This is a genomic window from Pseudomonas alkylphenolica, assembly GCF_016009175.1.
In the GTDB taxonomy this organism is placed as follows: domain Bacteria; phylum Pseudomonadota; class Gammaproteobacteria; order Pseudomonadales; family Pseudomonadaceae; genus Aquipseudomonas; species Aquipseudomonas alkylphenolica_B.
This window is the reverse complement of the sequence record NZ_JADUCM010000013.1, coordinates 54910-112580: the sequence shown is the minus strand read 5'-3', so window position 1 is coordinate 112580 and position 57671 is coordinate 54910. Positions and strand designations below refer to the sequence as shown.

Genomic DNA, 57671 nt, shown 5'->3' with positions numbered 1-57671 from the left:
GGGCCGGGCAGGGCAGCAGGGCGGGCGAACCAGGGCGCGACGGCGGGCGGCGCTTCAGGGGTTTCGGGGACGCCACGAAAGACCCCGCGCAACACCTCCCACTTCTTGCCGATTCCGGGAATGCGCTTCATCTCGAAGCCCACCGCGATCAGCCCGCGACGCACCCAGCCGGTGCTGGTGAATGTACCCAGGGTGGCAGTGGCGGACGAAAGGCGGCCGATCTGGGTGAACAGCTCAGGGGTCCACATCTGCGGGTTTTTTGCCGGGGCAAAACCGTCGAGGAACCAGGCATCGACTTCGGCATCCAGTTGCGGCAGCTGCTCCAGGGCATCACCGATCATCAGGGTCAGCCGTACCCGGCCCTGGTCGAAGACAAAGTTCTGAAAGCCTTCGTGTACGGCGACGTACTGTTCCAGCAGTGGCGCACTGAAGGGCGCCAGCTCCGGCCAAAGGGCCAGGGCGCGAGTCAGGTCGGCGTGGCTGAGCGGGTACTTTTCAACGCTGACGAAATGCAGGCGGGCATCAGGGGGGGCGCATTCGCTGAATAACTGCCAGGCGCAAAAGAAATTCAACCCGGTACCGAAACCGGTTTCACCGATCACCAGGCACTGGTCGGGTACCATCGCGCTGAAACGCTGGCGCAAGTCGTTCTGGTCGATGAACACATGACGGGTCTCTTCCAGGCTCTGGTCCTTGGAAAAGTAGATGTCATCGAACTGGCGTGAGTGGGGGCGGCCCTGGTCGTCCCAGTCGATCTGGGCGTAGTGGGTAACGTCGGTCATGGTCGGCTCAGGCATGTCTAGAGCGGCATTTTAGCTTACCCGGACAAAGACTACCCGGATCCGCTAGTCTTGCTTATCCATGTAGGGAGCCTGGTATGTTCGAATCCGCTGAAATTGGTCACGCCATCGACAAAGAAACCTACGACGCCGAAGTACCGGCGTTGCGCGAGGCCTTGCTCGAGGCGCAGTTCGAGCTCAAGCAACAGGCGCGCTTTCCGGTGATCGTGCTGATCAACGGCATTGAAGGCGCCGGCAAGGGCGAGACGGTCAAGCTGCTTAACGAGTGGATGGACCCGCGCCTGATCGAAGTGCGTACTTTCGATCAGCAGACTGACGAAGAACTGGCCCGGCCACCGGCCTGGCGTTACTGGCGTGCGCTGCCGGCGAAAGGGCGGATCGGCGTGTTTTTCGGCAACTGGTACAGCCAGATGCTGCAGGGGCGGGTGCATGGCCAGTTCAAGGACGCCGTGCTCGACCAGGCCATTCGCGGTGCCGAGCGCCTCGAAGAAATGCTCTGCGATGAAGGCGCGCTGATCATCAAGTTCTGGTTCCATCTGTCGAAAAAACAGATGAAGGCCCGACTCAAGGCGCTCAAGGACGACCCGTTGCACAGCTGGCGGATCAGCCCGCTGGACTGGCAGCAGTCGGAAACCTATGACCGCTTTGTGCGCTTCGGCGAGCGGGTACTGCGCCAGACCAGCCGTGACTATGCGCCCTGGCATGTGATCGAAGGGGTTGATCCGCATTACCGCAGCCTGGCGGTCGGGCGTATTTTGCTTGAGGGCCTGCAGGCCGCGCTCAAGGCCCAGCATGGGCCGGTGCACCAGGCCAACATCGCCCCACTGGGCCGGGCCATCGATCAGCGCAGCTTGCTCGACAGTCTGGACATGAGCCTGCGCCTGGACAAAAACGACTACCAGGAACAGCTGATCACCGAGCAGGCACGCCTGGCCGGATTGCTGCGTGACAAACGCATGCGCCGCCACGCACTTGTTGCCGTGTTCGAAGGCAACGACGCTGCCGGCAAGGGTGGCGCCATCCGCCGCGTGGCGGCAGCACTGGACCCGCGCCAGTACCGCATCGTGCCGATTGCCGCACCCACCGAAGAAGAGCGTGCACAACCGTATCTGTGGCGGTTTTGGCGGCATGTGCCGGCGCGCGGCAAGTTCACCGTGTTCGACCGCTCGTGGTACGGGCGGGTGCTGGTCGAGCGCGTGGAAGGTTTCTGCACGCAGGCCGACTGGATGCGCGCCTATGGCGAGATCAACGATTTCGAAGAGCAGTTGACCAGTGCCGGCGTGGTGCTGGTGAAGTTCTGGTTGTCGATCGATCAGCAGACCCAGCTGGAACGTTTTCAGGAGCGTGAGCAGATCCCGTTCAAGCGCTTCAAAATCACTGAGGAAGACTGGCGCAATCGCGAAAAATGGGGCGATTACGCGCAAGCGGTGGGCGACATGGTCGACCGCACCAGCACCGAGATTGCACCCTGGACCCTGGTGGAAGCCAACGACAAGCGCTGGGCCCGGGTCAAGGTGCTGCGCACCATCAACGATGCCCTGGAAGCGGCGTTCAAGAAAGACAAAAAGTAGTGCTTCGCCTGTAGGAGCGAGGCTTGCCCGCGAAGAACGTCTGTTTCGCCGGCAAGCCTGGCTCCTACAGGCGCTGTGTTAACACGCTGAGATAGGAATTCAGGGAATGAACTACTGAAATCTTTTCCTCAATTGTATCTGTCGGCCCGCCACGCCCACCCCGTAGAATCCAGTCTCCCCCCACCATAGGGCTATCGAGGCTGGTATGCATATTTCTTCCGGACGCTGGGTCTATGGCCTTTGTCTTTCGCTATTGACCGCGCTGCTCTGGGGCATCCTGCCGATCAAGCTGAAACAGGTGCTGCAGGTGATGGACCCGATCACTGTGACCTGGTTTCGCCTGATGGTCTCCGGTGGCTTGCTGTTCGCCTGGCTGGCCGCGAGCAGGCGCCTGCCGTCGTTCGCCCGGCTCGGGCGCAAGGGCCTGGCACTTGTGGCATTGGCCACCGGCGGCCTGGTCGGCAACTACGTGCTGTACCTGATGGGCCTGAACCTGCTCAGCCCCGGCACGGCGCAACTGGTCGTGCAACTGGGGCCGGTGTTGTTGCTGGTCGCCAGCGTGTTCCTGTTCAAGGAGCGCTTCAGCCTTGGGCAAGGGATGGGTCTGCTGATCCTGCTGATGGGCTTCGGGCTGTTTTTCAACCAGCGCCTGGAAGAACTGCTGACCTCCTTGAGCGTTTACACCACCGGTGTGCTGACCATCATTCTGGCTACCACCATCTGGGTGTTCTACGCCCTGAGCCAGAAGCAGTTGCTGACGGTGTGGAATTCGATGCAGGTGATGATGGTGATCTACCTGTGCTGCGCGGTACTGCTCACGCCCTGGGTGCACCCGCTGGAAGCGCTGCAGTTGAGTCCGCTGCAAGGCTGGCTGTTGCTCGCCTGCTGCCTCAACACCCTGGTGGCCTACGGTGCGTTTGCCGAGGCGCTGGCGCACTGGGAAGCATCCAAGGTCAGTGCGACCCTGGCGGTCACCCCGTTGATTACTTTTGTTGCGGTCGCCCTGGCCGCCTGGTTCTGGCCTGACTATGTGCACGCCGAGCAGATCAACACGCTGGGCTATATCGGCGCGCTGGTGGTGGTGCTGGGTTCGGCGCTGACCGCACTGGGCCCTTCGATCATGGCCGGCTGGCGGGCCAGGCGCGTACGCCTGGCCCGGTGAACTCAACCCTTTTTGCCAGGTTCGAGCATGTCTTGCGGGCGTACCCACTGGTCGAACTGCTCGTTGGTCAGGTAGCCCAGGGTCAAGGCCGCCTCACGTAGCGTGCGGCCTTCGCTGTAGGCCTTCTTGGCGATTTCTGCCGCCTTGTCGTAGCCGATGTGCGGGTTGAGCGCGGTCACCAGCATCAGCCCACGCTCCAGGTGCGCGGCCATCTGTTCGGCATCCGGTTCGATACCGGCCACGCAGTGTTGCTGAAAGTTGCGACAGCCGTCGGCGAGCAGTTCGATGGACTGCAGCAGGTTGTGGATGATCACCGGCTTGAACACGTTCAACTGCAGGTGCCCCTGGCTTGCGGCAAAGCCGATGGCGGTGTCGTTGCCCAGCACCTGGCAGGCCAGCATCGACAAGGCCTCGCACTGCGTCGGGTTGACTTTGCCGGGCATGATCGAACTGCCCGGCTCGTTGGCCGGCAGGCGCACTTCGGCAAGGCCGGCACGCGGCCCGGAACCGAGCAGGCGCAGGTCGTTGGCGAGTTTCATCAGCGCCACCGCCAGGGTCTTGAGGCCGCCGGCGAGGGTGGTCAGCGGCTCGTGCCCGGCAAGCGCGGCGAACTTGTTCGGTGCGGTGACGAAAGGCAACCCGGAGAGGGCCGCAAGCTCCGCTGCAATAGCTTCGGCAAAGCCGTGTGGGGCGTTCAGCCCGGTGCCTACGGCAGTACCGCCCTGCGCCAGTTCGCATACTGCCGGCAGTGCGGAACGAATGGCCCGCTGGGCGTAATCAAGCTGGGCCACATACGCCGAGACCTCCTGGCCGAAGGTGATCGGCGTGGCGTCCATCATATGCGTGCGGCCGGTCTTGACCAGGTGCTGGTGGCGCGCCGACAGCTCTGCCAACCCGGCCGACAGCTCGGCAATCGCTGGCAGCAGGTGATGCTGGACGGCCTGTGCAGCGGCGATATGCATGGCAGTGGGAAAACAGTCATTGGAGCTTTGCGAGCGGTTGACGTGATCGTTGGGGTGTACCGGAAGCTTGCCACCACGGCCTTTGCCGGCCAGTTCGTTGGCGCGCCCGGCGATCACTTCATTGACGTTCATGTTGCTCTGGGTGCCGCTGCCGGTCTGCCAGACGACGAGTGGAAACTGGTCGTCGAGCTGACCATCGAGTACTTCATCGGCGGCTTGCTCGATCAGCCGGGCGATGTCGGCCGAGAGGTCTCCGTTGCGGCTATTGACCCGTGCAGCGGCCTTCTTGATCAGCGCCAGGGCATGCAGGACCGCCAGCGGCATACGTTCCTTGCCTATGGCGAAATTGATCAGCGAGCGTTGTGTCTGCGCGCCCCAGTAGGCCAGCTCAGGAACTTCGACCGGCCCGAGGCTGTCAGTTTCGATACGGCTCATGCTGCACTCACTCCCTTGTGGTCTGAATTCGCAGTTTAGGTCCCTTTTTGTCGCGGCGGTTCCATCGCTCGTCGACCCACTTGAGTGCTGTGCCCGAGTCGGCGCAGAATGCTCGACTCCGGGGTACTACCTCCTCTGTCTAATGAAGGATTTCCGATGACCCGTCTTCGCGCCCTTTGCACCGCTGTTGCGCTGGTCTGCGCCAGCGGCCAGGTGCTTGCCGATACCGCCAGCCACAACGCCAGTGCCGAAAAATTCCTCATGATGGCGCACGCTGACAAGCTTGGCACCCCGGTCTACATGCAGGTGCAGCAGATGTTTGCCCAGCGTTTTGAACAGACCAAGGCACCTGCTTCGAAAAAATCCGTGCTCGACAGCTACCAGGCCAAGGCCAACGCCGCCCTGGACCAGGCCATTGGCTGGAACAAGCTGAAGCCGGACATGGTCAAGCTGTACACCAGCACCTTCACCGAAAGCGAGCTCAAGGACCTGGTTGCCTTCTACCAGTCGCCACTGGGCAAGAAAGTCCTGGAAAAAATGCCTCAGGTTACCCAGCAGTCGGCTCAGCTGACCCAGCAGAAGCTGGAAAGCGCGGTGCCTGTGGTCAACAAACTGCTGGCCGACATGACCAAGGAACTTGATCCGAACGCTGGCAAGGCCGCCGCCCCAGCGAAGAAGTAAACGCGGAGCTTTCCATGTCGATGCAGCAAAAGATTGAACAAAGCCTGGCCGCGCTGGCGCCGCAGCACCTGTCGGTGCTCGACGAAAGCCACATGCACAGCCGTGGGCAAGAAACCCATTACAAGGCGGTGCTGGTCAGCGAGCAGTTTGCAGGCCTGAACATGGTCAAGCGCCACCAGAAGGTCTACGCCACCCTGGGTGAGCTGATGGGGCAGTTCCATGCTCTGGCCCTGCACACCTACACCCCCGAAGAGTGGCAGAAGGTCGGTGCAGCGCCGGCTTCACCCACCTGCGCAGGTGGCAGCAAACACTGATTTCATCGTCAGGTTTTTGCTAGAATGTGCAACGCGCCGCTCGTCGGCGCGTTTTTTTTGCCATCCGGTCCGCCCTTTGCGAGGGTGACCACCTGGAGATTTATCGCATGACCCAAGCTATCGTCGTGGCGGCGCTGTACAAATTCGTCACCCTGAAAGATTACGTCGAGCTGCGCGAGCCGCTGCTCGACAGCATGACGGCCAATGGCATCAAGGGCACCCTGTTGCTGGCCGAGGAAGGTATCAACGGCACCGTTTCCGGTACCCGTGAAGGGATCGACGGCCTGTTGGCCTGGCTGCGCAGCGATGCGCGCCTGGTCGATATCGACCACAAGGAATCCTACTGCGACGAGCAGCCGTTCTATCGCACCAAGGTCAAGCTCAAGAAAGAGATCGTCACGCTCGGTGTGCCGGGCGTCGACCCGAACCACACCGTCGGCACCTACGTCGAGCCGCAGGACTGGAACGCGCTGATCAGCGACCCGGAAGTGCTGCTGATCGACACCCGCAACGACTACGAAGTGGCGATTGGTACTTTCGAAGGTGCAATCGACCCGAAAACCACCACGTTCCGTGAGTTTCCCGAGTACATCAAGGCCAACTTCGACCCGTCGAAGCACAAAAAGGTGGCGATGTTCTGCACCGGCGGCATCCGCTGCGAGAAAGCCTCCAGCTACATGCTCGGTGAAGGTTTCGAAGAGGTCTATCATCTTAAGGGCGGGATCCTGAAATACCTCGAAGAGGTGCCTCAGGAGGAAAGCCGCTGGCAGGGTGACTGCTTCGTGTTCGACAACCGGGTCACCGTGCGTCACGACCTGACCGAAGGCGATTACGACCAGTGCCATGCCTGCCGTACCCCGATCAGCGTGGAAGACCGTGCGTCCGAGCACTATTCGCCAGGCATCAGCTGCCCGCATTGCTGGGACAGCCTGAGCGAAAAGACCCGACGCAGCGCTGTCGACCGGCAGAAGCAGATCGAGCTGGCCAAGGCCCGCAACATGCCGCACCCGATCGGCCACAATTATCGTAAAGCTGCCGAGGCCTGATAGATGTCCGCACGCCTGCTCTATGTGATGGACCCGATGTGCTCATGGTGTTGGGGGTTTGCCCCGGTGGCGCAGGCCCTGATCGCCCAGGCGCACGCCGCCGGGATCGAGACCCACCTGGTGCCAGGTGGCTTGCGCAGCGGCAGCACGCCGCTGGATGCCTCGACCCGGCGCTACATCCTTGAGCATTGGCAGGCGGTCAACGAAACCACGGGCCAGCCCTTCACCCTTGAAGGTGCCATGCCAGAAGGTTTCGTCTACGACACCGAGCCGGCCTGCCGGGCGCTGGTAACGGCGCGGGGCCTGGACCCGACGCGTACCTGGGCCTTGCTGGCGGCAATCCAGCAGGCGTTTTATCAGGGCAGTGTCGACGTTACCCTGGCACCGGCGCTGGTTGATCTGGCCGAGCAGGTCGGTTTTGACCGCGCAGCCTTTGCCGAGCGTTTCACCAGCACTGACGTGCGCGCTGCCACCGCTGCCGACTTCACCTGGGTGCAAGACCTGGGCATTGCCGGCTTCCCGACCTTGCTGGCCGAACGCAATGGCCAGCTGGCTTTGCTGACCAACGGCTATCAGTCGCTCGATGCCTTGAGCCCGTTGCTCGGCCGCTGGCTGCAGCAGGCTGCCTGTGCTTGACGTGCCTGGGTCACCCGACCCTGTGCCGGGGCCTGCCCCGGTTGTTGCCGATCGCCTGAGCTGGGCGGAAATCCGCCGCCTGGCCCTGCATCACAAGAAAGCCCTGTGGATCGCCAACGGTGTGGCCGTGTTGGCGGCGCTGTGCAGCGTGCCGATTCCGTTGCTGCTGCCATTGCTGGTCGATGAAGTGCTGCTTGGCCACGGTGATGCCGCGCTCAAGTGGATGAACCAGCTGTTGCCTGGCGCCTGGCAGGTGGCGGCCGGCTACATCGGCCTGATGCTGGTCGTGACCCTGTGCCTGCGCTGTGCTGCACTGGCCTTCAACGTGATGCAGGCCAAATTGTTCGCCGGCCTGGCCAAAGACATTGTCTACCGCTTGCGCATCCGCCTGATCGAACGCCTCAAGCGCATCTCCCTCAAGGAGTATGAAAGCCTGGGCAGCGGCACGGTGACCACCCACCTGGTGACCGACCTGGACACCCTGGACAAGTTTGTCGGCGAAACCCTGAGCCGCTTTCTGGTGGCGATGCTGACGCTGACCGGCACCGCCGCGATCCTGATGTGGATGCACTGGAAGCTGGCACTGTTGATCCTGTTGTTCAACCCGTTGGTGATTTTCGCCACGGTGCAGTTGGGCAAGCGGGTCAAACACCTGAAGAAGCTCGAGAACGACAGCACCTCGCGTTTTACCCAGGCGCTGACCGAAACCCTCGACGCGATCCAGGAGATCCGCGCCAGCAACCGCCAGGGGTATTTCCTCGGGCGTTTGGGCGTGCGTGCGCAAGAGGTGCGTAACTATGCCGTCGCTTCGCAGTGGAAAAGCGATGCCAGCGGTCGGGCCAGTGGCCTGCTGTTTCAGTTCGGCATCGATATTTTCCGCGCTGCGGCGATGCTCACCGTGCTGTTTTCCGACCTGTCGATCGGGCAGATGCTGGCGGTGTTCAGCTACCTGTGGTTCATGATCGGCCCGGTCGAGCAGCTGCTCAACCTGCAGTACGCCTACTATGCCGCAGGGGGTGCGCTGAGCCGGCTCAACGAGCTGCTCGCGCGTGCCGACGAACCGCAATACCCCGGTGGTGTCGATCCGTTCAAGGGTCGTGACACGGTCGGGCTCGAAGTGCAGGGATTGCGCTTTGCCTATGCCGACGAACCGGTGCTCGACCACCTCAACCTGTCCATTGCCCCCGGGGAAAAGGTGGCCATTGTCGGTGCCAGTGGTGGCGGCAAAAGCACCCTGGTGCAGTTGTTGCTCGGGCTCTACAGCGCTCAGGCCGGCACCATCCGCTTTGGTGGTTCAACCTTGCAGGACATTGGCCTGGAGACCCTGCGTGAACACGTGGCAGTGGTGCTGCAGCACCCGTCGCTGTTCAACGACACGGTGCGCGCCAACCTGACCATGGGCCGCGACTGCAGTGACGAGGCCTGTTGGCAGGCCCTGGGTATCGCGCAACTCGACACCACCATTGCGGCATTGCCGCTGGGGCTCGATACCGTGGTCGGGCGCTCGGGTGTGCGCCTGTCTGGTGGTCAGCGCCAGCGCCTGGCGATTGCGCGCATGGTCCTCGCCGAACCCAAGGTGGTGATTCTCGACGAAGCCACCTCGGCGCTGGACGCCGCCACCGAATACAACCTGCATCAGGCCCTGGCGCGCTTCCTCAGTGCGCGTACCACCTTGATCATCGCCCACCGGCTGTCCGCCGTGAAGCAGGCTGACCGGGTGCTGGTGTTTGATGGCGGGCATGTCGCCGAGGACGGTGATCATCAGCAACTGATTGCAGAGGGCGGCCTGTACGCCAAGCTGTACGGCCATTTGCAGCAGAGCTGATTGCAAAGTGCTGAGTAATTGAGAAAAGCGCTCCAGTATTGAGGGCAAATAGCCTAGGCTGTGCATCTATAAGATCAAGAGATTCATCCGGCTCTGTGTGCAAGGGACCTCATGAAGCGAAAACGGACTCTCGAAGCCCCGAATTTGTTGGGCATCATCTGGCCTTTTGTAGCCGTGGTGTTGTTTCAGGCATTGCTCGGGAGCATCAGCTTGTACGCCTTGTCGGCGGTGCGTGGATATGTGGCGGGGGAGAGTCTCTGGTCCAAGGGCCAGAAAGACGCGATCTATTACCTCAACCTGTATGCCGATAGCCGCGACGAAGCGACATTTCAGCGCTATCGCCAGGCGATTGCCGTGCCGCTGGGCGGGCATGACCTGCGTGTCGCCCTGGATTTGCCCACGCCGGACCTGGAGGCTGCACGACGCGGCTTGATCCAGGGCGGAAACCACCCTGACGACGTCTCCAGCATCATCTGGTTGTACCTCAATTTTCGCCAGGTCAGTTACCTGGAGCGGGCCATCGAGCGCTGGGCCGTGGGTGACGGCTTTCTCAGCCAGCTGGACGAAGTCGCCCGGCAGATGCACGAAGACTTTCGCCTGGGCAAGGCCGATGCCACTGCTGTCGCGAACTGGAAATCGCGCATCGCCGCCATCAACGAAGGCGTGACGCCCGCCGCACGCGCCTTCAGCGACGCCTTGGGTGAAGGCTCGCGCAGGTTGTTGCAATTGTTGCTGGTGACCAACCTGGCAACGGCGCTGTTTCTGATCGGGCTGGCCTGGATGCGCTCAAGCAAGTTGCTGACCCAGCGTCAGGCCTTTGCCAGTGCCTTGCAGGTCGAGAAGGAGCGGGCACAGATCACCCTCGAATCGATTGGCGACGGGGTCATCACCACTGACGTTGACGGCTGCATCGCCTACATGAACCCGGCCGCCGAGCAATTGACCCACTGGCACGCCAGCCAGGCCCACGGGCTGCCATTGGCGGCGCTGTTCAGCCTGCTCGATGAGAATGCCGAGAAAGACAACCTGACCCTGATCGAGCACATCCTTGGCGGCGGTCTCAAGGGCGGTAGCGAGCACACCAAGCTGATCCAGCGCCTGGACGGCAGCACGGTATCGGTGACCCTGGTGGGCGCGCCGATCATGGCAGACGGGCAGGTGAGCGGCGTTGTGCTGGTACTGCACGACATGACCCAGGAACGGCAGTACATCGCCAACCTGTCGTGGCAGGCAACCCACGATGCGCTGACCGGGCTGGCCAACCGCCGCGAGTTTGAATACCGCCTGGAGCAGGCGATCAACACCCTGGCGCGCAAACCGGCCCGGCATACGCTGATGTTCCTTGACCTGGACCAGTTCAAACTGGTCAACGATACCTGCGGGCATGCTGCCGGCGATGAGTTGCTGCGGCACATTTGTGCGGTGTTGCAGGCGGGCTTACGTGAGGGCGACACCCTGGCCCGGTTGGGCGGCGACGAATTCGGCATCCTGCTGGAAAACTGCCCGCAGGATCAGGCCGAACGCATTGCCGAAGGGCTGCGTCAGGCGGTGCAGAGCCTGCACTTTGTCTGGAAAGCGCGGCCGTTCATGACCACGGTGAGCATTGGCCTGGTACATGTCGCGCACTTGCCCACCACACTGGAAGCCTCGTTGCGTGCAGCCGACATGGCCTGCTACATGGCCAAGGAAAAGGGCCGCAACCGGGTTCAGGTCTACCATGCCGATGACAGCGAACTGTCCATGCGCTTTGGCGAAATGGCCTGGATCCAGCGTCTGCATGTGGCCCTGGAGGAAAACCGCTTTTGCCTGTATGCCCAGGAGATCGCCGCCCTCGGGCCTGATGACGGGCCGGGTCATATCGAAATACTTCTGCGCCTGCATGATGAAAACGGCCGGATCATTTTGCCCGACAGCTTCATTCCTGCCGCCGAGCGCTACGGTTTGATGACCGCACTCGACCGTTGGGTAGTGCGCAGCGTGTTCATGGTCATTCGCCAGGGGCTGGACGAGCGCCGTGATGGTCCTTTGGCCATGTGCGCGATCAACCTGTCCGGCAGCAGCATTGGCGATGACAAATTCCTCGACTACCTGAAGCGGCTGTTCGGTGAGTTCGCCATTCCGCCGCAGATGATTTGCTTCGAGATCACCGAAACCAGCGCCATTGCCAACCTGGGCAGCGCCATTCGCTTTATCAACGAACTCAAGGCGCTGGGCTGCCGGTTCTCGCTGGATGATTTCTGCGCCGGGATGTCGTCATTTGCCTATTTGAAGCATTTGCCTGTAGATTTCCTGAAAATCGACGGAAGTTTTGTCAAAGACATGCTTGATGACCCGGTCAACCGGGCTATGGTTGAAGTCATCAATCACATCGGTCACGTCATGGGCAAACGCACCATTGCCGAATTTGTCGAGACGCCGTTGATCGAGCAGGCCCTGCAGGAGATCGGCGTCGATTACGCCCAGGGGTACCTGATCGAGCGGCCGCAGGTATTCACCTGCGACAGCCTTCATCGCCAACGGATTGCCGCAAGGCCCCTGCTGTTCAAGGCGCCAGGGACCTTTCGCTGACGATCCAACGATAATCACAAGGAACAAGGAGCTGACAGTGATTGACGCGTTCGTCCGTACCGGTCCATTGATGGACCCCACCAGTTACCCGCTCTGGGCCCAGCAGTTGATCAAGGACTGCCATGAGAGCAAGCGCCGGGTCGTCGAACACGAACTTTACCAGCGCATGCGCGATGGCCGGCTCAGTGGTCGGACCATGCGCCAGTACCTGATTGGCGGCTGGCCGGTGGTCGAACAGTTCTCCCTGTACATGGCCAAGAACCTGACCAAGACCCGTTACGCACGCCATCCTGGGGAAGACATGGCGCGCCGCTGGTTGATGCGCAACATTCGTGTCGAGCTCAATCATGCCGATTACTGGCTGAACTGGAGCCTGGCCCATGGCGTGAGCCTTGAAGACCTGCAAAACCAGGACGTGCCGACCGAGCTCAATGCCCTGAGCGACTGGTGCTGGCATGCCTGCGCGGCCGACTCGCTGGTGGTTGCCATTGCCGCCACCAACTATGCCATCGAAGGTGCCACCGGTGAGTGGTCGGCGGTGGTGTGCTCGACGGGGGCCTACGCTCAGGGCTTCCCGGAAGAAGGGCGCAAGCGCGCGATGAAGTGGCTGAAGATGCACGCCCAGTACGACGATGCGCACCCGTGGGAGGCGCTGGAAATCGTCTGCACACTGGCCGGCAACAACCCGCCCCAGGCGCTGCAGGCGCAGTTGCGCCGGGCGATCTGCAAGAGCTATGACTACATGTACCTGTTCCTTGAGCGCTGCATGCAGCAGGAACAGCGCCAGCCCGCCCGTGTCCAGGCGGAACTGGTCGAGGGCTGAGCCTTACTGGGCGTTGAACGCCTGGCCGTTGACGCCGGTGCTGTCCGGGCCCATCAGGTAGAGATAGACCGGCATGATCTGCTCGGGCAGCGGATTGTTCTCCGGGTTCTCGCCCGGATACGCCTGGGCGCGCATGCTGGTGCGGGTTGCGCCCGGGTTGACGCTGTTGGCACGCACCGGCGCCACGCCTTCCAGTTCGTCGGCCAGGGTCTGCATCAGGCCCTCGGTGGCGAATTTCGATACTCCATAAGCACCCCAGTAGGCCCGGCCTTTGCGCCCGACGCTGCTGGAGGTGAAGATCACCGACGCATCTTCTGACAGCTTGAGCAGCGGCAGCAGGGTGCTGGTAAGCATGAACATGGCATTGACGTTGATCTGCATGACACGCATGAAGTTGTCGCCAGACAACTGCTCAAGCGGTGTGCGCGGGCCAATGATCGAGGCGTTGTGCAGCAGGCCGTCGATGTGGCCGAACTCGGTTTCAATCATGGCGGCGAGTTCGTCGTACTGGTGGGGCAGGGCCGTTTCCAGGTTGAACGGAATGACCGCAGGTTTTGGATGGCCGGCGGCTTCGATTTCGTCATAGACCTGGGTCAGGTTGCCTTCGGTCTTGCCCAGCAGCAGTACGGTAGCGCCATGGGCGGCGTAGGCCTTGGCGGCTGCAGCGCCGATGCCGCGACCGGCGCCGGTGACCAGGATGGTCCGGCCTTTGAGCAGGTCAGGGCGGGCGGAGTAATCAAACATGAGGTTGCCTCGTGATAGGGGGCGGGCAACGTCGGCGCCTGCGGTCTGCAGGTGCCGGCATTGCAGGCGAAGCAAGGCAGCGCCTTGCCAGCTAAGGGGTCAGCAGCCGCAAAGCGCGCTATCAAGCACTTTGCGCAGTTCCAGCGGATGGTCGACGACTACATCCGCACCCCAGTTGTTGGGGTTGTCACTTGGATGAATATAGCCATAACGCACGGCAGCGGTACGGGTACCGGCATCGCGGCCCGACTCGATGTCGCGCAGGTCGTCGCCGACGAACAGGACGCTGGCCGGGTCCAGGTTCAGGGTCTTGCAGGCGAGGATCAGCGGCTCGGGGTCCGGCTTGCTGTTCTTCACGTGATCCGGGCAGATCAGCAGGGCGGAGCGCTCGGCCAGGCCCAGTTGCTGCATGATCGGCTCGGCGAAGCGCACCGGCTTGTTGGTGACCACGCCCCACAGCAGGTTGGCTTTCTCGATGTCGGCCAGCAGTTCGGCCATGCCGTCGTAGAGTTTGCTGTGCACCGCGCAGCCTTGCTGGTAGCGCTCGAGGAATTCCAGGCGCAGGGCTTCGAACTCCGGTGCTTCGGGGTCAAGGTCGAAGGTCACCGCGACCATGGCCTTGGCACCGCCGGAAACCACGTCGCGGATGCGCTGGTCATCGATGGCGGGCAGGCCGCGCTCGGCCAGCATCGCCTGGCAGATGGCGATGAAATCCGGCGCCGTGTCGAGCAGGGTGCCGTCCATGTCGAAAAGTACTGCTCTCAGGCGCATGTTCATTCCTCGCGCAGGGTCTGGATCATGTAGTTGACGTCGACGTCGCTGGCCAGCTTGTAGTGCTTGGTCAGCGGGTTGTAGGTCAGGCCGATGATGTCCTTGACGGTCAGGCCGGCCTCGCGGCTCCAGGCGCCCAGTTCGGACGGGCGGATGAACTTCTTGAAGTCATGGGTGCCGCGTGGCAGCAGCTTCATGATGTATTCAGCGCCGATGATCGCGAACAGGTAAGCCTTCGGGTTGCGGTTGATGGTCGAGAAGAACACCTGACCGCCAGGCTTGACCATGCGGAAGCAGGCGCGGATCACCGAGGAAGGGTCCGGCACGTGCTCGAGCATCTCAAGGCAGGTGACCACGTCGAACTGCTCGGGCATTTCTTCGGCCAGAGCTTCGGCGGTGATCTGCCGGTACTCGACCTGAACACCCGATTCAAGCTGGTGCAACTGGGCGACGGCCAGGGGCGCTTCGCCCATGTCGATACCGGTCACGGTGGCACCGCGCAGGGCCATGGCTTCGCTGAGGATGCCGCCGCCGCAACCGACGTCGAGAACCTTCTTGCCCGCCAGCTTGACCCGCTCGTCGATCCAGTTGACCCGCAGCGGGTTGATGTCGTGCAAGGGCTTGAACTCGCTTTCGCGGTCCCACCAGCGATGGGCCAGGGCCTCGAACTTGGCGATTTCGGCGTGGTCGACGTTGCTCATGGATCGGTCCTCTGAAACTTTGATTAAAGGTGTCACAGGGTGGCAGTGATGGCTGCCCCCCGGTTATTCGGTGCGCTCACCGATGCGCTGGCCCCAGGCACTGGCGGCGGCATGAAGGGCCTGCTCGTCCATGCGTGTGAGGCGGCGCTCGTCGAGCAGTTGCTTGCCAGCGACCCAGACATGCTTCACGCAGTCACGACTGCTGGTGTAGATCACTTGCGAAACCGGTTCGTAGATCGGTTGCTGGGCCAGGCCGCTGAGGTCGAAGGCGACCAGGTCTGCAGCCTTTCCCACTTCCAGCGAGCCGGTCACCGCGTCCAGGCCCAGCGCCCGGGCGCCATTCAAGGTGGCCATGCGCAGGGCCCGGTGGGCGTCCAGCGCGGCTGCCGAGCCGGCTACGGCCTTGGCCAGCAAAGCTGCGGTACGGGTCTCGCCGAGTACGTCGAGGTCATTGTTGCTGGCAGCACCATCGGTGCCCACGGCGACATTGACGCCGGCCTGCCACAGGCGTTCCACCGGGCAGAAACCGCTGGCCAGCTTGAGGTTGGACTCCGGACAGTGCACTACACTGGTGTTGCTTTCTACCAGCAGGGCCAGGTCTTCGTCGCTGATCTGGGTCATGTGCACCGCCTGCAGGCGCGGGCCGAGCAGGCCAAGGCGCGCCAGTCGGGCCAGCGGACGCTCGCCGCGGGTCGCCAGGGATTGCTCGACCTCGTAGGCGGTTTCGTGAATGTGCATGTGGATCGGTGCGTCGAGTTCTTCGGCGACCACCCGGATCTTTTCCAGGTTGTCGTCACTCACCGTATACGGCGCATGCGGGCCCAGGGCCACGGTGATACGCGAGTGGTGGCGCAGGTCGCCGAACAGCTCGATGCCCAGGTGCAGTGCCTCTTCGGTGCTGCGCGCACCCGGGACCGGGAAGTCCAGCAGGGGCACGGCGATTTGTGCGCGAATACCGCTGTTGTGCACGCGTTCGCTGGCGATCCTGGGGTAGAAATACATGTCCGAGAAACAGGTGACGCCGCCCTTGATCTGTTCGGCAATGGCCAGGTCGGTGCCGTCGCGCACGAAGGCTTCGTCCACCCAGCGGCCTTCGGCCGGCCAGATGTGCTCTTCAAGCCAGGTCATCAACGGCAGGTCGTCGGCCAGGCCGCGGAACAGGGTCATGGCGGCGTGGCCGTGGGCGTTGATCAGCCCCGGAGTGAGCAGGCAGCCAGGCAATTCGCGGGTTTCGCTGGCGACATAGCGCTGCGCCTCGGCCCGCGGCCCGATGAACACGATCTGGCCGTCGCGAATGCCCACGCCATGATCCTTCAATACCACCCCGGCAGGTTCGACAGGCACCAGCCAGCCAGGCAGGAGCAGCAAGTCGAGCGGCGTAGCGGGTTTGGGCATGGCGGGATTTTCCTCGGGCACGGGGGTGTGGCACTGCGGCTGAGGGCGAAGTATACCCGAGCGTCCGCGGCTGGGGCTCGCTATAATCGTACGCTTTTGGTGTCTGAACGACGGGGTGAGGCATGCGCGATCGACTACTGGCCGCAGAGAAGGTGAATGCCATCGATTGGCGTGATGGCGTCCTGCACCTGCTTGACCAGCGCGCTCTGCCATTCGAGGAGACCTGGCTGGCCTATGCCGACGCCGACGCAGTGGCCGAGGCGATTCGCTTGATGGTGGTGCGTGGCGCGCCGGCCATTGGTATCAGCGCCGCTTATGGCCTGGCCATGGCCGTGCGCCAGCGCCTGGCGCAAGGCGATGATTGGGAGATGGCGCTGGAGGAGGATTTTGACGTCCTGTTCAACTCGCGGCCTACCGGCGCTAACCTGTTCTGGGCGCTCAACCGTATGCGTGAGCGCCTGTTGCGGGTCAAAGAGGGCGACGACGTGGCAGCCATCATGGAGGCCGAGGCCATCGCCATCCATGACAGCGACCGCGAGGCTAACCTGACCATGGCCCAGTTGGGCGCCGAACTGATTCGCAAGCATCAGGGCAACGAGCAGGCCCTGTTGACCCATTGCAATGCCGGTGCCTTGGCCACTGGTGGCTTCGGTACCGCCTTGGGTGTGATTCGCGCGGCCTACCTGGAAGGTATGGTCGAGCGCGTATATGCCGATGAAACCCGTCCCTGGCTGCAAGGTTCGCGCCTGACCGCCTGGGAGCTGACGGAAGACGGTATCCCGGTGACCGTCAATGCCGACTCAGCGGCCGCCCACCTGATGAAGACCAAAGGCATCACCTGGGTGGTGGTCGGTGCTGACCGCATTGCCGCCAATGGCGATGTGGCCAACAAGATCGGTACCTACCAGTTGGCGGTCAACGCCATGCATCACGGGGTGCGCTTCATGGTAGTGGCGTCCAGTTCGAGTATCGACATGAACCTGGAGAGCGGTGAGGACATCCTGCTGGAAGAGCGCAGCGCCAGCGAGTTGCTGGCAGTCGGTGGGGTGCCGGTCGCGGCGGATGTCGAGGCCGTAAACCCGGTTTTTGACGTGACCCCGGCCGACCTGATCGATGTGATCGTGACCGAGAAGGGTATTGTCGAGCGTCCGGACACGGTAAAGATGGCGCAACTGATGTGTCGCAAGCGATTGCACTGACAGGTTTTTGCCTGATTGCGCCCTGATGAGGCGGCTAGCGGGCGTTACTGACGAGCAGTAGGGTAGTAGTGCCGCAGGCTACTCCCACCGTCTGGGCGATTGTGGTAACATCCGACGGTTTCCAAGGCAGGCCTGCGGGGCTGTCTTTACTGCGCAGATCCATGGCTTAACTCGTTGATTTGTCGTAAGTCGCTGCAAGGAGTCACTTTGCAGCGGCGAGCTTCGTTCGTCCCATATGGATGTGACGAGGTTTCACCAGAAAAAGGAATCAGGCTTCTCATGGGCGAACTGGCCAAAGAAATCCTCCCGGTCAATATCGAAGACGAACTGAGACAGTCCTACCTCGACTACGCGATGAGCGTCATTGTCGGGCGTGCACTGCCCGATGCGCGTGATGGCTTGAAGCCCGTGCATCGCCGCGTTCTGTATGCGATGAGCGAACTGGGTAACGACTGGAACAAACCGTACAAGAAATCCGCCCGTGTGGTCGGTGACGTGATCGGTAAGTACCACCCGCACGGTGATACCGCGGTGTACGACACCATCGTCCGTATGGCTCAGCCGTTCTCGCTGCGCTACCTGCTGGTCGACGGTCAGGGCAACTTCGGTTCGGTCGACGGCGACAACGCTGCGGCCATGCGATACACCGAAGTGCGCATGACCAAGCTGGCCCATGAGCTGCTGGCCGACCTGCACAAGGAAACCGTCGACTGGGTGCCCAACTACGACGGCACCGAGCAGATCCCGGCGGTCATGCCGACCAAGATCCCCAACCTGCTGGTCAACGGTTCCAGCGGTATTGCCGTGGGCATGGCCACCAACATTCCGCCGCACAACCTCGGTGAAGTCATCGACGGTTGCCTGGCACTGATCGACAACGCCGACATCACCATTGATGAACTCATGCAGTTCATCCCGGGCCCCGACTTCCCTACAGCTGCCATCATCAACGGCCGCCAGGGCATCATCGAGGCCTACCGTACCGGCCGTGGCCGCATCTATATGCGTGCCCGTTCCACTGTCGAAGACATCGACAAGGTCGGTGGCCGCCAGCAGATCGTGGTTACCGAACTGCCTTACCAGCTGAACAAGGCGCGCCTGATCGAGAAGATCGCCGAGCTGGTCAAAGAGAAAAAGCTCGAAGGTATTACCGAGCTGCGCGACGAGTCCGACAAGGACGGTATGCGTATCGTCATCGAGCTGCGCCGTGGCGAGGTTCCGGAGGTCATCCTCAACAACCTCTACGCCCAGACCCAGCTGCAAGCGGTATTCGGTATCAACATCGTCGCCCTGATCGACGGCCGCCCGCGTGTCCTGAACCTCAAGGACCTGCTCGAGGCATTCGTTCGTCACCGCCGCGAAGTGGTTACCCGCCGTACCGTGTTCGAACTGCGCAAGGCGCGCGAGCGTGGTCACATCCTTGAAGGCCAGGCCGTTGCCCTGTCCAACATCGATCCGGTCATTGCCCTGATCAAGGCCTCGCCGACACCGTCGGAAGCCAAGGAAGCGCTGATCAGCACACCGTGGGAATCCAGTGCCGTGCAGGTCATGGTCGAGCGCGCCGGTGCCGACTCCTGCCGTCCGGAAAACCTCGACGAGCAGTACGGCCTGCGTGATGGCAAGTACTTCCTCTCGCCGGAACAGGCCCAGGCCATTCTGGACTTGCGCCTGCACCGCCTGACCGGCCTTGAGCACGAGAAGCTGCTGGCCGAGTACCAGGAGATCCTCAACCAGATCGGCGAGCTGATCCGCATCCTCAACAGCGCCGAGCGCCTGATGGAAGTGATCCGCGAAGAGCTGGAGCTGATCCGCGCCGAATACGGCGATGTGCGCCGCACCGAAATTCTCGATGCGCGCCTGGACCTGACCCTGGGTGACATGATTCCGGAAGAAGACCGGGTTGTGACCATTTCCCATGGCGGCTACGCCAAGACCCAGCCGCTGGCGGCCTACCAGGCCCAGCGTCGTGGCGGTAAAGGCAAGTCGGCTACAGGCGTCAAGGACGAGGACTACATTTCGCACTTGCTGGTCGCCAACAGCCACACCACCCTGTTGCTGTTCTCCAGCAAGGGCAAGGTGTACTGGTTGAAAACCTACGAAATTCCGGAAGCCTCCCGTGCTGCGCGCGGTCGACCGCTGGTCAACCTGCTGCCGCTGGACGAAGGCGAGTACATTTCGACCATGTTGCCGGTCGAGGAATACACCGAGGGTCACTTCATCTTCATGGCCACCGCCAACGGTACCGTGAAGAAGACCCCGCTGGAATCCTTCAGCCGTCAGCGCAGCGTCGGCCTGATCGCGCTGGAGCTGGACGAAGGCGACGTGCTGATTTCCGCGGCCATCACCGATGGCGAGCGTGAGGTCATGCTGTTCTCCGACGCCGGCAAGGTTACCCGCTTCAAGGAATCCGACGTACGTGCCATGGGCCGTACCGCCCGCGGTGTGCGCGGCATGCGCCTGGCCGAAGGGCAGAAGCTGATCTCGATGATCATTCCGGAAGAGGGCAGCCAGATTCTGACCGCTTCCGAGCGTGGTTACGGCAAGCGTACCGAAATCGGCGAGTTCCCCGAGTACAAGCGTGGCGGTCAGGGCGTTATCGCCATGGTCAGCAACGAGCGTAACGGTCGCCTGGTCGGTGCGGTACAGGTGCAGGACGGTGAGGAAATCATGCTGATTTCCGACCAGGGCACCCTGGTGCGTACCCGTGTCGGTGAAGTCTCCAGTCTGGGCCGTAATACCCAGGGTGTGACCTTGATCAAGCTGGCCAGCGACGAAACCCTGGTGGGCCTGGAGCGTGTCCAGGAGCCTTCTGAAGAGGAAGGTGACGAAGACTACGATGCCGATGCCGAAGCCGAAGCCGGTGAAGCGGGCGAAGCGCCAGAAGCGCAGGCTGCTGGCGACGAAGAGGCGCCTCAGGAATAAGTAACGCAGTAACGTAACCCTGGTGGGGTGGCCGTAGCGGTGTCATTTTTCACACCGCACGGCCTGCTCCACGGACATCAAGAGCAGAGCGAGAGTGGATGTGAGCAAACGAGCCTTTAACTTCTGCGCAGGCCCTGCTGCGCTTCCTGACGCTGTCCTGCAGCGCGCCCAGGCCGAAATGCTGGACTGGAATGGCAAGGGCTTGTCCGTGATGGAGATGAGTCACCGTAGCGACGACTACGTGGCCATCGCCGAAAAGGCCGAGCAGGATCTGCGCGACCTGTTGTCCGTTCCCGCCAATTACAAAGTGCTCTTCCTGCAGGGCGGCGCGAGCCAGCAGTTCGCCGAGATCCCGCTGAACCTGCTGCCTGAAAGCGGCACCGCCGACTATATCGAAACCGGTATCTGGTCGAAAAAAGCCATTGAAGAAGCCCGTCGTTTCGGCAACATCAATGTCGCTGCCAGTGCCAAACCCTACGACTACCTGAACATCCCTGGCCAGAATGAGTGGAACCTGACCAAGGGTGCCGCTTACGTGCATTACGCCTCGAACGAGACCATCGGTGGCCTGCAGTTCGACTGGGTGCCGCAAACCGGTGATGCGCCGCTGGTGGTCGACATGTCGTCGGACATTCTGTCGCGTCCGGTCGATGTCGCCGACTTCGGCATGATCTACGCCGGCGCCCAGAAAAACATCGGTCCAAGCGGCCTGGTGGTAGTGATCGTGCGTGAAGACCTGATCGGTCGCGCCCGTAGCAGCTGCCCGACCATGCTTGACTACAAGGTCGCTGCCGACAACGGTTCGATGTACAACACCCCGGCTACCTACTCCTGGTACCTCTCCGGGCTGGTCTTCGAGTGGCTCAAGGAACAGGGCGGTGTCGCGGCCATGGAGCAGCGCAACCGTGCCAAGAAAGACCGCCTGTACGGTTTCATCGACAGCAGCGACTTCTACAGCAACCCGATCAGCGTCAACGCGCGTTCGTGGATGAACGTACCGTTCCGCCTGGCGGACGAGCGCCTCGACAAGGCCTTCCTGGCCGGTGCCGACGCCCGTGGCCTGCTCAACCTCAAGGGGCACCGTTCGGTCGGCGGCATGCGCGCGTCGATCTACAACGCCCTGGGTCTGGAAGCTGTGGATGCGCTGGTTACCTACATGGCCGAATTCGAGAAGGAGCACGGCTGATGTCGGAGCAGGAACTCAAGGCGCTGCGGGTGCGCATTGACAGTCTCGATGAGAAGATTCTCGAGCTGATCAGTGACCGTGCCCGCTGTGCGCAGGAAGTGGCGCGGGTCAAGATGGCGGCATTGCCTGCCGGTGAAGAGCCGATCTTCTACCGCCCGGAGCGCGAAGCTCAGGTGCTCAAGCGCGTGATGCAGCGCAACCAGGGGCCGTTGGGCAACGAAGAAATGGCCCGCCTGTTCCGTGAAATCATGTCCTCGTGCCTGGCCCTTGAGCAGCCGCTCAAGGTCGCCTACCTGGGGCCTGAGGGTACGTTCACCCAGGCGGCGGCGATGAAGCACTTCGGTCATGCGGTGATCAGCAAGCCGATGGCGGCCATCGACGAAGTGTTCCGCGAAGTGGCGGCTGGCGCCGTCAATTTTGGCGTGGTGCCGGTCGAGAACTCCACCGAGGGTGCGGTCAACCACACCCTGGACAGCTTTCTTGAGCACGACATGGTTATCTGTGGCGAAGTCGAGCTGCGTATTCACCACCATTTGCTGGTGGGTGAAAACACCAAGACCGACAGCATCAGCCGCATCTACTCCCACGCCCAGTCCCTGGCCCAGTGCCGCAAGTGGCTGGACGCCCACTACCCGAACGTCGAGCGTGTCGCTGTCTCCAGCAACGCCGAGGCGGCCAAGCGGGTCAAGGGTGAGTGGAACTCGGCTGCCATCGCCGGCGACATGGCGGCTGGCCTCTATGGTCTGACCCGTCTTGCCGAGAAAATCGAAGACCGTCCGGACAACTCCACGCGCTTTTTGATGATCGGTAATCAGGAAGTGCCGCCGACCGGCGACGACAAGACCTCGATCATCGTCTCGATGAGTAACAAGCCGGGTGCCTTGCACGAGTTGCTGGTGCCGTTCCACGAAAACGGCATCGACCTGACGCGCATTGAAACGCGCCCGTCGCGCAGCGGCAAATGGACCTACGTATTCTTCATCGATTTCATCGGTCACCACCGTGATCCGCTGATCAAGGCCGTGCTGGAGAAAATCAGCCAGGAAGCCGTGGCCCTCAAGGTGCTGGGTTCCTACCCCAAAGCGGTGCTTTGAGGTGATGAGTGGCATGCATGCAGATTTGAATAGGGTCCTGCCCCGTGGTTGAAGTCGTGGTAAGCAAGGTCGAACCGATTATCGGTCGTCTGGTAGTGGTCGGGCTGGGGCTGATTGGCGGATCGTTCGCCAAGGGGCTTCGGGAAAGTGGCCTGTGCCGCGAAGTGGTCGGCGTCGATCTTGACCCTCAATCGCGCAAGCTGGCGGTAGAGCTTGGGGTTGTCGACCGCTGTGAAGACGACCTCGCTACTGCCTGTGTCGGTGCCGATGTCATTCAGCTGGCCGTACCGATCCTGGCGATGGAAAAGCTCCTGGCCCGCCTGGCGCAGCTCGATCTTGGGGCGGCGGTGCTGACCGACGTTGGCAGTGCCAAGGGCAATGTCGTGCGTGCCGCGCGCGAGGCCTTCGCCGAGCAGTTGCCGTACTTCGTGCCCGGGCACCCGATTGCCGGCTCCGAGCAGAGCGGGGTAGAGGCGTCCAACGCGGCGCTATTCCGGCGCCACAAGGTCATCCTGACGCCGCTGGCTGAAACCGACCCTGCCGCGCTGGCGCTGGTCGACCGGCTCTGGCGTGCGCTGGAGGCCGATGTCGAGCACATGCAGGTCGAGCGCCATGACGAAGTCCTGGCTGCGACCAGCCACTTGCCGCACCTGCTTGCCTTTGGTCTGGTTGATTCGCTGGCCAAGCGCAATGAAAACCTGGATATCTTCCGTTACGCTGCCGGCGGTTTCCGCGATTTCACAAGAATCGCCGGAAGCGACCCGGTCATGTGGCACGACATTTTTCTCGCCAACCGCGAAGCTGTTCTGCGCACACTGGATACATTTCGCAGCGATCTCGACGCCTTGCGCGACGCGGTCGATGCAGGGGATGGGCATCAATTGCTGGGCGTTTTCACACGCGCCCGGGTTGCCCGCGAGCATTTCAGTAAAATCCTGGCCCGCCGGGCCTATGTGGACGCTATGAACTCCAACGACCTGATTTTCCTGGCAAATCCTGGTGGCCAACTGTCTGGCCGAATTCGCGTACCAGGCGACAAATCGATTTCCCATCGCTCGATCATGCTGGGTTCCCTGGCAGAAGGCACCACCGAAGTCGAAGGCTTCCTCGAGGGTGAGGACGCCTTGGCGACGCTGCAGGCCTTTCGCGACATGGGTGTGGTCATCGAAGGTCCACACCATGGTCGCGTGACCATTCACGGCGTCGGTCTCAATGGCCTCAAGCCGCCGCCCGGCCCGATCTACCTGGGTAACTCCGGTACCTCGATGCGCCTGCTTTCCGGCCTGCTGGCCGCGCAGCCGTTCGATACCGTGCTGACCGGCGACGCCTCGCTGTCCAAACGTCCGATGAACCGTGTCGCCAATCCGCTGCGGGAAATGGGCGCGGTCATCGAAACCGCCGCCGAAGGTCGTCCACCGATGACCATTCGCGGTGGCCACAAACTCAAAGCACTGACCTACACGCTGCCAATGGCCAGTGCCCAGGTGAAGTCCTGCCTGTTGCTGGCGGGCCTGTATGCCGAAGGCAAGACCACCGTCACCGAGCCGGCGCCGACCCGCGACCATACCGAGCGCATGCTGCGCGGTTTCGGCTACAGCGTGAACGTCGAGGGGCCGACGGCGTCCCTGGAATCCGGTGGCAAGCTGGCCGCAACCCATATCGAAGTGCCTGCTGACATCTCCTCGGCAGCCTTCTTCCTGGTCGCGGCCTCGATTGCCGAAGGTTCGGAGCTGGTGCTCGAGCACGTCGGTATCAACCCGACCCGCACCGGCGTGATTGACATCCTCAAGCTGATGGGCGGTGACATCACCCTGGAAAACCAGCGTGAAGTCGGTGGCGAGCCGGTAGCTGACCTGCGTGTACGGGGCGCTAAACTCAAAGGTATCGAGATCCCTGAGCACCTGGTGCCGCTGGCGATCGACGAGTTCCCGGTGCTGTTCGTCGCTGCGGCCTGCGCCGAAGGGCGTACCGTGCTGCGTGGCGCTGAAGAGTTGCGGGTCAAGGAATCCGATCGTATCCAGGTCATGGCCGACGGCCTGCTGACCCTGGGTGTGAAGTGCGAGCCGACCCCGGACGGCATCATCATCGATGGCGGTTCGATTGGCGGTGGTGAAGTGCATGGTCATGGCGACCACCGTATTGCCATGGCGTTCAGCGTTGCCTCGCTGCGCGCCACTGCGCCGATTCGCATCCATGACTGCGCCAACGTCGCCACGTCGTTCCCGAACTTCCTGGCGCTGTGCGCCGAAGTCGGTATCCGTGTAGCTGAAGAGGGCAAGTCGTGAACGTGAATGCGCCCGTCATTACCATCGACGGTCCAAGTGGTTCCGGCAAGGGTACCGTTGCCGGCCTGCTGGCGCGTGAACTGGGCTGGAAACTGCTGGACTCCGGTGCGCTGTACCGCTTGCTGGCCTTTGCCGCCAGCAATCACGGCGTCGACCTGACCAACGAAGAGCTGTTGGTCAAGCTGGCCGCGCACCTGGACGTGCAGTTCATCGCTGCCGAGCCTGGCAAACTGCAGCAGATCATTCTCGAAGGCGAAGATGTCAGCAATGTCATCCGTACCGAAACCGTCGGTGCCGGCGCTTCGCGGGTGGCCTCGCTGCCCGCGGTGCGTGATGCCTTGCTGCAACGCCAGCGTGCATTTCAGGAGACGCCGGGGCTGATTGCCGATGGCCGCGACATGGGCACTGTGGTGTTCCCGGATGCGCCACTAAAGGTTTTTCTGACCGCCAGCGCTGAAGAGCGTGCGCGTCGCCGTTACTTGCAGTTGAAGGCAAAAGGCGAAGATGTTAGTCTGTCGAGTCTGCTAGATGAGATTCGTGCGCGTGATGAGCGCGACACCCAGCGCGCAGTGGCCCCGCTCAAGCCGGCGGCCGATGCGATACAGCTGGATTCCACGGAGTTGTCCATCGAGCAGGTGCTGGAACGCATCAAAAGCGAGATCGCCCTGCGCGATATCGCCTGATGACCAGGGAAGCAGGCAGGGGCACCAGTCAACGTCCTGTCGGCTTTCCTTTATATGAACGAAACCCACATTGTCTGGAATGTGGCTGATGGGCGTATGTCCCGCCCTAATCTACAGGAATTAAAATGAGCGAAAGCTTTGCAGAACTCTTTGAAGAAAGCCTGAAAACCCTCAATCTTCAGCCGGGTGCGATCATCACCGGTATCGTTGTCGACATCGACGGCGACTGGGTTACCGTACACGCTGGCCTGAAGTCCGAGGGCGTCATCCCGCTCGAGCAGTTCTACAACGAAGCTGGCGAGCTGACCATCAAGGTCGGTGACGAAGTTCACGTTGCGCTGGACGCGGTCGAAGACGGCTTTGGCGAAACCAAACTGTCCCGTGAAAAAGCCAAGCGCGCCGAGTGCTGGATTGTTCTGGAAGCAGCTTTCGCCGCCGAAGAAGTGGTCAAGGGCGTTATCAACGGTAAGGTTAAAGGCGGCTTCACTGTCGACGTTAACGGTATCCGTGCGTTCCTGCCGGGCTCCCTGGTTGATGTCCGCCCAGTGCGCGACACCACCCACCTGGAAGGCAAAGAGCTGGAATTCAAGGTCATCAAGCTGGACCAGAAGCGCAACAACGTTGTCGTTTCCCGTCGCAGCGTCCTGGAAGCCGAAAACAGCGCCGAGCGCGAAGCTCTGCTGGAATCGCTGCAGGAAGGCCAGCAAGTCAAAGGTATCGTCAAGAACCTCACCGACTACGGCGCATTCGTTGACCTGGGCGGCGTTGATGGCTTGCTGCACATCACCGACATGGCCTGGAAGCGTATCAAGCACCCATCGGAAATCGTCAACGTTGGCGACGAGATCGATGTCAAGGTTCTGAAGTACGATCGCGAGCGTAACCGTGTATCCCTGGGTCTGAAGCAACTGGGTGAAGACCCATGGGTTGCTATCAAGGCTCGTTACCCAGAAAGCACCCGCGTAATGGCGCGTGTTACCAACCTGACCGACTACGGCTGCTTCGCAGAGCTGGAAGAAGGCGTGGAAGGCCTGGTACACGTTTCCGAAATGGACTGGACCAACAAAAACATCCACCCTTCGAAAGTCGTTCAAGTTGGCGACGAAGTGGAAGTTATGGTTCTGGACATCGACGAAGAGCGTCGTCGTATCTCCCTGGGCATCAAACAGTGCAAGTCCAACCCATGGGAAGACTTCTCTGGCCAGTTCAACAAGGGCGACAAGATCTCCGGCACCATCAAGTCGATCACCGATTTCGGTATCTTCATTGGTCTGGACGGCGGCATCGACGGTCTGGTTCACCTGTCCGACATCTCCTGGAACGAAGTGGGCGAAGAAGCCGTACGTCGCTTCAAGAAGGGCGACGAGCTGGACACTGTGATCCTGTCCGTAGATCCAGAGCGTGAGCGTATCTCCCTGGGCATCAAGCAACTGGAAGACGATCCGTTCTCCAACTACGTTGCTGTCAACGACAAAGGCGCTATCGTCAAAGGTACCGTTAAAGAAGTTGACGCCAAGGGCGCTATCATCACCCTGGCCGACGACATCGAAGCCACTCTGAAAGCTTCCGAAATCAGCCGTGACCGCGTTGAAGACGCGCGTAACGTCCTGAAGGAAGGCGAAGAGATCGAAGCCAAGATCATCAGCGTTGACCGTAAGAGCCGTGTCATCAGCCTCTCCATCAAGTCGAAAGACGACGCTGAAGAGAAAGAAGCTATCCAGAGCCTGAAAGAAACCGCTCCGGAAGCTGCTGATACCACCATGGCCGCGCTGCTGCGTCAGGCAATGGCCAAACAGAACTAAGTTCTGCTTGGGTATTGAAAAAGGGCGACTTCGGTCGCCCTTTTTTGTGCCTGCGATTTAACCTTGACCCGACGGGCAGGTTTGGCTGTAACCCTTGCGTGGGCTGATGTTGTGGAGGGTGATGGCAAAAAGATATCGTTTTCTTGAGGTGAGGACGGAACAAGAATCTTCGATTAAGTCAATAACCGGCCTGTTCAAATCCCTCAGGTCATGCTAAAAACAATGAAGCAATGATCTAGCTGCTTGATAAAGAAGGGAAAAATATGACGAAGTCGGAGCTGATCGAACGTATTGTCACCCATCAAGGGCTGCTCTCATCGAAGGATGTCGAGCTGGCCATCAAGACCATGCTTGAACAGATGTCACAGTGCCTGGCGACTGGCGACCGGATCGAGATCCGGGGCTTTGGTAGCTTTTCCTTGCACTACCGCGCACCACGGGTAGGGCGCAATCCCAAGACCGGTCAATCTGTCAGCCTTGACGGCAAGTTTGTGCCGCATTTCAAGCCTGGCAAGGAGTTGCGGGATCGGGTGAATGAGGAGGAGAGCGATGCCGAGCATGAGGGGGAAGCGCGTGCATAGGGTCAATCGGGTATTGATAGTTTTGCTGTTGCTCCTGCTGGTGGCTTTCACATTGCTGTTCACTTTGGAGAATCAGCAGGCCGTAAGCTTGACGTTTCTGGGTTTCATTTTGCCGCCTCTGCCGGTAGCAATATTGTTGGTGATAGCCCTTGTGCTGGGTCTTCTGATTGGGCCTGTTCTGGCTATGTTGGTGGTATGGCGTGGTCGCCGCAAGATTCGCCAGGCAGTGCGCGACTCGCTGTGAGTGCAGGTGGCGCTCTCTGAAGAGCAGCTAATTGGCTTGTTGTCCAGGCGCCAGCCTATTTCGTTTTTGTTTTTCAGAAATGATACATATTCGCATTTTGGTGTGATGCAGTCGACAGCCGGAAGACTCTTACAGTGAACTTCTAAGATGCCTACAAGTCAGATAAGCTTGCTTTGCCAGCATAAAGCTATCAGCTGTTCTGGACATAATTAGCCTTTATTAATATAAATGTAGGCTAGTTGGGATTCCACCGTAGGAAAGTTTATATACTGAGTCAGACTCTTCTGGTTTTGGGGGCTGGCATTGAGCGAATTACCACTGTCACCTATTCTTTGCACGCGTCCGCACCTGGTTTTCCTGGTTGTCGAGCTAGCGTCACGAGCCGGTGAGCTGTACCCAAGGAAACGTAAATGGTTAGTGAGCGCCTGGTCCGGAACGACGAATTGGACCTGACTGAACTGTTCAAAGGGCTGTGGAAGCAGAAACTGCTGATCCTCCTATGTACTACCGTGGTCCTTTCCGCGGCTGTTACCTACGCCTGGACGACCCCCCCAAGCTATGAAGCAAAGATGTTCATCCAGCCACCCAGCCAGAGTGACATTGGTAATCTGAACTATGGGCGGGGAGGCGACAGCAATTTGGAAGTGCTTCGGGTCAAGGATGTCTATGATGTCTATCTGAGGTGCTTGCAGTCCGAATCGTTGCGTTGGGAGCTTTATCGCAGCGTCTACATGCCAGGCTTGACGCAGGAGCAGCGTGAAGGGCCGCAGAATGCCATGTTTGCCCGGTTCAGCCAGTCGCTGGTGGTTGCTCAGGCCAGTAAGGACGATCCAACCCGCTTTTCCGTTACTGCGACAGTGACAGACCCGCAACAAGCCGCACAATGGGTGACCGCTTTTGCTGCACGGGCCGGTGAACAAGCCCGGGACGAAATACTGAGGAACGTCAAAAGCGATGCGACGATAAAGGCTGATAACCTGCAAAAGCAAATTGACGCTCAGCAGGCGAGTTCGCGCAAAGAGCGAGAGGATGAAATTGTCCAGCTGAAAGAAGCGCTACGTGTCGCAAAGTCAATCGACCTGGAAAAACCGCCGATAATCAGCGGAAAACTTGCTGCAGAGGTATCCGCTGGCATGGATCATTCACTGATGTACATGCGCGGAAGTAAGGCGCTTGAAGCGGAGATAGATAACCTGCAAGCGCGCCAATCCGATGATCCGTTTATTGGCAACCTGCGTCAGAAGCAAGAAAGCCTGGCATTTTATCGTACGCTTGAAGTTCCTCCGTCAAGTATCAAGGTTTACCGTCAGGATGGCATTGTCGAAGTTCCTGATCGCCCAGTCAAACCCAGGAAGATGCTGATCGTGGCTCTGGGGTTGGCGCTAGGCTTTGGGTTGGGCATTTTTCTGGCCGTGCTGCGTTTTCTGATAGTGGACAAGGCCAACGAAAGGCGTGCAGTGTGACAGCATGACAGTTGTTGTGGTTGTTCAATCTTCAGGCGGTGGCCTGATGCCTGGGTTCTAAAGCGTTTGTGAGGTGGTTTGTTGAATCTGGCTCAGGTCAAGACGTTATATAAAAATAACATCAAGGTTATTAGTAATTATTCGCACATGACCATACTGCAGGTGACGAATTCTTTCTTTTATCTGCTTATTTACCCTTTTGTTATCAATAATGTCGGGATTGATAATTACGGATTGTTTGTTTTTGCCAGCAGTATTGCTATGTATTTCATGGTTTTTATCAACTTTGGATTCGATATACATGCTGCCAAGTTGATTTCCTTGAACCAGGAAGATACTGCGCTTCACACGTCGTTGCTGTCCTCGGTAACGCTGGCGAAAGTGATCCTGGAGCTGCTGGCTGGGGCCGTCTTTCTGGTGCTGCTCATGACCATACCGTTCATGCGGGCTAACGCCTTGCTGTTCTTCATGTGCTTCGCCAATACCCTGTCCTGCATCTTCCTTCCGCTCTGGTACTTCCATGGCATGCAGAAAATGAAGGTGCTGACCATCGTTCAGCTTTCATTCAAGCTGGTGTCACTGCCGGCGATTTACTTGCTGGTGAAAGATACAGATGATATTGATGTTTATACTTTCATCGTTGTGGCAACCAATGTGCTGTCCTCGTTGGTCGCGTTTTATCTGGCACTCAGGCTTTCGCGATCAGCCCTTAAATGGCCGGTGCTAGCTAACGTCACCGGCTTGTTACGAGAGGTGCAGCCATTTTTCTGGTCCACGGCAACCAATACCTTCAAGCAGAAAAGTGTCGAGATCATCATCGGTTCTTTTTTTGGCATGAAAGAAGTGGCCATCTACGATCTGGCCAACAAGATATTTTCCGTACCTAGCCTGTTGGCCTCGAATATCAATGCAGCGCTGTTCCCGATGATGGTGAAAAAGGCGCAGAAAAATGTTGTCGACAAGATTATCAAGATTGAAGTCTTCATCGGCCTGCTTTGTATCCTGTCGGTGGTGCTGGGGGGGTACTGGGTGGTGCGCTTGGTGTCGGTGCACGACATGCAGCAAGCGTATTACCTGTCGATGCTGCTGAGCATCAACATCATGACCTTCCTTATCGTCGGCAGTCATATCTACTTTATTTACGTACCTCACCAGCGCTACGACTTTGTCCTCAGGAATCAGGTGCTATCGGTGGTGTCGTTTTACGGGTTCTGCGCAGCCTACCTGGCTATAAGCTGGAGCGTGTACTCCGTGGTACTGGCCTTGGTCAGTTCGGCGTTGCTCGAGATAGTCTACAGCTATTCGCTGGTCAAAAAGGTGCAAGGGTACTAGGCCGGCCTGGCCCCACTGGCCGAGCGAGGCGCTCGGGAGTGGTTGGACAGGCGAGCTCAATTGAAGATTAAGGGGAGCGTGTAGCGGCAATGGAAAATTTCAATATCCCGGTAGTGCTGCTGTTGTTCAAGCGGGTCGACAAGCCGTTGGAGGTCATCAGGCAAATTGCCAGGGTTGCCCCTGCCCGGCTGTACCTGCTCTCCGACGGTGGGCGCAACGATGAAGAGAAGGCGCAGGTTGCCGCGTGTCGTCAGGCGATTGAAGCGGCAATCACCTGGGATTGCGAAGTCATCCGCAAGTATGAAGACAACAATATTGGCGTATATGCAAATATTGCTGAAGGCGCTAAATGGGTGTTTCAGCGTGAAGAGTGCGCCATCTTTCTGGAGGATGACAATCTTCCAGATGTCTCGTTCTTTCGTTTCTGCGAGGAGATGCTGCTTCGCTACAAGCATGACACCCGGGTGCTATGGGTGTGTGGCACGAACTACCTGAAGACCTATGAGCCCGAAGATGGTTCAAGCTATGTATTCACCAAGAATATGATGCCTTGTGGCTGGGCGTCCTGGTCGGATAAGTTTGTCAGGTTTTATGATGGTGAGCTGAGCTTGTGGCGTAATGAATATATCCGCAACAGGATAAAATACGAATATGCGTACAAGAAGCTTTATTACCAGGATCGTTATAATCTGGACTACGAACTGGATGCCAAAGAGCGTAACGGGCGTTTTTATTCCTGGGACTATCAGATGAGTTTCTCGGTGCGTGCGCATAACCTCTATGCGATTGTGCCCAAGTACAATCAGATTACCAATATCGGTGTCGATAGCGACTCTACCCATGGTGGCGACTCGCTGGAAGATGTCATGGTCAAGCGCTTCTGCGGCTTGCCAACGCGCGCAATGGAATTTCCACTGAAGCACCCTCCGGCGTTGCTGGTTGACCAGCCTTTTGAAGTTGCTGTTGCGAAAATAATCTTGCACCCTCAGTTCTTTTCGCTGCGCTCGATCCTTTCGCGTGCAATCAGAAGTTGGCTGGGTATCAGCAGGACGGAAAGCATCGCCAGTTTCATCAAGAAGAAAATTAAATAGATGCAGGCGGGTATGTCTACAACAAGGAGGCAACTATCCATTGTGCTTACGTTACCGGTTTTCCTGGTGATGTGGATGCTGTATGGGGGGAATCTTTGGAATGGTGATCGAGAAGCCTACGAACTGTATTACTATACTCGGGATACACTTGCCAGCTGGGGCAAGGAGATAGGTTACGGCTACCTGAACATTCTTGCCAGTCGCTCGGGCCTGTCGTATCAAGGCTTTCAGATCTCAATTGCCCTGGTGACGCTGGCACTGGTGTGGCGTTATATCGTTAAGCGCACGCTGTCGCCTTTTCTATCCCTGTTGGTCTATTTTTTCTGTTTCTTTTCTCTGGATTATGTCCTGGTAAGAAACTTTCTTGCGTTTGCTATTTGCTTGCAAGCTATCCTGGTGCTGTTTGAAGATAAACCCTACAGCAAGCTGAAATATGTTTTGTTGATTGTGTTGGCTGCAAGCATTCACCAGTCATCGCTGATGCTCATGGCATTCGTGATTATGCCGGTAAACAGGGTCGTTCCATTGGGCCGGTTCTTGCTGGTGTATGCGGCTTTCATCTTTTTTTATATGGTTGTACGTTATGCTGTGCCTTTGCCTGAAAGTATTGCCAGTCACTTCAATTACTATAATACTTCACTGAAAAGTTCACTGGCAAATGTGTTTGTTCATATTGTCTCTGTCGTGCTGATCACGTGCGCAATTTTTTCGGAGCGCATGAGTCTAGCACGTATCTATTGTGAGACAGCGCGTGATAGGGAACTTGCGTTTCTGCTTAATCTTAACTTGTTCTCACTGTTTTTCCTGGTGTTGTATTTCGAATCCGAAATTTTCGTCAGGCTGCTGCGTTCGATTATATTCTTCAACATGCTGCATTGCGTGAATTCACTGTTTTTGTCGCGGCGAAGCTATTTTTTTCTGGGTCTGTATATTCTGTTTTTTTCAGCTTACCTGGTATTTTTTTATATTGTCCCTGTGGCGGATTTTTCGTTGACTCCGCTGTTCAGGGATAATCTGCTGTGGAACTGAATCGATGAACAAGGGCAGTGATATTTCAGGACGTGACGGCCGGCTGTCTGTCGAGCGTGGGTGTTCCGTTGCAACTCAGGGGAGGGCGTGATGAAAGTATTATTCCTGGGTGGAATTTTCACCGAGTGCGACAAGAAAAACATCATTCAGAAATCCAGAGGTGGTGTGCAGTATGCAGCTGACACGTTGCAAAAAAACTATATCCATGGTTTCTCGCAAAGTCAGGCTGTGGACGCGGTGACGGTGGTCAATCTACCGTTTATTGGCGCTTATCCCCGGCGCTATGAGGATATGTTTTATCGGCCTGTTGCCGAGCAGGAAGCATTTGATCGAGCAACGGTCAGGAATGTCAGCTTCTTAAACCTGACGATCGTCAAGAATCTTCACAAGGTTGTCCGCGCAGTCAAGGTCATTTTGCGGGAAATGAAGGCGGATGCGCAGCGCCCGCAGGTACTGGTTTGTTATTCCATGCACTTGCCGCATCTTCTTGCTTGTTACATCGTCAAGCGCCTGAGGAAAGAGACCCACTTTTGTGTTATCGTTCCCGACCTGCCGGAGTACATGGCGGTTCGGCGTGGGCTGGCGAAGTTTGTCTTTCATATGTTATCGCGCATTTCCTATTTTATTGTCGGGCGCGCTGACAGTATTTCGGCCATTACCAAAGATATGTTGGGCAAGTTTGACGCCGGTATCAGCAAAGTGGTTATCGAGGGGATCGCAGACGAGCGTTACATCGCCTTGAGCGATACGGTCGAAAGGAAGAAGTATTTCCTATATACAGGCACCCTTGATCGTCGTTATGGAATAAGGAACCTTGTCGATTCCTATGTTGCTGCCGAGATCACCGACTACGAGCTCTATATCTGCGGTGACGGGGATGATCGCAAGTATGTGGAAGACGTTGCGGCAGCACAGCCGAATGTCAAGTATTTCGGTCAGTTAGACCGGGATTCGGTACTGGCACTGCAGCGCAATGCAGCCTTACTGGTTAATCCGCGGGACAACGATTCAATTTATACCAAATATTCATTTCCATCGAAGATCATAGAGTACATGTCATCGGGTGTGCCGGTACTGATGTACAAGCTTGACGGTATACCCGAAGAATACTATGGTTTTTGCTACCTGATTCCGCCTGGTGGTGAAGGTTTGAAAGTAAAGTTGCTGGAGCTTTCCAGGCTCGCGGATAATGAGTTTGTCAGCATGGGTGCGTCGGCCAAGCAGTTCATTATCAAAAATAAAATGCCTGATATGCAGGTCGCTAAACTGTTACAAGCTATTAAAGGAAAAGATCATGTTTAAAGGCAAAAAGTTACTGATTACCGGCGGTACTGGTTCTTTTGGCAATGCTGTGCTTAAACGCTTTCTCGATACCGATATAGCCGAAGTTCGTATCTTCAGCCGAGACGAGAAAAAGCAGGACGACATGCGCAAGCGCTATGGTAGTTCCAAGCTGAAGTTTTATATCGGCGATGTTCGCGACTACCAGAGCGTGCTGAACGCCACCCGTGGTGTTGACTACATCTTCCACGCGGCCGCTCTTAAACAAGTACCTTCCTGCGAGTTTCACCCAATGGAAGCGGTCAAGACCAACGTGTTGGGTACCGAAAACCTGCTCGAGGCCGCGATTCAGAATGAAGTGAAGCGCGTCGTGTGCCTGAGCACCGACAAGGCGGTCTATCCGATCAACGCCATGGGTATTTCCAAAGCGATGATGGAAAAGGTCATGGTCGCCAAGTCACGCAACGTCGATGAAACCAAGACCGTCATTTGCGGTACCCGCTACGGCAACGTCATGGCTTCCCGTGGTTCGGTCATTCCGCTGTTCATTGAACAGATTCGTGCCGACAAGGCCCTGACCCTTACCGATCCGAACATGACGCGTTTCATGATGACCCTGGCCGACGCCGTCGACCTGGTGCTCTACGCGTTCAAACACGGTAACAATGGTGACCTGTTCGTGCAGAAGGCGCCGGCGGCCACAGTGGAAGTCCTGGCCCAGGCATTGACCGCTCTGGTCGGCAAGCCGGAACACCCGATCCAGGTTATTGGTACCCGCCACGGCGAGAAGCTCTATGAAGCACTGCTCAGCCGGGAAGAGATGGCCTGCGCCGAGGACATGGGCGAGTACTTCCGTGTGCCACCTGACCTGCGCGATCTGAACTACGCCAAATTTGTCGAACTCGGCGAAACCAAGATCTCCCGCACCGAAGATTACAACTCACACAATACTGAGCGTCTGGACGTGCAAGGCATGCAGCAGTTGTTGCTCAAGCTGGACTTCATGCGAGCCATTCAGCGCGGCGAATACGCAACGCCAGAGGAGTAAGCAATGAAGGTTCTGATTACAGGCGCTAATGGTTTTGTCGGCCAGAATCTGATCGCTCACCTCGGTGAGCGCAGCGACGTCGAAGTACTGCGCTTTACCCGCGACGATTCGCTGGCAAGCCTCGTTGGCCTGGTTGGGCAAGCGGATTTCATTTTTCATTTGGCGGGGGTCAATCGCCCCCAGGACCCGCAGGAGTTTCAAGCCGGTAACACCGACCTGACTCGTGCATTGTGCGATGCAGTCAAGGCCAGTGGGCGTCAGGTGCCGGTGTTGTACACGTCCTCCAGCCAGGCGGAACTGGATAATCCCTACGGCAGCAGCAAGCGTGGTGCTGAACAGGTCCTGCTCGACCTCAAGTCAGCTCACGGTTCAGCCGTGCACTTGTTCCGCTTGCCTAATGTGTTCGGCAAGTGGGCGCGGCCGAACTACAACTCGGCAGTGGCGACCTTTTGCAACAACATTGCACGTGATCTGCCAATCCAGATCAATGACCCGCAGGCGCCTATCAATCTCGTCTATATCGATGACGTAGTCGGTCACTTCATCGCGGTGATGGATGGCAAGCTGGCGGGCGAACCCTTTGTCAGTGTTGCCCCGCAGTACAGTATTACCGTTGGGGAACTGGGCGAACAGTTGGCAGCGTTCCGCGATAGCCGCAAGACCATGATCACCGAGCCAGTGGGCACGGGATTGGTCCGTGCCCTGTACTCGACTTACCTGAGCTATCTGCCGCCTGAGCGCTTCACTTACGAGGTTCCCAAGTATGGTGATCCGCGTGGCGTATTCGTGGAGATGCTCAAGACCCCGAATGCTGGTCAGTTCTCCTATTTCACCGCGCATCCCGGTATTACCCGCGGCGGGCACTACCATCATTCCAAGACGGAAAAATTCCTGGTCATCAAGGGCAAGGCCTGCTTCCGTTTCCGTCATATCGTTTCTGGCGAGTTCTATGAACTGTTTACCACTGGTGAACAGCCGGAAATCGTCGAAACCGTACCAGGCTGGACCCATGACATCACCAACGTCGGTGATGACGAAATGATCGTGATGCTCTGGGCCAATGAAATTTTTGATCGCGAGCACCCGGATACCTACGCTCGGCCGGTGGGCACCGAAGCCTGAGCCGCTGTTAACAGGACACTGCAATGAAAAAGATGAAAGTTGTAACAGTGGTGGGAACCCGCCCGGAAATCATTCGCCTGTCGCGGGTGATGGCCAAGCTTGATGAGCATTGCGAGCACATTCTGGTTCATACCGGCCAGAACTACGATTACGAGCTCAATGAGATCTTCTTCCAGGACCTCAACATCCGTAAGCCGGATCACTTCTTGAATGCGGCGGGGGCGACAGGCGCCGAGACAATCGGCAATGTGATCATTTCCGTCGACCGGGTACTTGCCGAAGTGCAGCCAGAAGCGTTGTTGGTGCTGGGTGACACGAACAGTTGTATGGCCGTGTTGCCAGCGAAAAGACGCAAGATTCCGACTTTCCATATGGAAGCGGGTAATCGCTGTTTCGATATGCGTGTGCCGGAAGAGATCAATCGACGCATCGTTGATCACACTGCGGATATCAACCTGACATATAGCACCATTGCTCGAGACTATCTGTTGCGCGAAGGCCTGCCACCCGATCGAGTCATCAAGACCGGCAGTCCAATGTTCGAAGTACTCAACCATTATCGCAGCGGTATCGATGCCTCCGATGTATTGACCCGCCTCAGCCTCGAGTCCGGTAAGTTCTTTGTTGTCAGTGCCCATCGCGAAGAGAACATCGACTCGGACAAAAACTTTCTAAAGCTCGTCGACGTTCTAAATACCGTCGCAGAGCAATTCGGTTTCCCGGTAATCGTCTCTACTCATCCCCGTACGCAAAAGCGAGTGGACGCGATGGGGGTTATCTTTCATGCCAATGTGCGCCTGTTGAAGCCTTTGGGATTCAAGGACTACAACAAGTTGCAGCTTGAAGCCAAGGCTGTTCTTTCGGATAGTGGCACGATCAATGAAGAGGCTTCGATCCTGAACTTCCCGGCGTTGAACATTCGTGAAGCGCACGAGCGTCCTGAAGGCATGGAAGAAGCTGCTGCTATGATGGTTGGCCTTGAAGTCGACCGGGTGATACAAGCCTTGAGTATTCTCGAGAGCCAGGCCCGGGGCGATGAACGCAGCTTGCGCTTGGTCGAGGATTACAGCATGCCTAACGTCTCGGACAAGGTTGTGCGCATTGTGCACAGTTATACCGACTACGTGAATCGTGTCGTCTGGAAGCGCTATTAACTGGGTGTGGCAATGGCCGAAGAAAAACTACGCGTTTTGGTAGTGACGCAATACTTTTGGCCGGAAAACATGCGGATCAACGATTTGGTCCGTGATTTTTCGGCCAAAGGTCACGAAGTTACGGTGCTGACCGGATTGCCAAACTACCCGGAGGGCGATGTATTCCAGGCCTACCGCGACAACCCGGAAGAGTTTGCTAGCTATGCGGGGGCAGAGGTGGTGCGTGTGCCTCTGGTTCCGCGAGGCAAGCGTGCCTGGCGACTGGTGCTCAACTATTTGTCATTTTTTCTTTTGGCTTCCAGTTTGGGCGTTTTCAAGTTGCGCGGCAGAAAGTTTGATACGGTGTTCGTCTATGCAGTTTCACCGATTATGGCAGCTATCCCTGCGGTAGTGATTGGTCGTTTGAAGCAAGCCCCGGTGTTTGTCTGGGTTTTGGACTTATGGCCGGAAACCTTGAGAGCGGTGAACGTTTTGCATCACCCTCGATTGCTGGGGTTGGTTGGCAAGGTGGTTTCCTGGGTCTATAACCGCAGTGACTACTTGTTGCTGCAGTCGCATGGTTTTTCTGACAATGTTCGACACTACTGTACCCGAGGGATCCAGGCCGAGCGCCTGGTGTACTTCCCAAGTTGGGCTGAAGATGAATTTTCAGCGGCCGCGGCACAGGGACAGAGTTTGATCGAGCATGATCCTGCTGTGTTCACCGTGGTGTTCGCGGGAAATCTTGGTGAGGCGCAGGATTTTCCAGCAGTGATCGATGCCGCTCTGTCCCTGCGTGAGCGGGTGGCGGTACGTTGGGTAATAGTCGGTGACGGCCGGATGAGCGGTTGGCTGGCAGAGCAGGTAGCGAGCAGGGGTCTTGACAATGTTCAGCTGTTGGGTCGCCATCCTCTAGAGGCCATGCCGGGATTGTTCGCTCAGGCCGATGCCTTGCTGGTGTCTTTGCGTACCAATGATGTTTTTGAGAAAACCATCCCAGGTAAGGTGCAGGCTTATCTCGCATCGGGTCGACCGATTCTTGGCATGATCAACGGTGAGGCTGCGCGAGTAATCGAGGAGTCGGGAGCAGGCTATGCCTGCGAGTCAGGCAATGGGGAGGCGCTGGCGCGAATCACAGAGCAGTTGGCGATGACTTCCTTGGAAAAACGCCGGCAGATGGGGGAGGCAGGGCGTCAGTACTACCAGCAGCAATATTCCAAGCCGGTGCTGATGGCACGGTTGGAGAATCTTTTTCGCCACGCAACTTTACGCAAGGCAGGGTAATGATGCCGCAATCCGTTTTCTTGACCGGTGCAAGCGGTTTTGTAGGTCAGGCAATTCTGAAAAGGCTTACAGCAGAGGCCGTTCCGGTAATTGCGGCATTGCGTAGTAATGCCAAGACACCGGATGTGCCTGTGTCAACTGTTCGCTTTGAGAGCTTGGGTCAAGTGCATGACTGGAGAGCGTCGCTTACTGGTTGTGACGTTGTGATCCATTGTGCGGCGCGCGTTCATGTCATGAACGACACTGCAGTCGACCCGCTTGCCGCATTTCGTAAAGTCAATGTTGATGGTACGTTGGAGTTGGCGCGTCAGGCAGCTGAAGTGGGGGTAAAACGCTTCATTTTCGTCAGTTCGATCAAGGTCAATGGAGAGGGAACCGAGCGCGGCCATGCTTACCGGGCTGACGACGTGCCGGCGCCTATGGACCCTTATGGCGTGTCGAAAATGGAAGCCGAGCACGGACTGCTCCGTCTCGGTAAGGATACCGGCATGGAGGTGGTAATCGTGCGGCCGGTGCTTGTGTATGGGCCAGGGGTCAAGGCCAACTTCCAGGCAATGATGCGCTGGCTCGACAAAGGAGTGCCATTACCCTTCGGGGCAATCGACAACCGTCGTAGCCTGGTTGCCCTGGATAACCTTGTGGATTTGCTAGTGACCTGTATGACTCATCCGGGCGCAGCCAATCAGATTTTTCTCGTCAGCGATGGCGAAGACCTGTCGACAACTCAGCTGTTACGCAAAATGGCGCTGGCGCTGGGCAAATCCGCACGTCTGCTGCCGGTTCCGGCCGGGTGGCTGCAAGCCGGCGCTGTGATGCTGGGTAAGCGTTCGTTGTCTCAGCGGTTGTGTGGCTCATTGCAAGTAGATATCGAGAAAACCCGGGCTTTGTTGGGCTGGGTACCACCAGTGGGAGTGGATGAAGCTTTGAAACGCGCAGCCCGGTACTATCAGGAAAATAAAAGAAAATGAGTCTCTGGTGGTTGTTTCCTGTTGTTTTACTGGGTTCGCTGTTGTTGACGGCGTCGCTTCGACGATATGCGTTGGCTAAAAGCATCATCGATATTCCCAATGCCCGCAGTTCCCACACCGTTCCGACGCCGAGAGGTGGTGGAGTGGCAATCGTCGCGGCATTTCTTGGTTCGTTGGCCATCCTGGGAATAATCGGCTTTGCTGACACTGATATGCTGATCGCGCTTTCCGGAGCCGGTGCTTTGATTGCCCTCCTTGGGTTCATGGATGACCACGGCCATATTGCTGCTCGTTGGCGGTTGTTGGGGCATTTTATTGGTGCTGCCTGGGTACTGGGTTGGCTGGGTGGGTTGCCGGCTCTCCAGGTCGTTGGGTTGCAGATCGACCTTGGTTGGTTTGGTGCGGTTCTGGCTGCTTTGTACCTCGTGTGGCTGCTCAATCTCTATAACTTCATGGATGGTATTGACGGTATCGCTAGTGTCGAGGCGATCACGGCATGCCTGGGAGCCTGCCTGTTGTACTGGATCGCTGGCGCCACGAGCCTTGTGATTCTGCCGCTGTTACTGGCGATGGCAGTTGCCGGGTTCCTTTTCTGGAACTTCCCGCCGGCACGGATTTTTATGGGCGATGCGGGCAGTGGTTTTCTCGGGATCATCCTCGGGGCGTTGTCGCTGCAAGCAGCTTGGGTATCTTCTGAGTTGTTTTGGTGTTGGCTTATTTTGCTCGGTGTGTTCATCGTTGACGCTACCTTTACCTTGCTTCGCCGATTGGCCCGTGGTGACAGGGTTTATGAAGCCCATCGTAGTCACGCCTACCAGTTTGCATCCCGTCAACATGGCAAGCACTTGCCGGTGACCTTGATGGTTGCTGCATTGAATATATTCTGGTTGTTGCCAATTTCCTTGTGCGTCGTGCTTCTGAAACTCGACGGCGTACTCGGTTTGCTCATCGCCTATATACCACTGGTTGTTCTAGCGATGCGCTATCGTGCGGGTCAACTCGAGTAGCTACTGCATTGTGTCTACGTTTGAAGATACGGGTGAATTATCAGAGAGTTCAGAGGGATTATGGATAAAGTGCGAGCATCTTTGCTGAGTCTGCCGCGTCGTCAGAAGCGTCTGCTACAAGTACTGACGGATATCCTGTTGGTCTGGGCGGCCTTGTGGCTTGCCTTTGTCGTGCGTCTGGGCATTGAGGAGTTGGCCAATCCGTTCCGTGACCATCTCTGGCTATTTCTGTGTGCGCCGGTAGTTGCCATTCCGTTGTTCATTCGTTTTGGGATGTACCGCGCCGTGATGCGCTATTTTGGCAACGACGCACTTATTGCAATTATCAAGGCGGTCAGTCTATCGTCGCTGATTCTCGGTTTCATCGTTTATTGGTCCAGCAACCATCAGCATATTGTTCCGCGCTCAATTATCTTCAACTACTGGTGGCTGAGCCTAGTAATGGTTGGCGGCTTGCGTTTGGCCATGCGCCAGTACTTTTTAGGAGACTGGTTTGCCGCTGCCCAGCATGTGCCCTTCACCAGCCGCGATGATGGTTTGCCAAAGGTGGCCATCTATGGCGCCGGTGCAGCAGGTAATCAGTTGGTGGCGGCACTACGCATAGGCAAGGTCATGCGTCCCGTGGCTTTTATTGATGATGACATTAGCATTGCCGATCGGGTTATCTCCGGGTTGCAGGTCTACACCCCTGCTCAGATCCAGAAAATGATTGATGCGACGGGGGCGGAAGAGCTTTTGCTGGCGATACCGTCCACCACGCGTGCCCGTCGACGTGAAATTCTCGAGTTTCTCGAGGGCTTCCCGCTGCACGTACGGAGTATCCCCGGTTTCATGGATCTGGCCAGCGGTCGGGTCAAGGTGGACGATTTGCAGGAAGTGGACATCGCCGACTTGCTCGGGCGTGATGCGGTGCCTGCTCAGGAAGATCTGCTGGCCCATTGTGTGGTGGAGCAGGCTGTTCTGGTTACCGGTGCCGGCGGGTCGATCGGTTCGGAGCTATGTCGGCAGATACTGACGCACAAGCCCAAGGTCTTGTTGTTGTTGGAACACAGCGAATTCAACCTGTACAGCATACTTTCCGAGTTGGAGCAGCGCGTCGCACGTGAGTCGCTCTCGACCCGGATCCTGCCTATCCTTGGTTCGGTGCGTAACCCGGCACAGCTGCTCGATGTCATGACTACCTGGCGCATTGATACGGTCTACCATGCTGCAGCGTACAAGCATGTGCCTATGGTTGAGCACAACATTGCCGAGGGTGTGTTGAACAATGTCATTGGTACGCTCAACACTGCTCAGGCTGCCTTGCAAGCTGGCGTATCAAACTTTGTGCTTATTTCCACTGACAAAGCGGTGCGCCCGACCAATGTGATGGGCAGTACCAAGCGTTTGGCGGAAATGACTCTGCAGGCCCTTAGCAGCGAGCTTGCCCCAGTGTTGTTTGGCGATACCAGCAATGTCTCGCAGGTCAACAAGACGCGCTTTACCATGGTGCGCTTTGGCAATGTCCTAGGGTCTTCGGGGTCGGTCATTCCGTTGTTCTACAAGCAGATCAAATCCGGCGGGCCGTTGACGGTCACCCATCCGAAGATCACTCGATACTTCATGACTATTCCCGAGGCGGCACAGCTGGTGATTCAGGCGGGATCAATGGGAAAGGGGGGGGACGTGTTCGTTCTGGATATGGGCGAGCCGGTCAGAATCGTCGAACTCGCAGAAAAGATGATTCACCTGTCAGGGTTGAGTATCCGTTCCGAGCGAAACCCTCACGGTGACATTGCTATAGAGTTCAGTGGGCTGCGTCCTGGCGAAAAGCTCTATGAGGAGCTGCTGATAGGTGACAATGTGGTGGCAACTCGTCATCCGATGATCATGAGCGCTCATGAAGACTACTTGCCTTGGGAGCAGCTCAAAGAGCGTCTCAGTGAGCTGCTTACAGCCCTTTCTGCAGATGACTACGGGCGGGTTCGCCAATTGTTGCGCGAGACGGTCAGTGGCTATACCCCAGATGGGGAGATTGTGGACTGGATTTACCAGCAGCGTAGGATGGACCCGTAATCGGCGAAAAGCTACTTCGTTGATTGGTAATAGTCCCATGGATGCTGGCACTCGGCATCCATGGGGCGCAGGCTGCGTGCAATGCAAAGCTGCCAAGTCCAACGATTCAACTGTGCGATCTCTGCAAACTCATTTGTTTTTTAGCGAACTTAATGCCGTTTTCTGCATTTTTGGTCGACAGCTGTTAATTGACGGTAGCCGTTAGCCCGCTCAAGAAATGCTAAGCTTCATACTTCGTATCATCTGAGCTCGCTTTGGCGAGCTTTCTGATCATCCTGCTTTTGTCTGTAGAAAATTCAATCCTATATATGAAAATCCGCTCGATGGTGAGCAGTGCATCGCACGGCACTGCTTCAGTTTATGTTACAGTTTGCGGCTTTTCGCTAACCTTAAAAATGCCTTGAGGCGTCTGTTTGCCTGATATGGCCTCTTCCATCCTGGCGGTGGGATGCCGACTCCGGCTTGGCTGACAGCTTCGTCTCAGGCCGAATTTAAAGGACTATCCCCGCGTGAAAATCGTTCCTGTAATTATTTGTGGTGGCTCAGGCTCGCGTCTGTGGCCAGTGTCCCGTGCCGCCCATCCAAAGCCGTTTATCCCCCTCCCGGATGGCAGCAACCTGATTCGTAAAACGTTTACGCGCGCCCTGAACCTTCCTGGGGTTGATAGTGTTCTGACGGTCACCAACCGGGACCTTTACTTTAAAACTGCAGACGAATACAGCCAGGTAGGCAGCGCGGGTGCCGAGCTCAATTTCGTGCTCGAGCCCTTTGGGCGCAATACCGCAGCGGCCGTAGTCGCAGCGGCCTTTGAACTGCTTGAAACGCATGGGCCGGAAACGCTGATGCTGGTAATGCCGGCCGATCACCTCATCGAAAAGCAGGAAGCGTTTGCTGTGGCGGTGGATAGCGCCATGAAACTCGCGGCCGAGGGCTGGATGGTCACATTCGGGATTACCCCGAAGTATCCTGAAACGGGGTATGGCTATATTCATCGCGACACCAGCCAGTTGCTGGAGGGTGGTGCCCTGGTAAAACGCTTCGTCGAAAAACCGAACTTTGAAACGGCGCAAGGCTATGTGGATTCGGGAGAGTACCTGTGGAACGCAGGTATTTTCTGTTTCAAAGTGGCTGATCTGATCCGTGAGATGGAAAGCCACGCTCCGGATGTCACCTCCGCAGTGAAGGCCTGCATGAACGAAAGCAAGGTCATGGAAGAAGGCGGGCGTCGTCGGGCACTCACTCTAAACCCGGACTCTTTTGCCAGCGTTCCGGATATCTCCATTGACCATGCGTTGATGGAGCGTTCCAGCAAAGTCGCGACAGTTCCTTGCGACATCGGTTGGAGCGACATTGGTTCCTGGACGGCCATGAGCGACCTGGCCGCTTCCGATGAGGCCGGCAACCGCCTCGACGGTGAAGTCATGATTCATGGGGCGAGCAACAATTTCGTTCTGAGCAAAGAACGCCTTGCCGCTTTGGTCGGCGTCAAGGACCTCATTGTCATCGACACACCTGATGCCATCCTTGTTGCACACAAGGACCATGCGCAGGACGTGAAGCACATTTTTGCGCAGCTAAAGTCGCGTAACCATGAAGCGCACAAACTGCACCAGACCGTTCATCGCCCATGGGGTACCTACACCACGCTGGAGGAGGGCGAGCGCTTCAAGATCAAGCGCATCGTCGTAAAACCTCAAGCTTCACTGTCATTGCAAATGCATCATCACCGCAGTGAGCACTGGATTGTGGTCAGTGGTATGGCCCGGGTGATCAATGATGAGCGCGAACTCATGCTTGATACCAATGAGTCAACATTCATCCGCGCCGGGCATAAACACCGCCTGGAAAACCCGGGGGTAATTGACCTGGTGATGATTGAAGTTCAGAGCGGTGATTATCTGGGTGAAGATGACATTGTTCGTTTTCAGGATGTCTATGGGCGTGTAAGCGGCTAGTCGACGGGTGACACACTGCCATGTTCACGTCTTGTGAACATGGCCGGTACGATGGGAATGATGAGCATGGATACCTTGAGCTGTTTCAAGGCGTATGATATTCGCGGCAAAGTGCCCGAGCAGTTGAATGGTGACATTGCCTACAATATCGGGCGGGCGTTGGTTGCAGAGCTCAAGGGTGACTGCTACGTCGTTGGCTATGACATGCGGCTGGAGAGCCCAGTCATTGCCAATGCATTGATTCGAGGCATCACCGATGCCGGCGCCGACGTAATCGACATCGGCCTGTGCGGTACGGAAGAAGTCTATTTCGCTACAAGCCATTACCAGGTTTCTGGTGGCGTAATGGTTACAGCCAGCCACAATCCCAAAGGCTACAACGGGATGAAGCTGGTCCGTCAGGAGTCGCGGCCGATCAGTGGCGATACCGGCCTGCTGGCCATCAAGGCGCGCATCCTTGAGGAGCGTTACGAGGCTGTTGGTATTTCGCCAGGCAAAGTCTCTTCCCGGCCTGACAAAACGGCGTACCTGCAACATTTGCTGGGTTATGTCGACTGCACCGCACTTAAACCTTTGAAAATTCTGGCCAACCCTGGAAATGGGGCAGCCGGTCCAGTGATTGCGGCCCTTCAAAAATCGTTACCCTTCGAATGGGTTGTGATCAACGCCGAGCCTGATGGCCATTTCCCTCACGGTGTGCCAAACCCGCTGTTGCCAGAAAACCGTGACTTGACCCAAGAGGCCTTGCGTGCGCATGGGTGCGACCTGGCACTGGCCTGGGATGGCGATTTTGACCGCTGTTTCTTTTTTGACGGTAATGGCCGTTTCATCGAGGGCTACTACCTGGTTGCGTTGCTCGCGCAATCTCTGCTGAAGAAAAACCCTGGAAGCAAAATAATCCATGACCCGCGCCTGACTTGGAACACGATCGAGACAGTGCGCAGGGCAGGGGGCGACGCAGTTCAGTGTAAAACCGGGCACGCGTTCATTAAAGAGCGCATGCGTGCCGAGGACGCGATTTACGGTGGTGAAATGAGTGCCCACCATTACTTCCGTGAATTTTTTTACTGCGACAGTGGGATGATTCCCTGGCTGCTGGTTTGTGCTTTGATAAGCGAATCAGGTAACTCCTTGGCAGAACTGGTAGACGCCTATATTGCTGAGTTTCCGTGCAGCGGCGAAATCAATTACCAGGTTGCGGATGTTGCCGGGACAGTCAAACGTATCCGCGAACATTTCTCACTTGCAGCATTGAGCATTGACGAAACGGATGGTGTAAGTATCGAGTTTGCACAGTGGCGCCTGAATGTCCGGGGTTCAAATACCGAACCGCTACTGCGCCTGAACATCGAGACGCGGGCTGATGAGTCCTTGCTGCAGCAGAAAATTGTTGAGCTGGAAACGCTCATACTGGAGAGCTGATGTTTGCATTACTCAGGAGCCTGATCAGGTACAGGGGCTTCGTTTTTTCTTCAATTCGCAACGAGTTTGTTGCGCGATTTGCGCGCAGTCGACTGGGTGGCCTGTGGATGATCATTCATCCCCTGGCCCAGGTCGCCATATTCGCACTGGTGCTGTCCAGCGTCCTGGCCGCAAAATTGCCGGGCATCGATAACAAGTACGTTTATGCCTTGTACCTGATGTCCGGCATTCTTGCCTGGAGTCTGTTTTCTGAAGTGATAGGCCGGTGCCTGACGCTCTTCATCGAGAAGGGCAACTTGATGAAGAAAATAAGTTTTCCGCGTATTACATTGCCTGCGATCGTCGTGGGCTCCAGTCTTTTGAACTATGTTTTACTGTTCCTCGCGCTGTTATTTGTTTTCGCGATACTTGGTCATCATTCCAATCTGGCTGTTGTGTGGTTGCTGCCGTTGACGGTTGTACTGCTCGCATTGTCACTGGGTATCGGCTTGGTGCTGGGTGTGCTGAATGTGTTTATTCGCGATGTTGGCCAGGTTGTGCCTATCGTTCTCCAGGCGTGGTTCTGGTTCACGCCGATTGCCTACCCGGTGACCATTATTCCGGAGCAATTCAAGTCGTTGGTCGTATTCAATCCCATGTATACCATTGTGACGGCTTATCATGACGTTCTGGTGTATGGGAAGGCGCCGGAGCCCCAACAATTGGCGATCATCACCGCCCTGTCAGCCGGGCTGTTGTTGCTTGGCCTGTTCCTGTTTCGTCGTGCGTCTGCAGAAATGGTGGACGCCCTATGACATTGTTAAGTGTTAATAATCTTGGAAAGGCCTACCGTAGTTACCGTTCCGAGTGGCAACGTATTGCCCGATGGTTTTATCTTCCGGTAAAGCCCAGTTCAGAGCATTGGGTGCTTAAAGGCATCAGCTTCACTGTTGAGCGTGGCGAGGCTGTTGGTATTGTTGGGCAAAATGGTGCCGGCAAGTCAACGCTGCTGAAAATGATCACAGGGACCTTGCAGCCTACGCAGGGGCAGGTACAGGTCGGCGGTCGTATCGCTGCGATACTTGAGTTGGGAATGGGGTTCAACCCTGAGCTGAGTGGCCGGCAGAACGTTTATCACGCCGGTGGGTTGATGGGCTTCAGTTTTCAGCAAATCGACAAGGTTATTGCTGAAATCGAGGAGTTTGCCGAGATTGGTGCTTATTTCGATGAGCCTGTTCGCACCTATTCAAGCGGTATGCAGGTTCGCGTTGCATTCTCGGTGGCAACGGCGTTTCGTCCTGACATTCTGATCGTCGACGAAGCGTTGTCGGTGGGGGATGCCCGGTTCCAGCATAAATGCATGCAGCGAATCCGGCGTTACCAGCAAGAAGGGATGAGTCTTCTGCTGGTTTCACACGCGCCGGATACGATCCGCATGTTCTGCCAGAAAGGCATCTACATCAAAGATGGCACCATCGAGAAGATGGGGGATGCAGCCAGTGTCATGGACTATTACCAGGCCGCGATGGTAATGGGGAACGCAGTAGACGAGAGTGCTGAATCCAGTCTGATCGCTGATGAGGCACTTCACGACAACCGTGATGCCAAGTTTGTCGTTGTTGACAAGGCTTCTGGTCCCGTCAGTGTAGATATTACCTGTGAGCAGGGGTATTTACAGATGGGCTCTAAAATGACGGTCCGTATCACCACTCAGTTTGCCAGTGACTGGCAGGACCCGCACGTGGGCTTCGGGATCAGGACGAAGTCAGGTATCGTCATTTATGAGGCTAATACTTACACACTGGGCAGCAAGCTAAGGCCGGTCAAGTGTGGTGAAAGCCTCGCCGTTGAGTTCAGTTTTGATTGTGCGCTTTATCCGGATACCTATGAGTTGATGGTGGGCGTGGCGGACAGCGGCTATGACCGCGGCTCATTCAAGATTCCTCTGTTTTTTGATCAATCAATGTTGGTGTTTGAAGTTTTAGCGGGCTCTGTTCCAGGCTGGAGTGGAATGGTTGACATTCGACCAGAGGTCAGTTTTTCATGATTGATTTGATAATGAGTTTTCATAGCGTCTCTAACTATGACTTTAGAGCGCAGGCCAACCCCGCCGACCCGTTACGGCACCTGTTTGATGAGTGGGTCGATTACTACAAGGTCAAATGGGCCATTGCCAAGGCCATTAACCCCCAGCGGATACTCGAGGTGGGGGTTCGCTACGGTTACTCGGCACGGGCGTTTCTTGAAGCCTGCCCAGACGCTCAGTTCGTCGGCCTGGATGCTGATATCGACACGTTTGGAGGAAGCAAAGGGGCGCTTGCCTGGGCAGGGGAGAACCTTCGTGCTTCGGGTTTCAATGCAGACCTGCATTCACTCAACACGCAATCGTTGAAAGCGTTCCCTGGCGGCTACTACGACCTTATCCATATCGATGGCCAGCAGGATGGCAACGGCACATACCGTGACCTGGACCTGGCTGTCACCCAAAGTCGATACATTCTGGTTGACGGTTACCAGTGGTCTCGCGAGAACTTCTACTCGGTCAACGAGTGGTTGTGGTTGAACAAGGCAGCAGTGCACTCGGTGCTGATCATCCCTGGTTACGCGGGTGAATTACTGATTCGTACCAATCTGGACGTTTCAGACATGTCGAAAGTCGGCAGTGATTCCAGTGCACCACTGTCAACGGCTTACACCAAAAACTATTACCTCAACGATTGTGGTGGGTTTTCCGAGTGGCGCCGAAGCAAAGGCGCGGCTATCGATAGCCGTTTGCAGGCAGTGGCTGATGCTGCTCTGGTATTTGGCAAGCCCAAAGCCGTTGTTGACCTGGGCGCAGGCCGCGGGGAGCTGACGCGCCTGTTTCACGCGCAAGGTGCAGCAGTGACGGCGATTGATTATTCTGCCGATGCCTGCGCACTGATTCGCCAGACCCTGGCGGATATAGACGGGCCTGCAGCCAATGTTCGGGTTGTTTGCGGTAGCGTTCTTGAACCGGATGCCTATGAAGGCGACTATGACCTGGCAGTAGCGGCGGACATCGTTGAGCACCTCAGCCCTGAGGAAAACGATGCCATGTATGCCCTGGTCAGTGCAAAGCTGGAGAAGAACAAAGGGCAGCTGATAGTGCACACAGCGCCTAATGCCTGGAACTACGAGTACTTGCATCCTCAGGAGCAGAAGAAGGCCGTCGCTGCTGGCTTTTGGCTGCCGCGTGTGCGACGTACCTGGTATGAGCGGCTCATGCATATTAATGAGCAAAACCCGCGGGTGCTCAAGCGGCAACTGGAACAGCATTTCCCCTACGTTGTGTTGTGGTTTGCTGATCGTACGGCAGGCGGTAGTTTGCTCAAGCGTTTTGGTGTGAGTGACTTCAAGAAGTCGACCAGCATTTTTGCTGTTGCCTCGCACAAGCCAATTGACATTGAGGCACTCAAGTCGGCGTTCATCATGTCTGCTATTCCGGCACACTACACAGCTATTGTCGATATTCAGGCCGAGGTGTTGACATACCCGGTGCGCACAGGGCAGCGTTTCGAAGTTCCGGTTCGGGTTGAAAACCTGACGGAGTTACGTCTGGCAAGTATTAAGCCTTGTCCGGTAAACTTAAGTTACCATTTGCTGGATGAGCAAGGCGAAGTCTGTATATTTGATGGTGTTCGAACGCCGTTGCATACTTCATTGCTTCCAGGTGATAGTTGTTTTTATAATATTGACGTCAAGGCGCCGAACAAGGCTGGTGTGTATTACTTGAAGTTATCCGCTGTTCAAGAAGGCGTTCGCTGGTATGACCAGAAACTTTCCACCGACTCCATGGTCAAGGTTGTAGTAGAAAATTGATCATTTAGGAGTCGTTGATCATGCCGAGTTTTTACCGTGCATTTGAAGATCGCTATCGAGGCTCCAGAGAGCTTATAAAAGAGCGCCTCAAGGTGTACCACGCTTTCATTGCGCCTTTGCGCTCGCTGTATGGTGAGTGCATGGCCCTCGATCTTGGCTGTGGTCGAGGTGAGTGGCTGGAGTTGCTCCTCGAAAGCGGATTCACACCTCTGGGCGTAGACCTTGACGAAGGTATGCTGGAGGTCTGTGAGGCCCTGCAGCTGCCGGTTGAACTCTGTGATGCGCTGAAGAAGCTGAAAGAGCTCCCCGATGAAAGCCTGGCAGTTGTGTCAGGCTTTCACATTGCCGAGCACATTCCGTTCCCCAGTTTGCAAGATTTGGTTACAGAAGCGTTGCGGGTACTCAAGCCTGCGGGTTTGCTGATTCTCGAAACACCCAATGCCGAAAACCTGGTGGTGGGGACCAATAATTTCTATCTGGACCCCACTCATGAACGGCCGATCCCCCATTTGTTGTTGGGGTTTTTGACCGAGTACGCCGGATTTGCTCGTTCCAAGCTCATGCGCTTGCAAGAGCCTGCCGGTCTGTCTCAAGCGGCTGATGTCAATTTGATGCAAGTGCTTGGGGGAGTGAGTCCCGATTATGGTATCGTTGCACAAAAAAGCGGCGACACTACTCAGACATCACTATTTGATCAGGCGTTTTCCAAGGAATATGGCCTGGCTCTTGGGACGCTTGCTGAGCGCTATGAACATGGCCTTCAAGGTCGGTTTGTGGAACTGGAAGGCAAAGTTGAAAAAGCGGTCAAGTTATCTGCGGTATTGAACCAATATATTACGCATTTACAAGGAAAGTCAGCGGTACTCATGGATACATCGAATCACGCTGTTGCTCGTACGGATGCGGCTGCCCCCAAGGGGAAAAGCACGGCGCAAGCTGCTGCTAATCATCCGGTGCTGGACCTGGATGTACTGCAAGGCGAGGCGGTGGCGCATCATTTGCGTTTGCAATTGCAAGAGACACAGTACAGTCTAGGTAACGCAGAAGTTCGCTATCAAAATTCCGAACTTGCGCTGCGTGATCAATTGTCCCGCGCCGCAAAAGCTGAAGCGCTGCTGGCAAATTCACAAGCCTCGGTTGAAGTCTTTCAGCGCCAGTTGCAGCAGGTAACTGCAGAGCTGTTGGCGATGTACAAAGAACAACAAGCGCTCAAGTTTGCTATTGATAATGAACGCACTTCGCTGCAGTCGCAGAGTGAAGCGTTACGCCAGCAGGTTACTGAGCAGGATGCGCATGCTCAAACACTAGTCCGGGAGCAAGAAGTACTCCTTGCAGAGCGGGATCATGCGTTGCGCGAAATGGCAGAAGCCAAGGGCGCCGGGCAGCAATTGCAGGCTGAAATTGAACAGCTGCGCTCCGAGCTTCAACAGCAACGCAGTGAGGTCCAGCAGCGCATCACTTATGCCTCCACACTGGAGCAGCGCTTGGCAGCGACTGAGCCGCAGCATCATCAAGCAGTGAATCAAGTACAGGATCTCCTCAGGCACAGTGCAGAACTGCAAGGGCAACTCAAGCAGTCGCAAGTGAAGCTTACAGAAGCGCTTGCAACAGCAGGGCATCTTGCCGCACAGACCGAGACGCACCACGCCCGCGTTCAGGCATTGCTCAGTAGTACTTCCTGGCGTATTTCCTCCCCGTTGCGGGGCGCGTCAATTGCTGCCCGCTGGGTTCTTGCATTGCCGGTGCGGTTCTTGAAGGCGGTGTTCCGGCCGATGGTATCCGGGCTGATGGCGGGCGTGTTGTCTCGGCCCGGGTTGAGTCAACGTTTAAATCGCCTGCTGAAGAAGTTTCCGCGGTTACATGCCCACTTGCGGGCCTTCGCAATACATCGCGAGTTTTTGCAAAAAGACATTTTTGATGAGCCGGGTGAAATCGTTAATACCGAGGCCAGCGCGCCTGAAGTGGTTTTGGCAGCAACGGTTGAGACTACGCCGGTGATTCCTGGTCAGGGTGCAGTCGGCGAATCAACCCCGGGTAGCACTGGCAGTATCGATTTCAATGATGCCTCGAACATGCGCCTGTTTGATGCGTATGTTGAAAAAAGCGGTGGTGCAGCGCATGCGGTCATAGCGCAGGCACACAAGACACTTATTGATGACTGTAGCGAGAAGTGAAGTAATGGAATTCAAGGACAACGCCAAGGCGCTCTTTCGCCTGGCGGGCGGCAATTGCACCTCAGGAGCTGAGGTTGATTTCTTTTCATGGTCGGAAGCCGCGGTCGATGCCGTAGCGGCTATCTGTTGTGGGGAGGCGTTCGCCAATCTGGGGTTGTCGCGGGTCAATGACAAGGAAGAAGTCGTGCACCTGGTGTACTACTACTATCTGCGACGCTTGGCAGATCCAGGTGCACTTGAACGTCTTCGCGCCCGGGATCGAGCAGGGCTGGTTGAATACTGCCAGGCCGCAATATTGCGCTCGGAGGAGTATTCGCTGCAGGGGCGCTCCGAGTTCTCCCTTGAGTTCGCTTCTCGATCAGACAGCGGCCCGAACATCTTTTTCGATGTAACCAATACCACCACCACCAAAGCTCGTACGGGTATCCAGCGGGTGGTTCGGGAGCTCAGCCGCGAATTGCAGAGCAGCAACGCGGTCGAGAATATTGTTTATGTCGCCTATTCGAGGGCGGACAAGCAATTCAAACGCGTCGCTTTGGAGGATGATGAGTTCGTCGAGCTGACCGACGCCGCTCAGATCCGCTTTGACCGGGGTGATGTGTATTTCGATGTTGATGGCTCCTGGGGTGATGCTGTCTCACGCTGGCCGTTGTATCGCAAGTTGCGTGAGGCGGGTGTTCGTATCTTGAACATCCACTATGACGCAGCCCCCATCCTGTTCCCGATGTACTCGCATCCGGTTACCGTGCTGCGATTCCTCGAGCATTTTTTTGCCGCGTCCAACTTTTCGGACACGTTTGTTTGCATTTCTGAAGCAGTGCAACGCGACTACATAAAAATTGCCGAACAGCTTAAAGGTCGTTGTGCACCAACAACGGTCATGCCGTTGGGTAACGTGTTCTCGGCGCTGGATGCCTCCGACGAAAAAATTCCCGTTGAGGTCTCGAAGTTCTCTCGCCAGCGTTTTGTGTTGTTTGTGGGGACTGTTGAGCCGAGAAAGAACTATTCGCTGCTCATCCGCAACCTCGAAATATTCAAGCAGCTCGGGTTGAAGGTCATCCTGGTCGGGAAAAAGGGCTGGGAGAGTGATGAGGTTATTGACCAGCTGGCCGACGCACAGCACGCGGGCCATTTCTTGTGGCTGCAAAACGCTACAGACGGTGTGCTGAAGCACCTCTACGAAACATGCTACCTGTACGTATCGGTTGCTCACTACGAAGGCTACGGGTTGCCCGTACTCGAGGCGCTTTCTTACGGGTGTGCCGTGGTAACAAGTGACGGTGGTGCGCTCGAAGAGGTTGGGCGCGGGCATACCTTGAGTTTCCGTCTGGACGATGAGCAAGGCTTGGCGCGAACCGTCAAAGCCCTCGTCGCCGAGCCGAAGCGCTATGACCTGTTGAAAGAAAATGTCAGCAAGTTCCACGCGCCGGTCTGGTCGGATGCCATTGCAAAGGTGCACGAGGTGTTGCGTGCTTATCTGCCGTGTGACCAACACGGCATCGAGTGGCAAACATTGCAGCTGGTGTATATATCCATCCGCCCAGAGTCGCTTCAGCGCTCACTGCTGTCGCTGAGAAAGTTCGGGCACCTTGGTGGCGTTGTCGTGCTGACCAGTGAGGCAATGAAAGGCGCGGTCGAGGCTGTATTGGCAGCGCTGGGCGTTGCGGGTGTTGTGCTCTGCGATGAGGATCTGTTTGTCGGTAAAGCGATCCCGACCGACCATCAGGAGCGGAACTTTCAGTTGCGCAAGCGCCTGTATGGCAATGCGGTAATCGAGCCTGTTTTCCTGTCACTCGATGACGACGCCATTCTGCTGAAACCATTGCCGGCCACCCACTATGGCAATCAGCAGAGCTACAACGGCTATTACTACTTCTCCTCGATGGCCAAGTGGCGTGCCAGCCCATTTGGCATGACTTCGTATGATGAGGGGCAGTGGAGAACCTCGGCGCTCCTGACTGCGCATGGCTACGGTGACAAATCGTTTTCCGCTCACCAGCCGCAGATCATTGAAAAGCGCCTGGTCCAAGAGATCTACAGTGAATATGCCAACTGCGTTGCAGGGGGTGTTGACGAGTGGTCGTTGTACTTTAACGTGTGCCTGAACCGTTACAGCAATCGCTTCTGTGCTGTGCCAGTGACGACATTGAACTGGCCGGAGGACTATTCGTCGTGGATGCCTGGCTGGTTTACCAGCGACGTGCATTACATGAATTACTACCCCGGCAATGATGCTGCCAACGACCCTGCGGTGGGATTGCTCAATTACGCGGCTGCGTATGACAAGTACCATGCCCAGCGCCTGATTGGCGGGGTAGCCAAACCCATGACCCTGGCTTTGACAGAAAACAACGTGATCGCGGGCTTGCCCGGGCTCTGGATCGATATCAAAGTCGATGAAGCGATGGCGGGTGTTGGCTATCGAATCTATGCGGGCGACGATGTTGTTGTTGATGGGAGCCGAGATATACAAGCTGTATCACCGCGGGCACCGTTGAAAGTGAAGATGCCATTGGAGCCCGGACAGTACGAGCTGTGTGTCTTCTGGGTGGAGTCCGGCAGTCAGATCTCATCGGCCTCAGTACTTGTGTTCCCCTGGCGGCAGGCATTGCAAGGGGCGTAAAACCACGCTTTTGGTCGTGCGCCGCGAAAAGGCGGTTTCCCAGGCGCACTTCAAGAGAGTGGCAGAGTTTTTGCGTTGAATATTTGATGTTAAAATGGCCGTTTGTCCGGCATGCCGGTTACGCACGGCTCAAATTCTTTTTTTTGGGTGCAGTATGGGGAATGTAATAAGCAGCCGTTTGGGTAATGGTTATTCGCTCAATGCGGGTACTGTTATGAAAACGCTGGTGTGTGCAGGGGTTTTCTCGTTGCTTGCTGCCTGTGATGGCGGCAAACAAAATGCGGCTTCGCCAGCGGGAAAGGCACAGCAGGATGTATTTCACGCTGAGTACAAAACGGATCGCCTGAATTTGCAGGTCAAGGCAGGCTCGAAGTTCGTGGTACCAGTAACTGTAGAAAATACCAGCCAGGTCGTCTGGTCCTCGGCCAAGGATCGTGTCCACGTTGCCTACAACTGGTTGTATGTTGACGAGCAAATGCTGCTGCGCGATGGCGCGCGAACCTCGTTTTCTCAGGATGTAGCGCCAGGGAAGGAAGTCTTGGTAAATGCCAATGTAGTGGCTCCGAAGGAGCAGGGTATTTATTTGCTGAGAATGAATATGGTCCAGGAGGGCGTTGCCTGGTTCTCGGATAAAAAGGTCAAACCATTGGACCTCACGGTAATCGTAGACTGACCGTTGCCGGTTTTATCTTTTTTCGTCAGGCCGCGCGGAGTGCGGCCTGGGTATTTTTTAATTGAGGAATAGAGTTCATGAAGAAGGCCATTGTCACTGGAATTACTGGTCAAGATGGGGCCTACCTGGCGCAGCTGCTGCTGGAGAAAGGGTATTCCGTGTATGGCACCTATCGGCGTACCAGTTCGGTAAACTTCTGGCGAATTGAAGAGCTGGGTGTCGCTCAACATCCAAATTTGCATCTGGTCGAGTATGACCTCACCGATCTCTCTGCATCGATTCGTTTGCTGCAAACCACTGAGGCCACCGAGGTATACAACCTCGCGGCCCAGAGTTTTGTCGGTGTTTCGTTCGATCAGCCTCTGGCCACTGCCGATATCACCGGTCTCGGTGCGGTGAATCTGCTCGAAGCCATTCGCATCGTTAACCCTAAGGTGCGCTTCTATCAAGCTTCGACTTCCGAAATGTTCGGCAAGGTCCAGGCTATTCCGCAAGTCGAAACAACGCCGTTCTACCCACGCAGCCCCTATGGCGTGGCAAAGCTCTATGCTCACTGGATGACCATCAACTACCGCGAGTCTTATGACATCTTCGGTACCAGTGGCATTTTGTTCAACCATGAGTCGCCACTGCGTGGCCGCGAATTCGTGACCCGGAAAATCACCGATTCAGTTGCGAAAATCCAGCTGGGCAAACTGGACGTACTTGAACTGGGTAATCTCGATGCCAAGCGTGATTGGGGTTTTGCCAAGGAATACGTCGAAGGGATGTGGCGGATGCTTCAGGTTGATGAGCCAGATACGTTTGTATTGGCCACCAATCGCACTGAAACTGTTCGTGACTTCGTATCGCTGGCGTTCAAAGCCGTTGATATCGATCTGGAGTGGAAAGGCCAGGCCGAGCAAGAGCAAGGTATTGATGCTGCTACCGGTAATGTACTGGTATCGATCAATCCGAAGTTCTACCGCCCGGCTGAAGTTGAACTTCTAATCGGTGACCCTGCCAAAGCCAAGGCAAAACTGGGTTGGGAACCTAAAACCACACTGGAAGAGCTGTGCCGGATGATGGTTGAGGCGGATCTGAAACGAAACGGCCAGGGCTTTTCGTTCTAATTCGTTCGTTGGCAATGCGCAGCGCTAAGCAGCGTTAGTTATAACCGCGGCATCCGTTCGTTCGAGGATGCCTGCGGGGCTGCTTGCAACGCAGGGACGTTGTACGTGTGACCGGCACCGAGCCCTTGCACGCATTGCTCATTGCCACTGCAGAATTTGTGTCCCTCTTTATATTCGTTGTTTACGAGGGTTCTGCATCGCGAGTGCCTGATCGAAACTTCCCTTACTGGATCTGGATGTCACGTATGAAAAAAGTTTTGTTGACTGGTGCCAATGGCTTCGTCGGACGTATCTTGCGCAGTCAGCTGGTAACTGCCGGATGGTCGGTAACCGGCATTTCTTCGAGTCGCCAGGACGCTGCTTCGGCAGATGACATTCAACTGGATATTCGTGACGCAGGCGCTGTGGCGGAGGTTGTTCAACAGGTACAACCCGATGCCATTGTTCATCTGGCGGCGGTGACGCATGTACCGACCAGCTTCCGTGAACCGCAATTGACCTGGCATACCAATGTGCTGGGCACCCTCAATCTGCTTGAGGCCATCAAACAACATGCGCCGCAGGCATTTTTATTATTCATCAGTTCATCCGAAGTGTATGGCGAAGCGTTTAAATCGGCGACCAGGGTCAATGAGGAAAGCCGCTGCTTG

General features: G+C 57.1%; 45 protein-coding genes and 1 pseudogene (2 of these 46 only partly in view). 40 read left to right on the top strand and 6 right to left on the bottom strand.

Annotation, left to right across the window (positions count from 1 at the left end):
* A protein-coding gene (mnmC, locus tag I5S59_RS13780; protein ID WP_197877100.1) for a bifunctional tRNA (5-methylaminomethyl-2-thiouridine)(34)-methyltransferase MnmD/FAD-dependent 5-carboxymethylaminomethyl-2-thiouridine(34) oxidoreductase MnmC crosses the window boundary here: on the bottom strand, positions 1–782 show its 5' portion. The gene continues 1210 nt to the left of window position 1, outside the view; 782 of the gene's 1992 nt are visible here — the first part of the coding sequence; it begins with the start codon at positions 780–782; its stop codon lies beyond the left edge, outside the window.
* Between the two features lie 95 nt (positions 783–877).
* Between mnmC and pap the strand changes: the two genes are divergently transcribed.
* Together pap and I5S59_RS13770 are read left to right on the top strand one after the other, a co-directional pair.
* Positions 878–2371: a polyphosphate:AMP phosphotransferase gene (gene pap, locus I5S59_RS13775; protein ID WP_197877099.1), complete on the top strand. Its 1494-nt coding sequence runs from the start codon at positions 878–880 to the stop codon at positions 2369–2371.
* Between the two features lie 205 nt (positions 2372–2576).
* Positions 2577–3533 (top strand): DMT family transporter, encoded by a 957-nt coding sequence (locus I5S59_RS13770; protein WP_197877098.1) that lies wholly within the window; start codon positions 2577–2579, stop codon positions 3531–3533.
* A 2-nt stretch (positions 3534–3535) separates the two neighbouring features.
* Here the strand turns inward: I5S59_RS13770 and I5S59_RS13765 are convergent, their stop codons facing one another.
* Positions 3536–4930, bottom strand: a complete 1395-nt coding sequence (locus tag I5S59_RS13765; RefSeq protein ID WP_197877097.1) for a class II fumarate hydratase — start codon at positions 4928–4930, stop codon at positions 3536–3538.
* 156 nt (positions 4931–5086) lie between these two features.
* Here I5S59_RS13765 and I5S59_RS13760 point away from each other — a divergent pair, with 156 nt between their 5' ends.
* From I5S59_RS13760 to I5S59_RS13730, 7 genes are all read left to right on the top strand, one after another.
* The gene (locus tag I5S59_RS13760) at positions 5087–5611 is read left to right on the top strand and encodes a DUF2059 domain-containing protein (RefSeq protein WP_128325869.1); all 525 of its coding nucleotides are present in this window, start codon (positions 5087–5089) and stop codon (positions 5609–5611) included.
* A gap of 14 nt (positions 5612–5625) precedes the next feature.
* Positions 5626–5925: a BolA family protein gene (locus I5S59_RS13755; RefSeq protein ID WP_197877096.1), complete on the top strand. Its 300-nt coding sequence runs from the start codon at positions 5626–5628 to the stop codon at positions 5923–5925.
* Positions 5926–6032: 107 nt separating this feature from the next.
* Entirely contained in the window at positions 6033–6971 is a 939-nt protein-coding gene (locus I5S59_RS13750) for a rhodanese-related sulfurtransferase (protein WP_197877095.1), read from the top strand.
* Positions 6972–6974: 3 nt separating this feature from the next.
* On the top strand, positions 6975–7607 hold the full coding sequence (locus tag I5S59_RS13745; protein WP_128325872.1) for a DsbA family protein: 633 nt from the start codon (positions 6975–6977) through the stop codon (positions 7605–7607).
* Positions 7600–9432, top strand: coding sequence for an ABC transporter ATP-binding protein (locus I5S59_RS13740; RefSeq protein ID WP_197877094.1), 1833 nt, complete (start codon positions 7600–7602; stop codon positions 9430–9432). The genes I5S59_RS13745 and I5S59_RS13740 overlap by 8 nt, the downstream gene beginning before the upstream one ends.
* A gap of 111 nt (positions 9433–9543) precedes the next feature.
* Positions 9544–12000, top strand: coding sequence for an EAL domain-containing protein (locus I5S59_RS13735; protein WP_197877093.1), 2457 nt, complete (start codon positions 9544–9546; stop codon positions 11998–12000).
* 70 nt (positions 12001–12070) lie between these two features.
* The gene (locus I5S59_RS13730; protein ID WP_232239746.1) at positions 12071–12823 is read left to right on the top strand and encodes an iron-containing redox enzyme family protein; all 753 of its coding nucleotides are present in this window, start codon (positions 12071–12073) and stop codon (positions 12821–12823) included.
* A 3-nt stretch (positions 12824–12826) separates the two neighbouring features.
* Here the strand turns inward: I5S59_RS13730 and I5S59_RS13725 are convergent, their stop codons facing one another.
* The 4 genes from I5S59_RS13725 to I5S59_RS13710 form a co-directional block, all read right to left on the bottom strand.
* On the bottom strand, positions 12827–13567 hold the full coding sequence (locus I5S59_RS13725; protein ID WP_197877091.1) for a YciK family oxidoreductase: 741 nt from the start codon (positions 13565–13567) through the stop codon (positions 12827–12829).
* 99 nt (positions 13568–13666) lie between these two features.
* Complete coding sequence (gene mupP / locus I5S59_RS13720) at positions 13667–14338, bottom strand: N-acetylmuramic acid 6-phosphate phosphatase MupP (RefSeq protein WP_197877090.1); 672 nt, start codon at positions 14336–14338, stop codon at positions 13667–13669.
* A gap of 2 nt (positions 14339–14340) precedes the next feature.
* Positions 14341–15039, bottom strand: coding sequence for a bifunctional 2-polyprenyl-6-hydroxyphenol methylase/3-demethylubiquinol 3-O-methyltransferase UbiG (ubiG, locus tag I5S59_RS13715; RefSeq protein ID WP_197877089.1), 699 nt, complete (start codon positions 15037–15039; stop codon positions 14341–14343).
* A 63-nt stretch (positions 15040–15102) separates the two neighbouring features.
* Entirely contained in the window at positions 15103–16434 is a 1332-nt protein-coding gene (locus I5S59_RS13710; protein WP_197877088.1) for a TRZ/ATZ family hydrolase, read from the bottom strand.
* A 122-nt stretch (positions 16435–16556) separates the two neighbouring features.
* On the opposite strand from I5S59_RS13710, the gene mtnA reads away from it, so the two are divergent.
* From mtnA to I5S59_RS13555, 31 genes and pseudogenes are all read left to right on the top strand, one after another.
* Entirely contained in the window at positions 16557–17633 is a 1077-nt protein-coding gene (gene mtnA, locus I5S59_RS13705; RefSeq protein ID WP_197877087.1) for an S-methyl-5-thioribose-1-phosphate isomerase, read from the top strand.
* A gap of 279 nt (positions 17634–17912) precedes the next feature.
* Positions 17913–20555: a DNA gyrase subunit A gene (gene gyrA, locus I5S59_RS13700; RefSeq protein WP_197877086.1), complete on the top strand. Its 2643-nt coding sequence runs from the start codon at positions 17913–17915 to the stop codon at positions 20553–20555.
* A 100-nt stretch (positions 20556–20655) separates the two neighbouring features.
* A complete protein-coding gene (gene serC / locus I5S59_RS13695; RefSeq protein ID WP_197877085.1) occupies positions 20656–21741 on the top strand; it encodes a 3-phosphoserine/phosphohydroxythreonine transaminase in 1086 nt (361 codons plus the stop codon).
* Positions 21741–22835 carry a prephenate dehydratase gene (gene pheA, locus I5S59_RS13690; RefSeq protein ID WP_107026308.1) on the top strand — a complete coding sequence of 365 codons (1095 nt, stop codon included), beginning with the start codon at positions 21741–21743 and terminating at the stop codon, positions 22833–22835. Before serC ends, pheA begins: the two co-directional genes overlap by 1 nt.
* 77 nt (positions 22836–22912) lie before the next feature.
* The gene (locus I5S59_RS13685) at positions 22913–25120 is read left to right on the top strand and encodes a bifunctional prephenate dehydrogenase/3-phosphoshikimate 1-carboxyvinyltransferase (RefSeq protein WP_332262074.1); all 2208 of its coding nucleotides are present in this window, start codon (positions 22913–22915) and stop codon (positions 25118–25120) included.
* Positions 25117–25803, top strand: coding sequence for a (d)CMP kinase (gene cmk, locus I5S59_RS13680; RefSeq protein WP_197877083.1), 687 nt, complete (start codon positions 25117–25119; stop codon positions 25801–25803). The genes I5S59_RS13685 and cmk overlap by 4 nt, the downstream gene beginning before the upstream one ends.
* A gap of 125 nt (positions 25804–25928) precedes the next feature.
* Positions 25929–27605 carry a 30S ribosomal protein S1 gene (gene rpsA, locus I5S59_RS13675; RefSeq protein WP_045180061.1) on the top strand — a complete coding sequence of 559 codons (1677 nt, stop codon included), beginning with the start codon at positions 25929–25931 and terminating at the stop codon, positions 27603–27605.
* A 263-nt stretch (positions 27606–27868) separates the two neighbouring features.
* Positions 27869–28186, top strand: a complete 318-nt coding sequence (gene ihfB / locus I5S59_RS13670; protein WP_197877082.1) for an integration host factor subunit beta — start codon at positions 27869–27871, stop codon at positions 28184–28186.
* Positions 28140–28430, top strand: coding sequence for a LapA family protein (locus I5S59_RS13665; RefSeq protein ID WP_332262073.1), 291 nt, complete (start codon positions 28140–28142; stop codon positions 28428–28430). The genes ihfB and I5S59_RS13665 overlap by 47 nt, the downstream gene beginning before the upstream one ends.
* A gap of 443 nt (positions 28431–28873) precedes the next feature.
* Positions 28874–29893 carry an LPS O-antigen chain length determinant protein WzzB gene (locus I5S59_RS13660; RefSeq protein ID WP_232239737.1) on the top strand — a complete coding sequence of 340 codons (1020 nt, stop codon included), beginning with the start codon at positions 28874–28876 and terminating at the stop codon, positions 29891–29893.
* A 147-nt stretch (positions 29894–30040) separates the two neighbouring features.
* Positions 30041–31225: an oligosaccharide flippase family protein gene (locus I5S59_RS13655; protein ID WP_232239736.1), complete on the top strand. Its 1185-nt coding sequence runs from the start codon at positions 30041–30043 to the stop codon at positions 31223–31225.
* Between the two features lie 89 nt (positions 31226–31314).
* Positions 31315–32316 carry a glycosyltransferase family 2 protein gene (locus I5S59_RS13650; protein ID WP_197877079.1) on the top strand — a complete coding sequence of 334 codons (1002 nt, stop codon included), beginning with the start codon at positions 31315–31317 and terminating at the stop codon, positions 32314–32316.
* On the top strand, positions 32317–33345 hold the full coding sequence (locus I5S59_RS13645) for an EpsG family protein (RefSeq protein ID WP_197877078.1): 1029 nt from the start codon (positions 32317–32319) through the stop codon (positions 33343–33345).
* Between the two features lie 90 nt (positions 33346–33435).
* A complete protein-coding gene (locus I5S59_RS13640) occupies positions 33436–34647 on the top strand; it encodes a glycosyltransferase (RefSeq protein WP_197877077.1) in 1212 nt (403 codons plus the stop codon).
* Complete coding sequence (locus I5S59_RS13635; RefSeq protein ID WP_197877076.1) at positions 34640–35674, top strand: polysaccharide biosynthesis protein; 1035 nt, start codon at positions 34640–34642, stop codon at positions 35672–35674. Before I5S59_RS13640 ends, I5S59_RS13635 begins: the two co-directional genes overlap by 8 nt.
* A 3-nt stretch (positions 35675–35677) precedes the next feature.
* On the top strand, positions 35678–36796 hold the full coding sequence (gene wbjC / locus I5S59_RS13630) for a UDP-2-acetamido-2,6-beta-L-arabino-hexul-4-ose reductase (RefSeq protein ID WP_197877075.1): 1119 nt from the start codon (positions 35678–35680) through the stop codon (positions 36794–36796).
* A gap of 23 nt (positions 36797–36819) precedes the next feature.
* The gene (gene wecB / locus I5S59_RS13625; RefSeq protein WP_197877074.1) at positions 36820–37950 is read left to right on the top strand and encodes a non-hydrolyzing UDP-N-acetylglucosamine 2-epimerase; all 1131 of its coding nucleotides are present in this window, start codon (positions 36820–36822) and stop codon (positions 37948–37950) included.
* 12 nt (positions 37951–37962) lie between these two features.
* A complete protein-coding gene (locus I5S59_RS13620) occupies positions 37963–39213 on the top strand; it encodes a glycosyltransferase family 4 protein (RefSeq protein ID WP_197877073.1) in 1251 nt (416 codons plus the stop codon).
* 2 nt (positions 39214–39215) lie between these two features.
* On the top strand, positions 39216–40181 hold the full coding sequence (locus tag I5S59_RS13615; protein ID WP_197877126.1) for a UDP-glucose 4-epimerase family protein: 966 nt from the start codon (positions 39216–39218) through the stop codon (positions 40179–40181).
* Positions 40178–41188 carry an MraY family glycosyltransferase gene (locus tag I5S59_RS13610; RefSeq protein ID WP_197877072.1) on the top strand — a complete coding sequence of 337 codons (1011 nt, stop codon included), beginning with the start codon at positions 40178–40180 and terminating at the stop codon, positions 41186–41188. Before I5S59_RS13615 ends, I5S59_RS13610 begins: the two co-directional genes overlap by 4 nt.
* A gap of 60 nt (positions 41189–41248) precedes the next feature.
* The gene (locus I5S59_RS13605) at positions 41249–43243 is read left to right on the top strand and encodes a nucleoside-diphosphate sugar epimerase/dehydratase (RefSeq protein WP_232239735.1); all 1995 of its coding nucleotides are present in this window, start codon (positions 41249–41251) and stop codon (positions 43241–43243) included.
* A gap of 509 nt (positions 43244–43752) precedes the next feature.
* Positions 43753–45198, top strand: coding sequence for a mannose-1-phosphate guanylyltransferase/mannose-6-phosphate isomerase (locus I5S59_RS13600; RefSeq protein WP_197877071.1), 1446 nt, complete (start codon positions 43753–43755; stop codon positions 45196–45198).
* Between the two features lie 57 nt (positions 45199–45255).
* Complete coding sequence (locus I5S59_RS13595) at positions 45256–46620, top strand: phosphomannomutase (RefSeq protein ID WP_420066455.1); 1365 nt, start codon at positions 45256–45258, stop codon at positions 46618–46620.
* Positions 46620–47414, top strand: coding sequence for an ABC transporter permease (locus I5S59_RS13590; protein ID WP_197877069.1), 795 nt, complete (start codon positions 46620–46622; stop codon positions 47412–47414). Before I5S59_RS13595 ends, I5S59_RS13590 begins: the two co-directional genes overlap by 1 nt.
* Positions 47411–48646: an ABC transporter ATP-binding protein gene (locus I5S59_RS13585; protein ID WP_197877068.1), complete on the top strand. Its 1236-nt coding sequence runs from the start codon at positions 47411–47413 to the stop codon at positions 48644–48646. Before I5S59_RS13590 ends, I5S59_RS13585 begins: the two co-directional genes overlap by 4 nt.
* Positions 48643–50439: a methyltransferase domain-containing protein gene (locus tag I5S59_RS13580; protein WP_197877067.1), complete on the top strand. Its 1797-nt coding sequence runs from the start codon at positions 48643–48645 to the stop codon at positions 50437–50439. The genes I5S59_RS13585 and I5S59_RS13580 overlap by 4 nt, the downstream gene beginning before the upstream one ends.
* A 20-nt stretch (positions 50440–50459) precedes the next feature.
* Positions 50460–51224 (top strand): annotated as a pseudogene (locus I5S59_RS26580) (methyltransferase domain-containing protein); the annotation flags it as partial.
* Between the two features lie 1393 nt (positions 51225–52617).
* Positions 52618–55236: a glycosyltransferase family 4 protein gene (locus tag I5S59_RS13570; protein WP_197877065.1), complete on the top strand. Its 2619-nt coding sequence runs from the start codon at positions 52618–52620 to the stop codon at positions 55234–55236.
* A gap of 214 nt (positions 55237–55450) precedes the next feature.
* Positions 55451–55909 carry a hypothetical protein gene (locus I5S59_RS13565; protein ID WP_197877064.1) on the top strand — a complete coding sequence of 153 codons (459 nt, stop codon included), beginning with the start codon at positions 55451–55453 and terminating at the stop codon, positions 55907–55909.
* A gap of 77 nt (positions 55910–55986) precedes the next feature.
* A complete protein-coding gene (gene gmd, locus I5S59_RS13560; RefSeq protein ID WP_128325912.1) occupies positions 55987–57021 on the top strand; it encodes a GDP-mannose 4,6-dehydratase in 1035 nt (344 codons plus the stop codon).
* A gap of 245 nt (positions 57022–57266) precedes the next feature.
* A protein-coding gene (locus I5S59_RS13555) for a GDP-mannose 4,6-dehydratase (RefSeq protein WP_197877063.1) crosses the window boundary here: on the top strand, positions 57267–57671 show its 5' end (the start). Its footprint extends 546 nt past the window's final position; 405 of the gene's 951 nt are visible here — the first part of the coding sequence; its start codon is at positions 57267–57269; its stop codon lies off the right edge, out of view.

What these genes read in the sequence shown, in the direction of transcription:
- I5S59_RS13650 (WP_197877079.1), top strand. Translation starts at nt 31,315, where the DNA reads ATGGAAAATTTCAATATCCCGGTAGTGCTGCTGTTGTTCAAGCGGGTC.
- I5S59_RS13725 (WP_197877091.1), bottom strand. Translation starts at nt 13,567, where the DNA reads ATGTTTGATTACTCCGCCCGCCCTGACCTGCTCAAAGGCCGGACCATC.
- I5S59_RS13765 (WP_197877097.1), bottom strand. Translation starts at nt 4,930, where the DNA reads ATGAGCCGTATCGAAACTGACAGCCTCGGGCCGGTCGAAGTTCCTGAG.
- ubiG (WP_197877089.1), bottom strand. Translation starts at nt 15,039, where the DNA reads ATGAGCAACGTCGACCACGCCGAAATCGCCAAGTTCGAGGCCCTGGCC.
- mupP (WP_197877090.1), bottom strand. Translation starts at nt 14,338, where the DNA reads ATGCGCCTGAGAGCAGTACTTTTCGACATGGACGGCACCCTGCTCGAC.
- I5S59_RS13595 (WP_420066455.1), top strand. Translation starts at nt 45,256, where the DNA reads ATGATGAGCATGGATACCTTGAGCTGTTTCAAGGCGTATGATATTCGC.
- I5S59_RS13585 (WP_197877068.1), top strand. Translation starts at nt 47,411, where the DNA reads ATGACATTGTTAAGTGTTAATAATCTTGGAAAGGCCTACCGTAGTTAC.
- I5S59_RS13735 (WP_197877093.1), top strand. Translation starts at nt 9,544, where the DNA reads ATGAAGCGAAAACGGACTCTCGAAGCCCCGAATTTGTTGGGCATCATC.
- ihfB (WP_197877082.1), top strand. Translation starts at nt 27,869, where the DNA reads ATGACGAAGTCGGAGCTGATCGAACGTATTGTCACCCATCAAGGGCTG.
- I5S59_RS13565 (WP_197877064.1), top strand. Translation starts at nt 55,451, where the DNA reads ATGAAAACGCTGGTGTGTGCAGGGGTTTTCTCGTTGCTTGCTGCCTGT.
- I5S59_RS13590 (WP_197877069.1), top strand. Translation starts at nt 46,620, where the DNA reads ATGTTTGCATTACTCAGGAGCCTGATCAGGTACAGGGGCTTCGTTTTT.
- I5S59_RS13610 (WP_197877072.1), top strand. Translation starts at nt 40,178, where the DNA reads ATGAGTCTCTGGTGGTTGTTTCCTGTTGTTTTACTGGGTTCGCTGTTG.
- I5S59_RS13755 (WP_197877096.1), top strand. Translation starts at nt 5,626, where the DNA reads ATGTCGATGCAGCAAAAGATTGAACAAAGCCTGGCCGCGCTGGCGCCG.
- rpsA (WP_045180061.1), top strand. Translation starts at nt 25,929, where the DNA reads ATGAGCGAAAGCTTTGCAGAACTCTTTGAAGAAAGCCTGAAAACCCTC.
- I5S59_RS13770 (WP_197877098.1), top strand. Translation starts at nt 2,577, where the DNA reads ATGCATATTTCTTCCGGACGCTGGGTCTATGGCCTTTGTCTTTCGCTA.
- I5S59_RS13635 (WP_197877076.1), top strand. Translation starts at nt 34,640, where the DNA reads ATGTTTAAAGGCAAAAAGTTACTGATTACCGGCGGTACTGGTTCTTTT.
- I5S59_RS13730 (WP_232239746.1), top strand. Translation starts at nt 12,071, where the DNA reads ATGGACCCCACCAGTTACCCGCTCTGGGCCCAGCAGTTGATCAAGGAC.
- gyrA (WP_197877086.1), top strand. Translation starts at nt 17,913, where the DNA reads ATGGGCGAACTGGCCAAAGAAATCCTCCCGGTCAATATCGAAGACGAA.
- I5S59_RS13615 (WP_197877126.1), top strand. Translation starts at nt 39,216, where the DNA reads ATGCCGCAATCCGTTTTCTTGACCGGTGCAAGCGGTTTTGTAGGTCAG.
- I5S59_RS13665 (WP_332262073.1), top strand. Translation starts at nt 28,140, where the DNA reads ATGAGGAGGAGAGCGATGCCGAGCATGAGGGGGAAGCGCGTGCATAGG.
- I5S59_RS13605 (WP_232239735.1), top strand. Translation starts at nt 41,249, where the DNA reads ATGGATAAAGTGCGAGCATCTTTGCTGAGTCTGCCGCGTCGTCAGAAG.
- pheA (WP_107026308.1), top strand. Translation starts at nt 21,741, where the DNA reads ATGTCGGAGCAGGAACTCAAGGCGCTGCGGGTGCGCATTGACAGTCTC.
- I5S59_RS13710 (WP_197877088.1), bottom strand. Translation starts at nt 16,434, where the DNA reads ATGCCCAAACCCGCTACGCCGCTCGACTTGCTGCTCCTGCCTGGCTGG.
- I5S59_RS13760 (WP_128325869.1), top strand. Translation starts at nt 5,087, where the DNA reads ATGACCCGTCTTCGCGCCCTTTGCACCGCTGTTGCGCTGGTCTGCGCC.
- I5S59_RS13645 (WP_197877078.1), top strand. Translation starts at nt 32,317, where the DNA reads ATGCAGGCGGGTATGTCTACAACAAGGAGGCAACTATCCATTGTGCTT.
- gmd (WP_128325912.1), top strand. Translation starts at nt 55,987, where the DNA reads ATGAAGAAGGCCATTGTCACTGGAATTACTGGTCAAGATGGGGCCTAC.
- I5S59_RS13640 (WP_197877077.1), top strand. Translation starts at nt 33,436, where the DNA reads ATGAAAGTATTATTCCTGGGTGGAATTTTCACCGAGTGCGACAAGAAA.
- I5S59_RS13620 (WP_197877073.1), top strand. Translation starts at nt 37,963, where the DNA reads ATGGCCGAAGAAAAACTACGCGTTTTGGTAGTGACGCAATACTTTTGG.
- I5S59_RS13580 (WP_197877067.1), top strand. Translation starts at nt 48,643, where the DNA reads ATGATTGATTTGATAATGAGTTTTCATAGCGTCTCTAACTATGACTTT.
- I5S59_RS13570 (WP_197877065.1), top strand. Translation starts at nt 52,618, where the DNA reads ATGGAATTCAAGGACAACGCCAAGGCGCTCTTTCGCCTGGCGGGCGGC.
- wecB (WP_197877074.1), top strand. Translation starts at nt 36,820, where the DNA reads ATGAAAAAGATGAAAGTTGTAACAGTGGTGGGAACCCGCCCGGAAATC.
- pap (WP_197877099.1), top strand. Translation starts at nt 878, where the DNA reads ATGTTCGAATCCGCTGAAATTGGTCACGCCATCGACAAAGAAACCTAC.
- I5S59_RS13750 (WP_197877095.1), top strand. Translation starts at nt 6,033, where the DNA reads ATGACCCAAGCTATCGTCGTGGCGGCGCTGTACAAATTCGTCACCCTG.
- mtnA (WP_197877087.1), top strand. Translation starts at nt 16,557, where the DNA reads ATGCGCGATCGACTACTGGCCGCAGAGAAGGTGAATGCCATCGATTGG.
- I5S59_RS13745 (WP_128325872.1), top strand. Translation starts at nt 6,975, where the DNA reads ATGTCCGCACGCCTGCTCTATGTGATGGACCCGATGTGCTCATGGTGT.
- I5S59_RS13655 (WP_232239736.1), top strand. Translation starts at nt 30,041, where the DNA reads ATGACCATACTGCAGGTGACGAATTCTTTCTTTTATCTGCTTATTTAC.
- wbjC (WP_197877075.1), top strand. Translation starts at nt 35,678, where the DNA reads ATGAAGGTTCTGATTACAGGCGCTAATGGTTTTGTCGGCCAGAATCTG.